This window comes from Mycobacterium sp. NGS54 (assembly GCF_059812465.1).
The window spans coordinates 1-57,671 of sequence record NZ_JCALCS010000011.1; the positions used below are offsets into that span (position 1 = coordinate 1).

The window sequence follows — 57,671 nt, forward strand, 5'->3', positions numbered from 1 at the left end:
ACACCGCCGACGAAGCCCCAATCGCGGTCCCCACCGCACCCCCCACGCTGGCGACTCGCACCGCCAGGCCGGTCAGCGGCGCGCTCAGCAGCCCCGTCAGGCCCGACAGGTCCATCGGCGGCAGGCTGAACGACGGCAACGCCGCGGCCACGCCCAACGCCCCGCCGTGGTAGCCCAGCATCGCGGCGACGTCCTGCGCCCACATCTCCAGGTACTCGAACTCGGTCATCGCGATCGCCGGGGTGTTCTGGCCCAGAATGTTCGTCGCGATCAGGGCCCTGAATTGCGCACGGTTCGCCGTCACCGCCGCGGGAGGCACCGTCGCCGCCAACGCCGACTCGAACGCCGTGGCCGCCACGCGGGCCTGGCCCGCCGCGTCCGCGGCCTGCCCCGCCGCCGAACTCAGCCACCCCACGTACGGCGCCGCGGCCGCCGCCATGGCGGCCGACGACGGACCCGTCCACGGCCCACCGGTCAACCCGGTGACCACCGAGTTGAACGACGACGCCGCGGCCGACAGGTCGGACGCCAGCGCGTCCCAGGCCGACGCCGCCAGGAACAGCGGCCCCGAACCGGCGCCGACGGATATCCGCGCCGAATTGATCTCAGGCGGCAGCCAGGAAAAGTCGAGAACCATCACGACCCCCGTTCAGCCCAGGCGCGACACGCGTCTTGGCGCTGCTCGAAAATCAACACACACCACTGCGGATCGTAAGCCTAAAATCGCCGAACTACCCCATCTTTTTTCTAAACTTGAACCGGTCGAGAACATAAACTTGACCGAGTCAACTACACAAACTTGATCCAATCCGAAAACGGCTTGTCGCCCGCAGCACCGACGGGGGCGCAACTGGCGAAACAGCCGTCGGGTACGCCAGCGGCGTGAATTTCCCGGTGCCGGTCGGAATGGTCTCACCTGCCGCGCAAATTATATTTATAAAACGTCCAAATCGGATGCAATTCCAGTCATCCGAATATCCCGTCAAGAATTGCGGCAATGAGTGACGAACGCCGCTCCCAACCGTCGGCGCCGGCCCTAGCAACCCTTGAGGCGCACCGCCAGGTAGTCGGAGACGGCGCCCATTGCCACCCGGTCCTGCGTCATCTTGTCGCGCTCGCGCACGGTGACGGCGTCGTCGGAGAGCGAGTCGAAATCCACCGTCACGCAGAACGGCGTGCCGACCTCGTCTTGGCGCCGGTAGCGGCGCCCGATTGCGCCGGCGTCGTCGAAATCGATGTTCCAGCTTTTGCGCAATTCGGCGGCCAGGTCGCGGGCCTTGGGGCTCAGGTCGGCGTGCCGCGACAGCGGCAGCACCGCGGCCTTGACCGGCGCCAGGCGCGGGTCGAGCCGAAGCACCGTGCGCTTGTCCATGCCGCCCTTGGCGTTGGGGGCTTCGTCCTCGGTGTAGGAGTCGATCAAAAACGCCATGAACGACCGCGTCAGGCCGGCTGCCGGTTCGATGACGTACGGCGTGTATCGGGTGTCGTTGACCTGGTCGTAGAACGACAGGTCGACGCCGGAATGCTTTGCGTGCGTTGACAAATCGAAATCGGTTCGGTTGGCGACACCTTCCAGCTCACCCCACGGGTTGCCGGCGAAACCGAACTTGTACTCGATGTCGACGGTGCGATCCGAGTAGTGCGACAACTTCTCCTTGGGGTGCTCGTAAAGTCGCAAATTCTCCGGGTCGATGCCGAGGTCCACATACCACTCCCGGCGCGTGTCGATCCAATACTGATGCCATTCCTTGGCGGTCGACGGCTCGACGAAGAATTCCATCTCCATCTGTTCGAACTCGCGGGTGCGGAAGATGAAGTTGCCGGGCGTGATCTCGTTGCGGAAGCTCTTGCCGATCTGCCCGATGCCGAACGGCGGCTTGCGACGGGCCGTCGTCACCACGTTGGCGAAGTTGACGAAGATGCCCTGCGCGGTTTCGGGCCGCAGATAGTGCAGACCCTCCTCGGTTTCGATGGGCCCGAGATAGGTCTTGAGCATCATGTTGAACTCGCGAGGCTCGGTCCATTGGCCCTTGGTGCCGCAGTCCGGGCAGACGATCTCGGTCATCGGCACCGAATCCGGATCAGCGATGCCCTTCTTCGCCGCGTAGGCCTCCTGCAGGTGGTCCTGGCGGTGCCGGTGGTGGCAGTTCAGGCACTCCACCAGCGGGTCGTGGAAGACCTCGACGTGGCCGGAGGCCACCCACACCTGGCGCGGCAGGATGATCGACGAATCGATCCCCACCACGTCGTCGCGGCCGGTGACGACCGCGCGCCACCACTGGCGCTTGATGTTCTCCTTGAGCTCCACGCCCAGCGGGCCGTAATCCCACGCCGATTTGGTCCCGCCGTAGATCTCGCCCGACGGAAAGACGAAGCCCCGCCGTTTGGCCAGGTTGACTACGGTGTCGATGACGGACGCCACGGGGCAGTGCACTCCCTTTCGAAGATCCGGGCAGACAGGTGGCCGGCGAAGGCCGCCCGCAAAACATCAGCCATGGTATCGACCGTCGCACCGGTCTTTGACATGCGTCATCATGCATGTGACAGTGGAAAGCGGCCGACCATGACTCCGTCGCGGCCCCTCCAAACGACCCGGCACTTCTCGAGGTGATGACTCTCGGATGGCGATGTCCTCCTCTGTGCCCGTTTCCAAGTCCTCCTCGGCGACGACCGCCGCGGCCGGCGATGCACAGTCCGACCTGGGCGGGGTGCCCCACCAGCACGGCGACGACGGGCCCGGTGAGCACGCGAGATTCTCCGAATACCCGGTGCCGCCGTCGCGGGAAATCCTCGACGCGGCGGGCGAGCTGCTGCGCGCGCTGGCCGCGCCCGTGCGGATCGCCATCGTGCTGCAGTTGCGCGAATCGCAGCGCTGCGTGCACGAACTGGTCGACGCCCTCGGCGTGCCGCAGCCGCTGGTCAGTCAGCATCTGAAGATCCTCAAGGCGGCCGGCGTGGTCGCCGGGGAGCGATCCGGCCGCGAGGTGCTCTACCGGCTGGCCGACCACCACCTGGCGCACATCGTCGTCGACGCGGTCGCTCACGCGAGTGAGGACACGGTGTGACCGGCACGAGTGTGCGTGCCACCCGGCAGCGGGCGGCGATCTCCACGTTGCTGGAAACGCTCGACGAATTCCGTTCCGCCCAGGAGCTGCACGACGAGCTGCGCCGGCGCGGCGAGAACATCGGTTTGACCACCGTGTATCGCACGCTGCAGTCGATGGCCACGGCGGGCATGGTCGACACGCTGCGCACCGACACCGGCGAGTCGGTCTACCGCAGGTGCTCGGACCATCATCACCACCACCTCGTATGCCGCGGCTGCGGTTCCACCATCGAGGTGGGCGACCACGAGGTCGAGGAGTGGGCGGCGCAAGTGGCCGCCAAGCACGGCTTTTCCGACGTCAGCCACACCATCGAAATCTTCGGAACGTGCTCGCAGTGCGGTTCTTAGGCTGAACCGCGCCGGCGCGGACGCCGTGTCTTTTCTGACCGGAAAAGTTCTGAAAAAAGTGTCCGATACGCGACCGTCGCGTGCTCCTACCCATGAGTGGCCCACGGGCCGAGGCAACCAGAACTCAAGGGAAGCGAGAACACGATGCGGAAGCAACCAGCCCCCCACCTGCGGGCGGTACGCGACGTCGAGGCCCCGTCACTGCAGTTTCGCACCATCCACGGCTACCGGCGTGCCTTCCGGATCGCCGGATCCGGGCCGGCTCTGCTGCTGATCCACGGCGTCGGCGACAAATCCGAATCGTGGGGGCCGGTGCACGCCAAGCTCGCGCAGCGGTTCACCGTCATCGCGCCGGACCTGCTGGGCCACGGCGAGTCCGACAAGCCGCGCGCCGACTACTCGCTGCCGGCCTTCGCCAACGGGATGCGTGACCTGCTAGCCGTGCTGGGCATCGAGCGGGTCACCATCGTCGGGCATTCTTTCGGCGGCGGCGTGGCGATGCAGTTCGCCTACCAGTACCCGCATCTGGTCGAACGCCTCGTGCTGGTCAGCGCCGGCGGCGTCGAGTCGGATGTGAGCTTCGCGCTGCGGTTTGCGGCGATGCCGCTGGGCAGCGAGGCGTTGGCGATGGTGCGCGTGCCGGGCGCGCTGCCCGCCATGCGAGTCTTCGGCCGCGCCATCCAGGCGCTGCTCGGTTCCACCAAGTTCGGTCGCGACGCCGTCGACACGGTGCGTCTGCTCGAGGGTTTTCGCGATCCCGCCGCCTTGTCGGCATTCGCGCGCACCTTGCGATCGGTGGTGGACGGGCGCGGCCAATACGTGACCATGCTGGATCGCAGCTACCTGGTGCAATCCATTCCCGTGCAGATCATTTGGGGCGAAGACGACCTGGTGATCCCGGTGAGCCACGCCCGGACGGCCCACGCGACGATGGCCGGATCGCGGCTGGAGATCTTCGAAAAGTCCGGGCACGTCCCGCATCACGACCACCCGGATCGCTTCGTCGAGGTCGTCGAACGATTCATGGACTCGACCCGGCCGGCCGAGCACGACCCGAGCCTCGTGCACTTGCTGCTGCGGACCGGCGCCGCCGAGGACATCGCCCCCGGTTCGCCGGCCGAGTCGGCGGTGTCCTAGCCCGTCACCGAACGCCGTATCTCGGCGCCCGTGTCCAGCACCAGCAGGATCAGGGTGCGTAGGGCGTCGTCGGTCAGCCCGCCGCCGGGAAAGTTGTAGCGCAGCATCACGTCGCCGGTCTTGGACGCGCCCTTTCCCGAGTTGCGCTGCACCGCTTGCTCGCTGGGCTTTTCGACCAGGGTCACGCTGCCGAAGTTGCTGTCGCGCGCCTGCTTGGCGATCTGGTCACCGATCTTCTTGGTCAGCGGCAGATCCCAGGCCAGGATCTGGGTAAGCGAGACCAGGTCCAGGTCCTCGGCGATGTTCACCACCCGTAACGACGCCAGTGTTCCGTTGTGGCGCAACGTGAGTGCGCCGTCGGGCTCCTCGTCGACGGGAAGGACATCGCGCAGTATCGACGCCAGACGCTCCTGCAGTGATGGCACTATGCGCTCCCGAATCTTCTGTTGCGCTCGGCGTATTCCTCGCACGCGGCCCATAGGTCGCGGCGGTCGTAGTCGGGCCACAGCTTGTCCTGAAAGATGTACTCGGCGTAGGCCGCCTGCCACAGCATGAAGTTGCTGGTGCGCTGCTCCCCCGAGCTCCGCAGGAAGAGGTCCACGTCGGGAATGTCAGGCCGCTGCAGGTGATGGGCCACCGTGGCCTCGGTGATGCGTTCCGGGTTGAGCCGGCCCGCAGCGGCCAGGCGCGCGATCTCCCTTGTGGCGTCGGCTATTTCGGCACGCCCCCCGTAGTTGACGCAGTAGTTGACGGTGATGACGTCGTTGTTCTTGGTCATCTCCTCCGCAATCGCCAGCTCGTTGATCACGCTGCGCCATAGCCGGGGCCGCGAACCGACCCAGCGGATGTTGACCCCGATCGTGTTGAGGTTGACGCGGCGCATGCGCACCACGTCGCGGTTGAACCCCATCAGGAAGCGAACCTCCTCGGGGGACCGCTTCCAATTCTCCGTGGAAAAGGCGTAGAGGCTGAGCCACTTGATGCCGATTTCGATTGCGCCGCAGACGATGTCGATCACGACGGCCTCGCCCGCCCGATGGCCGTCGGTGCGGCTCATCCCGCGTTGGGTGGCCCAGCGACCGTTGCCGTCCATCACGATCGCGACATGATTGGGCAGTCGGTCCGCGGGGATCCGCGGCGCGACCGCCTTCGAAATGTGCTGCGGCGGCCGGCGCGGGCCACCGTCGGCGGACGGCGGCAGCTCCGGGAAGACGACCGGCCAGGTCGAGGTGTCGGGAAAGACCGGGTAATCGTCGGGTGCGGGGGGCAGTTGCGGGAAGTCGGTCGACTTCGGCTTGCGCTCAGCCACAGGCCTTATCCTGCCCGATCGGCGCTGCGCGCCGTTCGGCGATTGTGCGGTCGGCCTGATACGTCCGCTCCACCAGCGGCAACGTTTTGAGCTGACGTTCCAGATGCCACTGCAGGTGCGCGGCCACCAACCCGCTGACGTGGCTACGGTGGGACTGCGGCGACGCTTCGGCGGCCTCCCAATCGCCGTCGTGCAACGCGGCCATCAGATCCAGCACACCCGGCGGCGGGGTGGTCGAGCCGGCCGGGCGGCAATGCGGGCAGACGCTGCCCCCGGCGGCGATGTGAAACGCGCGGTGCGGACCGGGTGTGGCGCAGCGGGCGCACTCGGTGAGCGCCGGCGCCCATCCGGCGATGCCCATGGCGCGCAGCAGATAGGCGTCCAGCAGCAGGTCGCGGGGCCGGCGTCCGTCGGCGACCGCGCGCAGCGCGCTCACCGTGAGCCGGTGCAGGGCCGGGGCCGGGGCCCGCTCCTCACCGGCGAGGCGTTCGGCCGTTTCCAGCATCGCGCACCCGCAGGTGTACCGGCCGTAGTCGCTGACGATGTCGGTGGCGAACGCGTCGATGGCGACGACCTGGGTGACGATGTCCAGGTTGCGCCCGGGGTGCAGTTGCGCGTCGATGTGAGCAAACGGCTCAAGTCGCGCGCCGAATTTGCTGCGGGTGCGGCGAACGCCCTTGGCCACCGCGCGAACCAGCCCGTGATCGCGGGTCAGCAGGGTGACGATCCGATCGGCCTCGCCGAGCTTGTGCTGGCGCAGCACAACAGCCCGGTCTCGATATAGCCGCATCACAATAGTTTTGCACCCCGCCGCGACAATGCGGGTATCCGCGCCGTCTAGTCTCGTACCCCGTGATTGGCGCTTCCGGGTCGGGCGCCGGGCCCCTCGCGGGATCCGGCTATCAGCGCCTGCCCACGCTGACTGACCTCCTCTATCAGCTGGCCAGCCGCGCTGTGACGTCCACCACGCTGGTGAGCCGGTCCCTGCACGCCATCCACAACAGCCAGCCGACGCTGAACGCCTTCCGGGTGGTGCTGACCGAGTCGGCGCTGGCCGACGCGGCGGAGGCCGATCGGCGACGCGCGGCCGGCGACACCGCCCCACTCCTGGGCATCCCGATCGCGGTCAAAGACGACGTCGACATCGCGGGTGTGCCGACCGCGTTCGGCACCGAGGGGTACGTCGCGCCCGCCACCCAGGACGCCGAGGTGGTGCGCCGCCTCAAGGCCGCCGGCGCGGTGATCGTGGGCAAGACGAACACCTGCGAACTGGGCCAATGGCCGTTCACCAGCGGCCCCGGGTTCGGACACACCCGCAATCCCTGGTCGCGCCGGCACACGCCGGGCGGATCGTCGGGGGGCAGCGCGGCCGCGGTGGCCGCGGGCCTGGTCACCGCCGCTATCGGCTCCGACGGGGCCGGCAGCGTGCGCATCCCGGCGGCGTGGACGCACCTGGTTGGCATCAAGCCGCAGCGCGGCCGCATCTCCACCTGGCCGTTGCCGGAGGCGTTCAACGGGATCACGGTCAACGGCGTGTTGGCGCGCACGGTGGCCGACGCCGCGTTGGTGCTGGACGCCGCGTCGGGCAACGTCGAGGGCGACCGGCACCAGCCGCCCCCGATCACGGCGTCCGACTATGTCGGGAAGGCGCCCGGTCCGCTCAACATCGCGCTGTCAACGCGGTTCCCGTACACCGGTTTCCGGGCCAAGCTGCACCCCGAGATCCTGGCCGCGACCCGGGCCGTCGGCAAGCAACTGCAGTTACTGGGCCACACCGTGGTGCCCGGCAACCCCGACTACGGCCTGCGGCTGTCGTGGAATTTCCTGGCCCGGTCCACCGCGGGGCTGCGGGCCTGGGAGGAACGGCTGGGCGACGGCGTTATCTGGGATCCCCGCACCTTGGCCAACCTGCGGGTGGGCCACGTGATGGGCGAGGCGATCCTGCGCAGCGCGCGCCGCCACGAGGCCGCCGACCAGCGCCGGGTCGGCTCCATCTTCGACATCGTCGACGTGGTGCTCGCCCCGACCACGGCGCAGCCACCGCCGCTGGCGCGCGCCTTCGACCGGTTGGGCGGCTTCGGCACCGACCGCACGATGATCGCGGCGTGCCCGTTGACCTGGCCGTGGAACCTGCTGGGCTGGCCGTCCATCAACGTGCCGGCCGGGTTCACCTCCGATGGTTTGCCTATCGGCGTGCAACTGATGGGCCCGGCAAACAGCGAGGGGCTGCTCATCTCGCTGGCCGCCGAGCTGGAGGCCGTCTGCGGCTGGGCGACCAAGCAGCCGACGGTGTGGTGGCATGCCGGCGGCGGCACCCCGCCGGCCGGCGCGCCGCCGCGCTGATAGGGCCGCCGCACATAGCTCGTGCCAACTCGGGTACCCGGTCAGGATGGATCAATCTGACGCCCCACTGCTGAACGCGCTGGCCGACTATCGCGACAAGAACCGCTACGGGTTCACGCCACCGGGCCACCGGCAGGGCCGCGGCACCGACGACCGGGTCCTGGCGGTGCTGGGCCGCGAACCGTTCCTCGACGACGTGCTGGCCAGCGGCGGCCTCGACGACCGCAAGACCAGCAACGGGTACTTGAAGCGCGCGGAGGACCTGATGGCCGACGCCGTCGGCGCCGAGTCCGCGTGGTTCTCCACCTGTGGCAGTTCGCTGTCGGTGAAGGCCGCGATGATGGCCGTGGCCGGTGGCGACGGCAGCCTGCTGGTGAGCCGGGACAGCCACAAGTCCATCGTGGCGGGCCTGATCTTCTCCGGCGTGCAGCCTCGCTGGATCACCCCCCGCTGGGACGCCGAGCGGCACTTCTCGCATCCGCCCTCCCCGGAGCAGGTGGCGGAGACCTGGAAAAAGCACCCCGACGCCGCCGGGGCGCTGATCGTCAGCCCCAGCCCGTACGGCACCTGCGCGGACATCGCCGGCATCGCCGAGGTCTGCCACGCGCGCGGCAAGCCGTTGATCGTCGACGAGGCGTGGGGTGCGCACCTGCCCTTCCACGAGGACCTGCCGACCTGGGCGATGAACGCGGATGCGGACGTCTGCGTCGTCAGCGTCCACAAGATGGGTGCCGGCTTCGAGCAGGGCTCGGTGTTCCACCTACAGGGCGATCTGATTGACCAGGACCGCCTTTCCGCCTGCGCGGATCTGCTGATGACCACCAGCCCCAACGTGCTGGTGTACTCGGCGATGGACGGGTGGCGGCGGCAAATGGTGGAACAAGGCCACGAATTGCTTAGCACCGCACTCGATTTGGCGATGCAGCTGCGCGACGACATCGAATGCGTCCCCGACGTGGAAGTGCTCGACGATGAGTTGCTGGGCGTGGAGGCATCCCACGACCTGGACCGAATGCAGGTGCTGATGGATGTTTCGGCGACGGGCACTTCGGGTTATCAGGCCGCCGACTGGCTGCGCGCGAACGCCCACGTCGACGTCGGGATGAGCGATCACCGCCGCATCCTGGCCACGCTGTCCTTCGCCGACGACAAGACCACCGCCGGCCGACTCACCACGGCGCTGACCGAATGGCGCAGGGCGGCGGACGACTTCGACCCGCCGCCGCAAATCGACCTGCCCTCACCCGAGGAGCTGCAGCTGGAGACGGTGTGCCTGCCGCGCGACGCGTTCTTCGGACGGGTCGAGGTGGTGGCCTCGGATGCGGCGGCGGGACGTGTTGCGGCCGAACAGCTCACGCCGTATCCGCCGGGAATTCCCGCCGTCGTGCCCGGCGAGTGCCTCAATGGTGCCGTGCTGGATTACTTGTGCTCCGGGGTGTGCGCCGGGATGAACGTTCCCGACGCGGCCGATCCGTCGCTGCAGACCGTCCGGGTGCTAAAAACCTAGCCGGCCAAGCTGTTTAGGGTCGCTCTGCCAGTTCTTGGCCACCTTGACGCGCAGGTCAAGGTAAATCTTGGTGCCCAGCAGCTTCTCGATCTGGGCGCGCGCGGCGGTACCCACTTCTCGCAGCCGCGCGCCGCCCTTGCCGATGACGATGCCCTTCTGGCTGTCCCGTTCGACGTAGAGGATGGCGTGCACGTCGATCAGGTCGTCGCGGTCTTCGCGCGGATTGATTTCGTCGATCACCACCGCCAGCGAATGCGGCAGCTCGTCGCGAACCCCTTCGAGGGCGGCCTCGCGGATGAGCTCGGCCATCAGGACCTCCTCGGGCTCGTCGGTCAGCTCGCCGTCGGGGTAGTACGCGGGACCGACGGGCAGCGAGGCGGCCAGCACGTCGATCAGCACATCGACCTGCGCGCCGGTTACCGCTGACACCGGGACGATTTCGGCCGAGCCACCGACCAATTCGCTGACGGCGACGAGCTGCGCGGCCACCCGGTCCTTGGGCACCTTGTCGATCTTGGTGACGACCGCGACGAGCGTGGTCTTGGGCGCGACCGCACGAATCTGTTCGACGATCCAGCGGTCGCCCGGGCCGATAGCCTCGTCGGCCGGGATGCACAGCCCGATAACGTCGACCTCGGCGTACGTATCGCGGACCAGGTCGTTGAGCCGCTTGCCCAGCAGGGTGCGCGGCCGGTGCAGGCCCGGGGTATCGACGAGGACGATCTGGAAGTCGTCGCGGTGGACGATCCCGCGAATGGTGTGCCGGGTGGTCTGCGGACGCGTCGACGTGATCGCCACCTTGGCGCCGACGAGCGCGTTGGTCAGCGTCGACTTGCCGGTATTCGGACGGCCGACCAAACACACGAAACCCGAACGGAATTCAGCCATGCCGTCGCCTCGGGGTCATAGCAGGTTACCGGCGCGGTCGGTGACGATGATCACGACGGTGGGCGACAGTTCGCGAACTGCGACGATGCCCGGGTCGTCGGCGGATCCCGCCACCAATACGGCCGCCTCCAGCCCGGTCGCCCCGCTGGATGCGGCGGCGGCGACCGCGGCCTGCAGCCCGGTCAGCTTCAGCGTCGGCAAGTCCACCGGCGCGGCCGCATACGTGCGGCCGTCGGCATCGCGCACCGCGGCGCCGCTGTCTGCGTCGGCGCGGGCCATCGCGGCGCGCGCCAGCACCACCAGCTCGGCGTCCTCGGCGTCCAATTCCTCAGCCATGGTGATCGGCCTCCCCGTCCGTCGATTCGTCGGCTTCCGCCGGGCTCAGCAGGACGGTGTTGATGCGCACCCGCCCGCGGTGATCCGGGCCGCCCTCGGCGCGCAACCGCAGGCCATGCGAGACCACCTCGGCCCCCGGCAGCGGCACCCGCCCCAGTTCGAGGGCGACCAGGCCGCCCACGGTGTCGACGTCGAGGTCGTCGTCGAACTCCACGTCGTAGAGTTCCCCGACGTCTTCGATCGGAAGGCGCGCGGAAACCCGGAACCGCTTGTCTCCCAGGTCTTCTATCGGGGCCGTCTCCGCCTGGTCGTATTCGTCGGCGATCTCGCCGACGATTTCTTCCAACACGTCCTCGATGCTGACCAGGCCGGCGATCGCGCCGTATTCGTCGACGAGCAGGGCCATGTGGTTGCGGTCGCGTTGCATCTCACGCAGCAGCGTGTCCAGCGGCTTGGAGTCCGGCACGAAGATCGCCGGGCGCATCACCTGCGACACCTTGGTGTCGCGGCCGCCGTCGGGCGACAGGAACGTCTGTTGGACAAGGTCTTTCAGGTACACCACGCCGACGACGTCGTCGACGTTCTCGCCGATCACCGGGATGCGGGAGTGCCCGCTGCGCACGGCCAGGGTGGTCGCCTGGCTGGCGGACTTGTCGCTTTCGATCCAGATCATCTCGGTGCGCGGCACCATCACCTCGCGGGCCGGGGTGTCCCCGAGTTCGAAAACCGACTCGATCATCCGGCGTTCGTCGGCCGCGACCACGCCGCGCTGCTGGGCCAGGTCGACGACTTCGCGCAGTTCGATCTCCGAGGCGAACGGCCCGTTTCGCAATCCGCGGCCCGGGGTGAGCGCGTTGCCCAGGACCACCAGCAACCGGCTGAGCGGCATCAGCAGCCACGAAATCGTTCGCAGCGGAAGGGCCGTCAGCAGGGAGATGGAATACGCGTGTTGGCGGCCCAGCGTGCGCGGGCCGACTCCGATGACCACGAAGCTGGTCACCACCATGATGGCGGCCGCGCCGACCAACCCCCACCTGATGCCCCAGTTGTCGTAGAGAAACACCACCAGCAAGACGGTCGCGGTGATCTCGCAGATGATGCGGAGCAGCACCATCAGGTTGATGTAGCGGGGGCGCTCGCTCATCACCCTGAGCAGCGACACCGCGCCGGGCCGCTCTTCGCGAACCAATTCCTGCACCCGGGCCAGCGAGACCGTGCTGACGGCGGCGTCGATCGCCGCAAAAAGCCCGCCCATAGCGATCAGGGCGATCGCGCCGAGCAGTTGCGAGACACCGGTCAATTGTCGAAATACCTTGACTTGTCCAGCAGTCGGCGGTCGCGTTCCTCTTGTCGGTCCTGCTGGTAGGCCTCGACCTGTTCGGCGACCCATCCTTCGAGCAACCGGTCCTGCAGGGCGAACATCTCTTTTTCCTCGTCCGGCTCGCCGTGGTCGTAGCCGAGCAGGTGCAGCACTCCGTGAATCGTCAACAGCGCCAACTCATGTCCCAGGGTGTGGCCCGCCGCGGCCGCCTGCTCGGCGGCGAATTCCGGGCACAACACGATGTCGCCCAGCATCGACGGCCCCGGCTCGGGCGCGTCGGGTCGCCCACCCGGCTCGAGCTCGTCCATCGGGAAGCTCATCACGTCGGTCGGGCCGGGCAGGTCCATCCAGCGCATGTGCAGGTCGGCCATCGCCGCGGTGTCCAGCAGCACCATGGACAGCTCGGCGCTGGGGTTGACGTCCATCCTGGCGATGACGAACTTCGCGACGCTGACCAATTCCGCCTCGGAGACGTCGATGCCCGACTCGTTGGAGACTTCGATGCTCATCGGCGGCTTCGGCCACCCGACGCGCGCCGGGCCGCCCGGTTCATCCCGGAGCCGGGCTCTTCGAAGCGGGCGTAGGCGTCGACGATCTCCGAGACCAGCCGGTGGCGCACCACGTCGACGCTGGTCAGCTCCGCGACATAAATGTCGTCGACGCTGTCGAGGATGTCGACCGCCGACCGCAGACCGGACCGGGCGCCGCCGGGCAGGTCGATCTGGGTCATGTCCCCGGTGACGACGATCTTCGAGCCGAAGCCCAGCCGGGTGAGGAACATCTTCATCTGCTCGGCGGTGGTGTTCTGCGCCTCGTCGAGCACGATGAACGCCGAATTAAGCGTTCTACCCCGCATGTACGCCAGCGGCGCGACCTCAATCACCCCGGCGGACATCAACTTTGGGATCAGCTCGGCGTCCATCATGTCGTAGAGCGCGTCGTACAGCGGCCGCAGATAGGGGTCGATCTTCTCGCTCAGCGTTCCGGGCAAAAAGCCAAGGCGCTCACCGGCTTCCACCGCCGGACGGGTGAGAATGATCCGGCTCACCTGTTTGGTCTGCAGCGCGTGCACGGCCTTGGCCATGGCCAGGTACGTCTTCCCGGTGCCTGCTGGCCCGACCCCGAAGACGATCGTGTTGGCGTCGATGGCGTCGACGTAGCGCTTCTGGTTGAGCGTCTTGGGCCGGATCGTGTTGCCCCGGCGGGACAAGATGTCGAGGGTGAGCACCTCGGCGGGCGATTCGTTGCCGGTGCCGACAAGCATCGCCACGCTGTGGCGCACCACCTCCGGCGTCATCGGCTGGCCGCTGGCCACGATGGCGATGAGCTCGGAGACCGCCCGCTCGGCGAGCGCCACGTCGGCCGGCTCACCGGAGATGGTGACGGCGTTGCCCCGCACGTGCAGATCGGCGTTGAGGGTGCGTTCCAGGGCGCGCAGGTTTTCGTCTGACGAACCGAGCAGGCCCACGACGAGATCGGGCGGAACGTTGATGCTGCTGCGAACCTGGGAGGTCGATGCTGCGTCAGCAGCGCTGGTCTCGCGGGGCGTCACGTGGTTTCCGATGCCTGCCTATCGTCTGACGTGGTGAAATCCTGGATTGCCAGTCTACCGCCGGTCAGGAGCGTCTCCCAATGCTTCGTCCGACGCCCATCGCGCGGTGAGCACGCCCAGCGCACCGAGCGCCACCGCGGCCGCGGTCGACGTCCGCAGCACCTGCGGGCCGAGCCGGACCGCCGTGGCGCCCCCCTCGATCAGCGCGGCGATCTCGTCCGGCGCGATGCCCCCTTCGGGCCCAACCACCAGTAACACCGAATCCGCCTGAGCCACATGGGAATCCGCGAGCCGGTCGGTCGCCGATTCGTGCAGCGCCAGCACGACGGACCCGGCCGCCACCTCGTCGCGAACCCGCTGCGTCAGCGCCGCGGTGGACACCACGCCGTCGACGGGCGGGATGTGCGCCCGGCGGGACTGCCGGGCCGCCGACCGGGCGACGGCACGCCAGCGGCGCAGGCCCTTGTCGACCCGGGCGCCCTCCCAGCTGGCCACGCAGCGGGCCGCCCGCCAGGCCAGGAACGCGTCGGCGCCGGCTTCGGTGGCCAATTCGATCGCCAACTCCGAGCGGTCGGACTTGGGCAGGGCCTGCACCACCGTCACCGCCGGACGCGGGGGCTGCACGTTCCAGCGCTCGAGCACCCGGGCCCGCAGGCCGTCGCGACCCGCTTGCTCGACCTCGCAGTGGGCGAGCGCACCGGCGCCGTCGCCGAGCACCAGCCGCTCGCCCGGCCGGATCCGGCGCACGGTGGCGGCGTGGAAGCCCTCGTCGCCCTCGACGACGGCCAGCTCGCCGGTGTCGGGCAGTGCGTCGACGTAGAACAGCGTCGCCACCATGGGTTTCTCCTACGTCAAGCCGCTAACCGCGCGGGGGCCCTAGGTACGAATACCGGCCCGAATTCGTCCATAGACCCCACGTTCGGCGGCGAGGGCGCGGCTAGCGCCCGGTGAAGGTCTCGCGGAGCCGGCTGAACAGGCCACCGCCGGCGTGCGTCGAGCGAACCTCGGCCACATCGCGGCTGCGGCGGTCCTTCAGCTCACGCAGCAGTTCGGTGTCGCGGTGGTCAAGCCGGCTCGGCACCACCACCTCGACGTGGACGTGCAGGTTGCCCCGGACGCCCGAGCGCAGGTGCGGCATCCCGTGGCCGCGCAACGTGATGATGGCGCCGGGCTGCGTGCCCGCCGGGATGTTGATCTCGCTCTTGCCGTCCAGGATGGCGTCGACGGTGACGGTGACGCCCAGCGCCGCGTCGACCATCGGCACCGAGACCGTGCAGTGCAGGTCGTCGCCCTCGCGGACGAAGATGTCGTGGGCCTGCTCGTGGACCTCGACGTACAGGTCACCGGCCGGTCCCCCGCCGGGCCCGACCTCACCCTGGGCGGCGAGCCGCACGCGCATGCCGTCGCCGACACCGGCGGGGATCTTGACGCTGATCTCGCGGCGGGCCCGCACCCGGCCGTCGCCCATGCACTGGTGGCAGGGGTCGGGGATGACCACCCCCACGCCGCGGCAGGTCGGACACGGCCGCGACGTCACCATCTGGCCCAGCAGCGAACGCTGCACGGTTTGCACCTCGCCCTGGCCGCCGCAGGTGTCGCAGGGGACGGGCGCGGAATCGCCGTTGGTGCCCTTGCCCTGGCAGCGGTCGCACAGGACCGCGGTGTCGACGGTGACCTGCTTGGTCACCCCGGTCGCGCACTCTTCGAGGTCCAGCCGCATCCGCAGCAGCGAGTCCGAGCCGGGCCGAACCCGCCCGATCGGCCCGCGCGACGCCGACCCCGCGCTGAAACCGCCGCCGAAGAAGGCCTCGAACACGTCGCCCAAGTTGCCGAAGCCGCCGAACCCGCCGCCGGCCGCGGCCGCGTTCTCCAGCGGGTCGCCGCCCAGGTCCACGATCCGGCGTTTCTCCGGGTCGCTCAGCACCTCGTAGGCGACGCTGATCTCCTTGAACTTGGCCTGCGCGGCCTCATCGGGGTTGACGTCCGGATGCAGCTCGCGCGCCAACTTGCGGTAGGCGCGTTTGATGTCCGCATCGCTGGCGTTTCTGCTCACGCCGAGCAGCCCGTAATAGTCGCGTGCCACGCCTGACTCTCCTGAAAGGTCCTAAGCCGCGCTACGCGGCCGTCCACAAACTCTGGTGCGGGTGCGCGGTCATCGGGCACCCAGCACTTCGCCGATGTACAGAGCAACCGCAGCCACGCTGGCGATAGTTCCCGGATAGTCCATCCGGGTGGGGCCCAGCACACCCATGCCGCCGTACACGGTATCCGAGTGGCCGTAGGCGGTGGACACCATCGAGGTCCCGACCATCTGCTCGACGGCCGTCTCGTGGCCGATGCGCACCGTCACCTTGCCGGCTTCCTGCTGTGCCGCCAGCAACCGCAGCACCACCACCTGCTCCTCGAGGGCCTCCAGGATGGACCGCAACGAACCGCCGAAATCCGCGGCGTTGCGGGTCAGGTTGGCGGTGCCGCCCATCAGCAGGCGTTCCTCGGTGTGCTCGACCAGAGACTCCAGCAACACGGTCGCCGAGCGGCCGACGGCGTCGCTCAGGTTGGTGGCCAGCCCGCTGCGCCCGTGCAGCTCCCCGGCCAGGTCGGCGACCGCGGTCGACGCGGCGGAAAGCCGCTTGCCGACCAGGGCCTGGCCCAGCATCTCGCGCAACTGGGACAGCTGATGGTCGTCGATGACGTCGCCGAGCTCGACGATGCGCTGGTCCACCCGTCCGGAGTCGGTGATGACCACCATCAGCAGCCGCGCCGGGGTCAGCCCGACCACCTCCAGATGGCGGACGGTCGACGTCGACAACGTCGGGTACTGGACCACCGCAACCTGGCGGGTCAGCTGCGCCAACAGGCGCACCGCGCGGCGCAGCACGTCGTCGAGGTCGACGCCGGACTCCAGGAAGCTTTGGATCGCGCTGCGCTCGGCCGACGACAGCGGCTTGACGTCGTCGAGCCGGTCGACGAACTCGCGGTAGCCCTTCTCGGTGGGCACCCGCCCGGAGCTGGTGTGCGGCTGGGTGATGTACCCCTCGGCCTCTAGCACCGCCATGTCGTTGCGGACCGTGGCGGACGACACCCCCAGGTTGTGGCGCTCCACCAACGACTTCGAACCGATCGGTTCCTTGGTCGCGACGAAGTCGGCGACGATGGCGCGCAGCACCTCAAAGCGACGGTCGTCCGCGCTTCCCATCGGCTCCCACCTCCTTGATTGCGTCCATTTTACGGGTCGCAAAAGGTGCCAACCGCCATTACCAGACGTCTGGCGGCGAACTCCGGCAACTTCCCGGCTAGCCTGTCCAGCATGTACCGGTCGGGCCGAAGCGACGCTTCGCGGACGTCGCGGAAGGCCCGCCAATGATTTTCAAGGGCGTGCGCGACGGCAAGCCGTATCCGGATCACGGGCTGTCCTACAAGGATTGGTCCCAAATACCGCCCCAGCAGATCCGGCTCGACGAGTTGGTCACGACGACGACCGTGCTGGCCCTGGACCGCCTGCTGTCGGAGGACTCCACCTTCTACGGCGACCTTTTCCCGCACGCGGTGCGCTGGAGGGGGATCATCTACCTCGAGGATGGCCTGCACCGCGCGGTGCGCGCCGCGCTGCGGAACCGCACCGTGCTGCACGCCCGGGTGTTCGACATGGACATGCCGCTGAGCCAGCAGACGTAGTCTTCGGCGGTCACGTTTGGGCGTCGCCGGGTGTCGACCTAGAAAGGGAGACATTCAAGGGAGGACGCCATGGCTCGGCTGCAAGGAGTCTCGGACCGCGAGGCCGGATTGGGCGCCAAGATCGCCTTCTTCTTCACCAAGCGCAAGCTTGCGCAGATGGCCGGCCTGGAAACGGCGGGAATGCTGGAACCGCTGCGCATGTACGCGCACATCCCGCGGTTGCTCAGCGCCTACGGCAAGCTGGAGCAGGCCGAGTCGAAGCTGGACATCCTCAGCCCCCGCCACCGCGCGCTGGCCGAACTGAAGGCGGCGACTACCGTGCGCTGCGAGTACTGCATCGACCTGGGTTCACAGATCGCGCGGCGGTGGGGAATCACCGACGAGGAGTTGCTCGCGATGGCCGATTACCGCAACGCGTCCTGCTTCTCCGAGCTCGACAAGCTGATCATGGAGTACGCCACCGCGATGAGCCGCACCCCGGTCGAGGTGACCGACGAGCTGTTCGAGGCGCTGCGCGCCCACTTCGACACGCCGCAGCTGGTCGGCCTCACCCATGTCATCAACCTGGGCAACATGCGCGCCCGGTTCAACATCGCGCTCGGCATCGGCTCGTCCGGCTTCTCCGGCAACCGGGTGTGCGCCCTGCCAGAGGCCGGTCGCGCGTGACGGCGGCGAACGCTTCGTTGTCCGCCCGCTTCGAGGCGGCGCGGCCGAGGCTGGGCGCCCTCGCCTACCGCATGTTGGGTTCGGTCGACGACGCCCAGGACGCCGTGCAGGAGGCGTGGCTGCGGCTCAGCGCCGGGCGGGCCGCTGACGATATCGCCAACCTCGACGCCTGGCTGACCACCGTGGTGGCCCGCATCTGCCTGAACGCGTTGCGCGGGCGCGGCCGCGAGGAGCCCCTCGGGCACCTGCCCGACCCGATCGTCGATGCCGAGGGCGAATTCGATCCCGAGCACCGGGCGATGCTGGCCGACGCGGTGGGGCTGGCGCTGTTCGTGGTGCTGGACACGCTGCCGCCGGCCCAGCGGCTGGCCTTCGTCCTGCACGACGTGTTCGCCGTCCCGTTCGACGAGATCGCGCCCATCGTCGAGCGGACGCCGGAGGCGACCCGAAAGCTGGCCAGCCGGGCCCGCCGGCGCATCGAGGAGGCCGATCCGGCCCCCGACGGCGGCGTCGCCGCGCAACGCGAGGCCGTGGACGCCTTCTTCGCCGCGGGCCGCGCCGGCGACTTCGACCGGCTGGTGTCGGTGCTGGACCCCGGCGTCGTGCTGCGCGGCGATTTCGGCAAGGGCGCCAACGTATTCCGCGCCGAGGGTGCGCAATCCGTGGCCAAGCTGGCCCGCGGCTACGCGGCGCCGGAGCGCGAGGTGCGCCGCGCCATCGTCAACGGCGCGGCCGGCGCGGTCGTGTTCGTCGACGGGCGGCCCACCGCCATCATGGGTTTCGTGGTGCGCGACGGGCTGGTGGCGGCCATCGATGTGCTGGCCGACCCGGACCGGATCGCCAAACTAGACCTGCGCGGCGTGCGCGCCGGTCACTGACCGGCGGCCTGCAGCAACTCCATCGCCGACGCGCGCGACAGCACCCAGCCGCCCTGGTTGACGAACGTGACGTTCTGGGTCACGGGCGACGTGAGCTTGGGACCCGAGACCGCCACGTCGGCCGTCGCAGAACCGGCCGCGGCCGGTTGAATGTTGGTGACGCCGAACGCCAGCGGCAGGTCGCCGTTCTTGGCCGCCTTCTGCAGCTTCTTGTCGGCGACGTGCGCTTCCAGCCCGCTGATTCCGCCTTCGACCAGGTTGCTCTTGCTCGAGAACGAAACGCTCGGGTCCGCAAGGCTGTTCAGCACGCCGGTCAACTGATCGGCCGTGGGCACATTCACCGCCTGCGGCGGATCCTGCGGCAGCGGCGCGCCGACCGCGATCAGCCGAACCGAGGCCGCCTCACCCGGTGCCACGACGGACGTGATGCCGGCGGCCGCTCCCCCGATGACGGCCAGCGCCGCGGCGCCGCCGGCGAAGAATTTGACGTTTCTCATGGTCCCCCCTCAGGTGGGCACGCGTCGACGGACCGTGCCAGTGTGCTTCTTTCGACTGTTGTTTCGTGTCTGCGCACCGAGACGTTACGGCCACGTCATGTGAGTAGCCTGTGCGCCCACTGTGTGGTGCACAGGCTGCCCGGCGTTGCTAGTTCGTCGCGGTCGCGGCCTGTATCAGGGCGATCGCGGCGTCGTGCTGCAGGATCCAGTTGCCGCCCTCGTTGACGAACGCGAGGTGCTTTTCCACCGGCCCGGCGAACTTCGGACCCGCGATGGCGACGTCGGCCTGGGCCATATTCGGACCGGCAGGCGCGATGTTCGTCACGGCGAACGTCTCCGGGAAGTTTCCGTTGCGGTATGCCTTGCGCAGGTCGTGGTCGGCCACGTGGCCCTCGTCCGGAGCGATGCCGTTTTGCACCAGGTTGGTCTTGGTCGTGTAGGACACGCCGGGATCGGTGGCCTGGGTGCACAGGTTTGACACCTGGTCCGGGCTCGGCAGTCCCGGCGCCGGCGGCGGATCCTGCGGCGGCGCGGCTGCGGCGGGAGTCGCGCCGGCGGCCGCCGCGCCCATGGCTATCGCGCCGATGGCCAAGGACTTCAAGGGTTTCGTTCTCATGGTCAGGTCCTCCCCCTGGTGAGTAAGAGTTGTGATTCTGCCCTCGGCGCCTTCTGTTCTTGGTCTCGGGCGGGTCACGGTACGGGCACGTTACCAGCGCTCAGTCGCCGGCCATGGCCTCGCGAAGGGTCTTGGGGCGCAGGTCGGCCCAGTTGTCGTCGACGTAATCCAGGCACGCCGAGCGACTCGCTTCGCCGAACACCGCGCGCCAGCCGGCCGGGATTTCGGCGAACGCGGGCCACAGGCTGTGCTGCTCCTCGCCGTTGATCAGCACATAGAACGCGCCGTCGTCGTCATCGAAGGGGTTGGTGCTCATCGCTTCTCCTTGTCGTTCGTTGTGTGCCGGCGCTCGCTGAAACCACGGTGGCGCCCAGCACCCGGTCGGACAGCAATCCGAGGCAGCTCAGGTTGGGAAAGCCGGGACCTTGGGTGAGCCCGGACAGGTTGGGCAGGAACAGCTTTGGCGTGACATCGGTGACGGCCAGGTCGTAGCCGATCGCTTCCTGCAGGCTGTCGGCGGTCAGCGGCCCACCCAGCCCGAGTTCGAGCAGGTCCAGCGCGTCCTGGGCGAACAGCGAAGTGAACCACAGCGGGTCGGCGCCGGAGCCGTCGATGACCAGATCGAATCCGTGTACCGTCTCGAGGTTCTCGCTGCCCCGGTTGGTGGACAGGGTCAACCGGATCTGCCCGTCGCGGCCCACGGCGTGCGCGACCCGGCCGCGCAGGTGGTGGATGCGGTCGTCGGCCAGCAGCGCCTCCTGCACGTTGGCCGAGAACACCCCACGGTCGGTGCGCGCCAGCGCGTCGCGGCGCTCGTCGAGCGTCAGGTCGGTCCAGTCGGTGGGATCGGAAAACAGCGAGTTCTCGAAGAACCCCTCGCCGCGGGTGAACAGCGTGGCCTGCGGGGAGATGACGGTGATGCTCGAAACCCGGTGCCGGAACAGCTCGTTGAGCATCGACGCGGCCGTCTCGCCGCCACCGATCACCGCTACGCGCTCGGCGCTGATGCGGTCGTCGGCCGCGGCGCGGTCCCAGAACTGGGCGATCGACAGCACGCGCGGATTCCCGGGCAGCAGCGACTTCTCGGCCTGGCCGGGGCCGGTGATCATCAGGGCGTCGGCGTGCACTGTGGTTTCGTGGGTCTGCAGGGCCCAGCGATCGCCGCTGAGGGCGAGCCGCTCGACCTCGCCGTGCACCACGTCGAGGCCGATCTGGGCCGCCACCCAGCCCAGGTACTGGCTCCACCGGCGATGGGTCGGCGCCGGTCTGCCCCGGTCGATCCATTCGGCGAACGACGCGGTGGCGATCAGATACGACTGCCAGCTGTAGCGGATCATCCGCTCGTCGAGTTCGGCGTTGCGCCGCGGCGCCATCGACGAGCGGTACGGGAACCCGACGTCTTTTTCCGGGCTGGTGCCCAGCCGGTGCGCGCCGTCGGTCCATCCGCCGCTGGCCTGCCAGTTGGCCGCCACCCCGATGCGTTCGACCGCGACGACGTCGGGAACATCGACTCCCATGTCGCGCAGCACCGATGCCTTGGCCGCGACGGCCACCGCCTTGGCTCCGGCGCCAAGGACCGCGAGTGTGCTCATTCCGCCATCTCCCGCAGTGTCTGGGTCCAAAGTTCTTGGAGCTCTGTGATTTCCGCCTCGTCCAGAATGCCCGGCAGCGCCCGCCACTGGGTGGCCAGCACGCGAGCGGCGCCGGTGCCGAGGATGCCCGCCACCACGGTCAGTTCGTGGCGCACCGCTTGTTCGGGCTCGGGCACCCGGCCGACCTCCGTCATCAGCTCGCGGTCGAGCTCGAGGTCCCCGACGCCGACGTGGAGGTTGCCCAAATAATTGAGCAGCAGTTGAGGTTCGGGGAGCTCGCGCAGTCGCGTGTCGGGCCGCAGGTAACGCAGCAGGCCGTAATCGACAGCGCTGCCGGGGATTCGGGCCAAGTCGGTGGCCCCGTCGGAGTGGATGCGCAACGGGTAGATCGCGCTGAGCAGCCCGACGGTGTCGCCGGTATCGGTGTCGGCCCCGAACTCCGTGCGGCCGTGGGTCTCCAGCGCCAACAGGGGTGCCGGGGTGTCCTGGCCGCGTCGCCGCCGCCACGCGGTCACGGTGCGCGCGGCCGCGGTGATCAGCAGTTCGCCCATCGGCTGTCCCGCCGCGAGCAGCCGCCCGGTGAGCTCGGTCCCGCAGGCCGAGACGCTGATCGACAGGTCGCCGGCGCGGTCGGTCCGCGGCCGCAGCCTGCGGGAGCCCAGCGGCGGATCGGCGCCCCGCAACTCGGCAGCCCAAAAGGCTTCGGTGTCCAGCGTTTTGGCCCGCTCCGCCAGCATCCGTGACCACTGCCGGTAGGTGGTGTGCTCGCGCGCCGGCGTGGGCTGACGCCCCGCGGCCAGGGCGTGCAGGCCGGCGTCGAGTTCGCCCAGCACGATGCGCCACGAGGCCGGGTCCATCGCCAGCACGTGCGCCGTCAGCACCAGCACCCCCGGCTGATGCGGCCGGCGCAGCCACACCGCGGACAGCAGCCGACCGGCCTGCGGGTCGAGGTTCTGCACCGCCTCGAGGACATGTTTGGCGACGTCGTTGGTCGGCTCGCCGCTGGCCCACGCCTCGCTGAGGATGTCGACCTCCGGTTGCGCGACAAGCGTCATCGCGTCGCGGTCGAGCCGGCAGCGCAACACCTCGTGCCCGCCGACGACCGCGCGCAGTAGCGCCTCCAGGTCGCCGCGGGTGATCGTGTCGGGCAGCCTGATGACTTCGGTCTGTGCGAGCCGTCGGGCGTCGCCGTGCTCGTAGAGCCAATGGGCGCCTGCCAACACCGGGATTGGTTCGCCGGACTCGGCCGCGCCGTCGGAGATCGGGTGGCGGGCCGCGTCGGAGTCGATCGCCGCGGCGAGTTCGCGGATGGTGTCGCACTCCACCATCGACCGGGCCCGCAGCGCGAGGCCGCGGCGGCGGGCGGCCTGCACCACCGACAGGGCCGAGATGCTGTCCAGGCCCAGTTCCAGAAAGCCCGCGGTGACGTCGACGTCGGTACCGCCCAAGACGTCGGCGAACGCCTGGGTCAGCGCCGCCTCGGTCGGCGTGTCGGGCGCGACGGCCGGACGGTCGGCGATATCGGTTGCCGCCAGTGCCTTTTCGTCGATTTTGCCGTGCGAGGTCAGCGGCAGCTCGTCCAGGACGACGATGTGATGGGGAACGAGGTGGCGCGGCAGCCGGTCGAGCAGCATCTTCCGCAGTTCGGCCGCTGCAGGCCGGTCGGGCCCGCCCGCCACATACGCGGTGAGCCGGGGCCCACTGGCGTGGTGATGAGCCATCACGTGGGCGCCCCGCACCGCGTCGTGGCCGCAGAGCACCGCCGCGATCTCGCCGGGCTCGACGCGGAATCCGCGGATCTTCAGCTGGGCGTCGCTGCGACCGAGGAACTCCAGGCCGCCGTCGGGCATGCGGCGCACCACGTCTCCGGTGCGGTACATCCGGGTGCCGCCGCCGTTCGGTTCGGCGACGAAACGCGTTGCGGTTTCGCCCGCCCGCCCCAGGTAGCCGCGGGTCAGCTGATCGCCCGCCAGGTACAACTCGCCGGCGGCGCCGTCGGGAACCGGCCGCAGCCAGGAGTCCAGTATGTAGGCGCGAGTGGTCCGGGTAGGACGGCCGATGGACGGCCGGGCGTGCTCGGCGATGGCCGCGACGACGGCCTCGACCGTGGTCTCGGTGGGTCCGTAGCAGTTGAAGGCGGCCATCGCCGTTCGGGCGCATTCGGTTTGGATCGCGCGCCACGCGGCGACACCGACGGCCTCGCCGCCGAGCGCGAGAACCGCCAGCGGCACCCGCCGCAGCAGTCCCGCGTCGTGCAGCTGGCCGAACATCGACGGCGTGGTGTCGATCATGTCCAGGCCGAAGCGGTCGATCACGTCGACCAGCGTCTCGGCGTCACGCTGATGGTCGTCGTCGACGACGTGCACCGAGTGGCCATCGAGCAAGGCCGCCAACGGCTGCCACGCCGCGTCGAAGGTGAACGACCAGGCGTGCGCGATGCGCAGCGGTCGCCCCAAACGCGCGGCCGCCGGCGCAAGAACGCGCTCGATGTGGTCGTCGGCGTACGCCGCGAGCGCTCGGTGCGTACCGATGACGCCCTTCGGTGCGCCGGTGGTGCCCGAGGTGAAGACCGCGTAGGCCGCGTGGTCGGGCGGCACCGCCGCGGCCCGGTAACCGGTGTCCCCGGCAACGGAATTCGCGACGAATTCCTCGTCGACGACGATCGGCGCCGACGTCTGACGCAGGATCTCGGCGACCCGCTCGTCCGGCATGCCCGGGTCCAGCGGCACGATCATGCCGCCAGCCTTCAGGATCGCCAGCATCGAGGCGACATAGCTCGGGCCCCGGGGCAGCAGGATCGCCACCGCGGTCTCGCTGCCCACGCCCGCCCGCTGCAGCGCGGTGGCCAGCCGGTCGGCAAACGCGTCGAGCTCGCGGTAGGTCAGCCGCCCGTCGGCCCAGCTGACCGCGGGCGAATCGGGTTGCGCCGCGGCGATTTCGGCGAACCGGTCGTGCACCGCGCCCGCCGGCACCTCCGGCAGGTCCGCGGCGGCCGAATCGCGCTCGTCATCGAGCAGGATGTCGACCTCGCGAAGTGGCCGGTCCCACTTGTCCACCAACCGTTGCACCACCGCGATCAGCCGCCGGCCGAGGTCTTCGGGCGCCATCGCGCCCAGCGCACCGTCGAGCGCCTCCACCAGTACCGTGAGCCCGCCGGAGCTCGGGTGGGCGGCGATGGTCACGGGGAAGTGCGACACGCTCTCCAGCGCCACCGGGCGGAACGTCGCCCCGTTTGCGACGAATTCGGTCGCCCCCACAACCTCGCCTGGTGGGAAGTTTTCGTACACCACCAGGGTGTCGAACATCTCGCCGACACCGGCGATCGCACGCAGTTCGGCGTGCCCCAGGTAGCCGTGGTCGCGCAGCGCGGCGGATTCACGTTGCAGCGCAAGGCATTGCGTCCCGGCCGCTTGGCGGGGATCCAGCCGCACCCGCAACGGCACGGTGTTGATGAACATGCCGACCATCGTCTCGACGCCCGGCAGTTCGCCCGGCCTGCCGGACACCGTCACCCCGAACGTCACATCGTCGCGGTCGGTTAAGACCGACAGTATTGTCGCCCAGGCCATTTGGACCAGCGTGTTGAGCGTGACGCCGCGGGTCCGGGCGGCCTCGGTCAGCGCGGCGGCGGAGTCGGGGTCGAGGCGCAGCGTGGTGCGGCGCGGTATGCCCGCCGGTGGCGGGGTGGCGGTCAGCGCCGGCGAGAGCAGGGTGGGCCCGTCCGTGCCCCGGAGATGCTCGGCCCACAGGGCGCGGCTGGCCGCCTGGTCCCGGGTGGCCAGCCAGCCGATGTAGTCACGATACGGCCGCGGCGGTGGCGGCAATGCGGCGGCGTCTCCCCCCGCGCGATACAGGGCGAGCAGTTCGGACACCAGAAGCGGCAGCGACCACCCGTCGATGACGATGTGGTGCGCGACGATGACCAGGTGCCAGCGTTGCTCCGGCAATTCGATGAGCAGGAACCGGATCAGCGGACCCCGGCCCACGTCGAAACGGCGTTGGCGCTCTCCGGCTTCCAGCGCCTCGACGTCGCCGGGCTCGGCGCGCACGCACCGCCAGGGCACTTCGGCGCTGCTGGGCACCACCTGGACCGGCCGGCTCAGGTCGCCGTGGATGAAGCTTGCCCGCAGGTTGGGGTGCCGGGTCAGCAGTGTCGCGGCGCACTCGCGCAACAACGCGACGTCGAGCGGGCCCACCACGTCGGCAGCCATCGCGATGACATACGGGTCCGCGCCCGACCCCTCCTCGGCGGTTAGCGTCGCCATCGAGAACAGCCCCTGCTGCAGGGGGCTGAGCGCCATCACATCCTCGACGGCCGGCCGCGGGTCGGCTCGGGTCACGGCCGATCACCCCATGACGAGGTCAGTGCGGCCAGCTCCTCGGCGGAAAGTCCCGAGGCGCTCATCGGTGCGTGGGAGCCGCCGTTCTCGGGTTCGATTTCGGCTGCCGACTTGGCGTCCAGGGCGGCGGCGAGCTCATGAAGCACCGGATGTTCGAAGATCATCCGCGGGGTCAGCGGCATTCCGCCGTCGCGGGCCCGCGCGGCGGCCCGCACGGCGAGGATGCTGTCCCCACCGAGACTGAAAAATTCGTCGTGGCGCCCGATTTCGCCGGCTTCGAGCAGGTCGGCGAAGATCGCCGCGAGCGCGCGCTCGGTGGCGGTGCCGGGCGGTTCGGCCGAATCGGCGACAGCCGCCGTCGGCGCGGGTCCCTCGATGTCGGCGACAAACTTCAGTTGACCGTCGTCGGTCCACACGCCGCGCTCGCCGCTGCGGTACAGCCTCGAACCGGGTTGGGCGGCAAACGGATCGGCGACGAAGCGGGTCGCGGTCACCGATGCCAGCGCCAGCCGGCCGATGACCGCCGGACCGCCACCGTAGTAGACGTCGCCCACCACCCCGACCGGGACGGGGCTCAGCCAGGCATCCAGCAGGTATACCCGCGCCGCGCCGTCGCCCGCGTCGGACCGGGCCAGAATGCGCTGTCGTTCTTGCGCACCGGCGATCTCGACGTCGCGCAATCGTTGATCGGGACGATCGGCGAACGCCTCGATGACCCGGACCAACCACCCGGCGAACCGTTCCGCGGTGCCGCGCCGGTACAGCTCGGGGCGATAGATGATGTGGCCTCGGTAGCCGTCGTCGGACGCGAAGAAGTTGACCGACATGTCGGCGTGCGCCACGTCGAATTCCGGCTCCAGCGCGGTGAAGGTGGTGTCGCCGTCCGGTCCGCTGTCGATCACTTGATCTTGTGGTAACTGTTCGCGAACGTGCACCACCACGTCGAAAAGCGGGTTGCGCGACAGCGACCGGGCGGGCCTGACGGCATCCACCACCTGATCGAACGGCAGGTCCTGGTGTGCGTACGCGGCCAGTGCCATGTCCCTGGTACGCGTCAGCAGCTCGCGCAGTGTGGGATTGCGGTGCAGGTCATTCCGCAGCACCACGATGTTGATGAAAAAGCCGATCAGGCGATCCAAATCGGATTCGTTGCGACCGGCGACCGGGGTGCCGAGCGGGACGTCCGGGCCGCCGCCGGCCTTGTGCAGCACCACCGCGATGGCGGCCTGCAAGAGCATGAACTCGGTGATGCCGAGCTCACGAGTCAGGGCGCTCAGCTTGGCGCGGGTCGCCGCCCCGAAACCGAATTCGACGGCAGCACCGGCGCCGGTGGGCGAGAGCGGCCGCGGGAAGTCCGGGCGCAGACCGTTTTCGCCCGAGAGTCCCTCGAGCTGCCGGGTCCAGTAGTCGCGCTGGGGTCCGGCGATGCCGGCGCTGTCCTCCAGCAGCGCCGCCTGCCACACGGCGTAGTCGGCGTATTGCAAGGGCAGCGGTTCCCAGTCGGGCGCATGGCCGCCGCGGCGGGCCCGGTAGGCGGTGAGCAGGTCGGTGAACAGCACCCCGCCGGACCAGTGATCGCCGGCGATGTGGTGCATGACAACCGACAGGACGTTGCGCTCCGGCGTGCTCAGCAACGCCGTCCGGATCGGCGGGTCGGTCTCCAGGTCGAACACGTGACGCCGCTCGGTATCCAGTTGCGCCCCAAGCCAGTCCTCGTCGGGCCCGTCGGCCCGCCGCACCGGTACCTCGGCGGGCGGGTGGACGTTCTGGTGGGGCACGCCGTCGATCTCGCGGTAGGTGGTGCGCAGGATCTCGTGTCGCGCCACGACGTCGGTGACGGCCGCCACCAGTGCGGCGGTGTCGCAGGGACCGCGCAACGCCGCGGCAAACGGAATGTTGTTGACGGCGTTGGGCCCGTCGAATCGATAGGTGAACCAGCTCCGCAGCTGCGACGACGACAGCCGCGCCGGCCCGTCATGGTTCAACGCGACCAGCCGTGGCCGCGCCGACGCCTGATCCGCGGCGTCGATATGCGCGGCGAGCCGCGCCACCGTTGCCAGTTCGAAAACCTCGCGCACGCCGATATCGACGCCGAACGAGTTGCGGACCGCCGCCACCAACTTCGTCGCGAGCAGCGAGTGCCCGCCCAGGTCGAAGAACGAATCGTCGGCGCCGACCCGGTCGCGGTCGAGCATCTCGGCGAACAGTCCGGCGACGCGCCGCTCGGTCTCCGATCCCGGCTCGCGGAACTCCGCGCCGGATCTCACGTCCGGGGTTGGCAGCGCGGCCCGGTCGATCTTGCCGTGCGCGGTGATCGGAATCTCGTCGAGCACAACGTATGCCGCCGGCACCATGTACTCGGGCAGCGCCGCGGCGACGCGGGCCCGGATGCGGTCGAGGTCGACCTCGGACGTTCCCGCGGCGGGCGTCACGTAGCCAACCAGGCTCTTGCCCAGTCCCGGCAGGTCGCTGACCACCACGACCGCCTGCCCGACCGTCGGGTCGACCGAGATGGCCGCGCCGACGTCACCCAGTTCGATCCGGAAGCCGCGGATCTTGACCTGTTCGTCGGCGCGGCCCACGAACTCGACGTCGCCGTCCGCGTTGCGGCGCGCGAGGTCCCCGGTGCGGTACATCCGGGCGCCGGGATTGAACGGGTCGGCGACGAATCGCTCCGCGGTCAGCCGGGCCCGACGATGGTACCCATGCGCCAGATGCGTTCCGCCGAGGTAGATCTCGCCGATCACGCCGACCGGCACGGGTCGCAGCGAATCGTCGAGCAGGTGCATCGAGGTGTTGATCTTGGGCCGGCCGATCGGCACGATGCGGGTGCCTTGTGGGCCCTCGACCTTGAACCGGCTGGCGTTGATCACGGTTTCGGTCGGGCCGTAGAAGTTGTGCAGCAGCGCGTCGAACGTGGCGTGGAACTTGTCCGCCACCTCGCCGGGCAGCGGTTCGCCGCCGATGGGCACCCGTTGCAGCGTGCGCCACTGGTTGACGCCGGGCAGCGACAGGAACAGGCCGAGCAGGGAGGGCACGAAATGCATTGCGGTGATTCCCTCGTCGCGCAACAGGGCGGTGAGGTAGCCGATGTCGTTGAGCCCCCCGGGGCGTGGGATCACCATGCGCGCCCCGCACGCCAGCATGCCGAAGATTTCGGCGATCGACACGTCGAAGCTCGGGGAGGCGACCTGCAGCAGCCGGTCGGTGTGGTCGACGCCGTACTCGCCCTTGAACCAGACGAAGTATTCGGCGACCGGGCGATGTGGCACCGCAACGCCTTTGGGCAGTCCGGTGGTGCCCGACGTGTAGATCAGATATGCGGTGTTTTCCGGGCGCAGCGGCCGCACCCGGTCCGCGTCGGTGGGGTCGTCGGCGCCGTACGCGGCCAGGTCGGCCACCGGCTCGCGCAGGACCAGCTTCGCGTCGCAGTCGTCGAGGATGAACCGCAGCCGGTCCGGCGGGTAGGTGGGGTCCACGGGCACATAAACCGCGCCGGCCTTGGCGATGCCGACCGCGGCGACGACCAGGTCCGGCGACTTGTCGAGCAGCACCGCGACGCGGTCCTCGCTGCCTATCCCCCGGCCGATCAGCCAGTGCGCCAACCGGTTTGCGGCCTCGTTGATGTCGTGGTAGGTGTACCGGCGGCCTTCGTAGACGACGGCGACGGCGTCCGGGGTCCGCGCGGCCTGCTCGGACACCAGGTCGGCGAGGGTTTTGGGGGTGGTCTCGAACACCTCGCCGTGCGACACCTCGCGCAGCCAGGCGGAGTCGGCCTCGTCCAGCAGCGCCAGCCCGGCCAACGGCCTGTCCGGTCGGGCCAGTGCGTCGTCGAGGAGCACGGCGAAGTGACGCAGCATCTGGCGAGCCAGCGCGGGTTCGAGGATCTCCAGCAGGTGTTCGGCCTCGACCAGCACACGGCCGCTCTCGAATTCGACCATGAAACCCAGTGGCAGCTGGGTGAGGTTGCTGCGCAGGCCGTAGCGCTCGCACTCGACGCCGGCCGGGCGGAATCCGCCGCCGTCGGGCTCGCGCAAGCCGAAGCTGACCCGGGTCATCCGTTCGGCGCCGTGTCGGCGATCGGGGTTCAGTTCGCGCACGGCGCGGTCGAGGCCGACGCGTTGGTGCGCGAATGCCCCGGTGGCGATGTCGCGCGTCGACTTCAGCAGCTCGCGAAAGGTCATCGCCGGCCGCGGTCGCAGGCGCATCGCCACCGTGTTGCCGAAATATCCGATGGTGTCGTCGGTTCCGGCCCCGCGATTGAGCACTGGGGCGGCCACGAGGAAGTCGTCGCTGTGGGTGTAGCGATGTATGAGGGCGCCGAATGCGGCGAGCAGCACCATGTACGGGGTACAGCCGGTGTCGCGCGCCATCGCGGTCACCCGTTGCGCGGTGTCGCCGGACAGCCGGAGTTCGCCGCGGGCGGCCCGCCAGTTGGTCGGCATGGTCGTCCCGGCCGGGCCGGGGAGCTCCAGGGGCTCCGGCGGGTCGGCCATGACGGCACGCCAGTAGTCGAGGTCGGCGTCGGTGGTGTCGGACGCCGGCGGTGCGGTGGTGTGGCGGTCGGGCGCCAACTCGGCGCCCTGGTACGCGTTGGTGAGGTCGGCGAAGAACGGCCGCCACGAGCCGTCGTCCCAAGCGATGTGGTGGGCCACCAACAGCAGGACGTGTTCGCCGGGCGCGGTGCGCACGGCGGTGATCCGTAGCGGCGCATCGGCGGAAAGGTCGAAGGGCGTGGAGAATTCGCGCTGGGCCAGCACCTCGAGCCGGAGGCGGCGCGCGTGGTCCGACAGGTCAGTCAGGTCGTGCTGGGCCCAGCCCGGGCGCAGATCGTCGTGCACCGTCGGCCGGGGGCTGCCATCGTCGCCGACGGTGTAGGTGGTGCGCAGGATCGGGTGCCGGCGGCTGACCGAGTCGACGGCGTCGCGCAGCCGGGCGAGATCGACGTCGCCGGTGATCCGATAGGAGACGCAGACGTTGAGCAGCGCGCCGCTGGGGTCGGCCAGCTGGACGAACCACATCCGGGCCTGGCCGTCGGAGAGTCGGTCGTCGGCGGGGGCCGGCTCGTCGGAACCGTCGGTGCCGGACGAGAGGCCGCGGTCGGCGAGCCGGCGACGCAGCAGTTCCAGGCGGGCCGCATCGTGCCGGGCGCCGCGGTCGGCGATGTCAGTCACGCGAAACGTCCACCTTCTGTGTTTGTGCGGAGCGCTCGTCGGCGCCCTCGAGTTGTTCGACAAGTTCGGCGCCGGTGATCTCGCCCATCAGCGTCGCCAGGGACACCGTCCGGCCGATCGTCCGGTTGAGGCGCCTCCGCAGGTCCAGCGCCAGCATCGAATCGATGCCGAGATCGAAAAGGGATGCCGCGAGGTTCAATTCGCTCGGCCGCTCGATCCCGAGCACGGCCGCCAATTGGTTGCGCACCGCATCGACGACCGGAACCGCGCCGGCGGCGGGGGGCGCGGCGACCTCCGTGGGGCGGTGGCGCGCTTCGGACCGCCCGCCGCCCAGGAAGATCCGCAGCCGGGCCGTGTCCGCCGAGAACACCAGCGGATCGTCTTGCCAGTCGCGCAGGCTCGCCTGGATCGCGTCGCGCGGCGTCATCGGGCGCAGCCCGGAACGTTCGATGTTTTCCATCTCGGCCGCATCGACGATGCCCCGGCCCGATTCGCCGCCGTTCGACGGTTGCCACAGGCCCCATCTGACCGCCACGCAGTGCCGGCCCGCGGCGCGCAGCTCGGCGGCCATCACGTCCAGCAGCCGGTTGGCCGCCGAGTAGGCGGCGTGTCCGCGCCCGCCCCACAGCCCGGATAGCGACGAGCACAACAGCATTCGCGCTTTCGCGCGGACAGGCCACAGCTCGGCGAGGTGGGCCAGGCCGCCGACCTTGGCGGCGACGGCGTCTGCGAACGCGGCCCCCGTCAGCCCGTCAGGGCCGCCGAATCCGGCGCTGCCCGCCGCGTGCACGATCAACGTCGCGCCTGCGGCGCCGTACTGCGCTGCGGTGAGCGTCAATTGGGCCGGATCGGTGATGTCGCACCGGGCGGACACCAGCTCGGTGCCGAATTCGGCCGCCAACGCCCTCAGCCGCTCGGGATCCGCCGAGCGGCGACTCAGCAGGACGATGCGCCGCGCCCCGCACTCGGCGAGATAGTGGGCGTAGTGCAGGCCGATGGCGCCGGCACCACCGGTGATGACGACGTCGTCGAGCACCCCGGAATCAAGTGGCCAGTGCGCGGCGGCGGGCGCCACGCGGAACGAGCGCTCGAACGCGGCGTCCCCGCGCAGCGCGACTTCGCCGGCGCCGGACAGCACCGCGTCGACGGCGGCGGAGCAGGCGGCGGGCGTCAAGTCCCACGACGGCAGGTCCAGGTGGGTGAAAGTCAGTTCGGGGTGGTCGAATCCGTCGCTGCGGTGCATCGCGGCCAGCGCAGCATGCGCGGCCGAGGGCGGCGCGTCGTGGGGGCCGAGGCGCTCGGCGGCGACGGTGAGCAGGCAGACCGTGTGGCAGTGGGGGCCCAGCGCGTTCGCGTAGTTCAGCAGGCCGGCGCCGGCCAGGCCGGTGAGAGCCTCGGCGGCCCGGTACGCGCCCGCGGCGTCGAAGACCGGCGCGATCACCGCGACGATGTCCGCGTCCCGCGGTTCGCTGAGGTCGGTCGCGGGGTGGGACTCGATCGCCGCGCGCAGCGGCCGGGCCAGCGGGCCTTCTGCCCCGATCTCGATCACCGCGAGCCGCGCCGGCGGTCCCGCGACCCGTGCGGGCGGCGCCGCCCGCTCCCAGTGCTCCAGCATGATGTCGGGCGCCGGGACCGGTCCGGCCCCGGCCGGCAGCGGCGCCGGGTGCGCCCACATCGGGATCGCGCGCATCGGCGCGTTCGGGAACCCCTGCAGGCCAACGTCGCCGACGGTCGGACCGTCCAGGTAGTCGGCCCAGGTGTAGCCCGGGTCGGCCACCGCCGCGGTGACGATGTTCGCCGACAGCGCCTCGAGCACCGGCTCGTCGCGGTGAGCCGAGCCGACCAGCACCGCAGGGCCGTCCCGCAGGTCGGCCTCGAAGATCTGACCAATCGTGAACAACAGCGCCGGATGGGCCGACAACTCGACGAAAGAACCCGCGCCGCACCGGATTGCCGACGCGAACGCGCGGTCCAGTCGCACCGTGTTGCGCAGGTTCGCATACCAGTAATCCCCGAACGGCTCGTCCGGCGCCACCACGTCGCCGGTGGTGCCGCCGATGAATTGCACCGGGGCGTCGGCGAATTCGGAGGCGGGCAGCCGCGCCGCGAATTCATCGCGGAGCGCCTCGAGCACACTGGTATGCCCGGGGAAGCCCGCGGTGATCTCGCGGGCGAACCGCCCGCTGGAGCGAACCGCGTCGGCGATCGCCCGCACCGCGTCTCGTTCGCCCGACACCGCCACGGTGGAACCGGAGTGCACCACCGACAGCTCGACCCAGCCGTCCGTCGCCGCGATCAGGGTGCCGGCCGCGTCGGCGCCAACGCCCAGCGTGGCCATCGCGTAGCGGTCCGGAAGGCGGTCCACCACGCCGGCCCGGGCCGCGACGACGGCGACGGCGTCGGGCAGGGTGATGGTGCCGGCGATGAGGGCAGCCGCCACCTCGCCGAGGCTCTGGCCGATGGTGAGGTCGGGAAGCACGCCGCACGACCGCCAGACCTCCGCCAGCGCCACCGCATGAACGAATTGCGCGCCCTGCACCTCGATTTCGGGGAAGGACCGCGCGTCGTCCACCGCCGTCAGGTAGCGCAGAGGCGATGCGTGCCCCGCGGCCTCGAACGCCGCGACGCAATCATCGGCCGCCGCCCGGTAGGCCGGGAGCTCCCGGTACGCGACGGCACCCAGGCCCGGCCAATGGACACCCTGACCGGGAACTACGAACGCCTGCCGCGGGGCCGATTCCAGCTCCGACCGGGCGACCAGCGGGTGCTCGCACCCCGCGGCCAGCGCACGCAGCCCGCCGATGAGCTCCGGCCGATCCGCGGCGCGCAGCACCGCACGGTGTCGGCGCACCCTTCGGGTCCCGCGCAGCTGGCGGCCCACCTGGGCGACGGTCGTTTCCGGACGGCGCTCCAGGTAGCCGGCGATCGCGCGGGCGTCCGCGGAAAGGAGTTCGTCGGCGTGCGCGCTGAGGAGCACCGGGACGCGCCCGTCGGGCAGTCGTTTGAGGGGCATCAGGCGGGCCCGTTATCCGGCATCGAGACGATCAGATGCGTGTTGGTGCCGCTCATCCCGAACGCGGACACCGCCGCGGTTCGCCACCCGTCGACGGCCCGCCACGGGGTCAGCTTGTCGGCCAATCGCAAACCCTGGCCCTCCCAGTCGATTTCGTGGCTGGGCTCGTCGATGTGCAGGGTCGGGGGCACGGCGGCGTGTTCGGCGGACAGGATCACCTTGGCGAGGCCCAGCGCGCCCGCGGCAGCTTGGGCGTGACCGATGTTCGACTTGACCGAGCCCAGGAGCGGTCCCCGGCCGGGCGGCGCGGTGCCGTAACTGGCCGCCAACGAACGCAGTTCCGTCCGGTCGCCGAGCCGGGTCCCCGTGGCGTGCCCTTCGACCATCCCGACGTCGACGGGCTCGACGCCGGCCTGCGCGATGGCGTGCCGAAACAGTCGCAGTTGCGCGTCGCCGCTGGGCGCCATCAGCCCGTTGCTGCGTCCGTCGGAGTTCAGGCAGCTGGCGCGCACCTCTGCGAGGATGCGACGCCCGTCGGCCACCGCGCGGGACCGGCGCTGAAGCACGAACATGGCCGCGCCCTCCGCCCAGACGGTTCCGCTGGCGAGCGCGCTGTAGGGACGGCAGTGCCCGTCGTCCGACAGCGCGTGTTTCGAGGAGAACTCGACGAAATAGCCCGGGGTGCCCATCACGCACACGGCGCCGGCGAGCGCGAGGTCGCAGTCGCCGGCCCGGATCGCCTGCACCGCGGTGTGAAACGCGGCGAGCGCCGACGAGCAGGCGGTGTCTATCGTGAGCGCCGGCCCGGCCAGGTCGAGCGTGTAGGCGATGCGCCCCGAGATCACGCCCAGCGACGTCCCGGTGATCAGATGCCCGCTGTGGTGGGAGAACTCGGAAAGGGCGGGGCCGTATTCCAGCGCGGAGGCGCCGACGTAACAGCCCACCTCGTGTCCGGCCAGGTCGTCGGGGTTGATGCCGCTGTTCTCAACGCTGCGCCACGCGACGCGCAGCCCGACCCGCTGCTGGGGGTCCATGGCCGTCGCTTCGCGTCGTGAGATGCCGAAGAACTCCGGGTCGAATGTCGTTGCGCTGGAGAGGAACCCGCCCAGGTCGTGGATCGGTTTGAAGCCGTCCCGCCGGGACCCGTCGAACAGCTCGCGAAGCGCCCAGCCCCGATCGGTGGGGAACGGGCCGAGCGCCTCCCGCTGTTCGGACAGCAGGGCCCAGAAATCGTCCGCGGTTTCGACCCCGCCGGGCGCCTCGAGCGCCATTCCGACTACAACAACCGGGTCAACCGGGTCGTTATCGGTCATCGGCGCTCACCATCCGGGCCACCGCGTCGAGGTGATCGTCGAGGTAGAAGTGGCCGCCCTCGAATTCCGTCACGGTGAATCGGCCGGCCGTGTGGGTTTCCCAGTGGGCCAGGGTTTCCCGGCTGATCCGGTGGTCACGATCGCCACCGACCGCGTGTATGTCGGCGGCGATGCGCACGTCCGGCCCGCACGAGTAGGTGTTCAGGGCTCGGTAGTCGGCCTGCACCGCCTGCACCAGGAGCTCGACGAATTCCTCGTCGTCCAGCAGTTCCGGATCGGTGCCGCCGAGATCGATCATGTCCGCCAGCACGCCGCCGGCCGTGGTCGGCAGCGGTCCGTACGCTTCGACCGTCGACGGGGCCTGCCCGGCGGAGGCCCACAGGACGCGCACCGGGACCCCGTTGCGTTCGGCGATCCGGGCGAATTCGAACGCGACCACGGCCCCCATGCAATGGCCGAACAGGGTCAGCGGAGCCGCCGAGCTCCAGTCGCCGGCCTCGAACAACTCGAGCGCCAGCGCATCGATACTCTCGGCCGCCGGGTGATTCCGCCGGTCGGCCCGCTGCGGGTACTGCACCACGAAGGCGTCGAGACCGTTGGCCGACAACGCTTTAGCCAGCGACCGGTAGGCCGCGGCGGCGCCGCCGGCGTGTGGGAAGACGACCACCGAGCCCCGCGCGGTGCCGACGGTGAACCGTTTCACCCACGGCTCGAACTCCCGTCGCGCGGGCTGCGTGTCGAGCGCGGACAACACGTCGACGCTCGACATGTCCGCGATCTCCAGGTACACGTCGGCCACCTGCTCGAGTCGTTCGGCGTCGGCTTCCCGGCCGGTCAGCAGCTGGGCCAGCGTGGCGACGGTGCGGGCGGCGAAGACGTCGGCGACCATCAGGCTCGGCGAGTCGAGCCACTGGCGAATGCCGACTACGGCCTGCGTGGCGAGCACGGAATCGCCACCGAGGGAGAAGAAGTCGTCGTGCACGCCCACCGCGTCGGGGTCACGGTCCAGGAGATCCGCGACGATGTGGCGCAGCGCCCGTTCGAGTTGCGTCCGCGGGCCCTGGTAGGGGGCGGACGCGGCGCCGGCGTCGACCGCGGCCGCCAGCTGGCGGCCGACCGCGCGCCGGTCGATCTTGCCGCCGTCGGTGAAGGGGATGCCGTCGGTCAGCGATATGTGTTGCGGAACCATGTGTGCGGGAACGAGATCGGCGAGCAGCTCGCGGATCCGCGCTGCGGTCAAGGCGGCCTCGTCGAGCCGGACGGCCGCGGCCAGCACGTCGGTGCCACCGGAACCGGGCACCAGGGCGGCCACGGCCGCGCGCACGCCGGGCACCCGGCGCAGCGCCGCCTCGATCTCGCCGAGCTCGACGCGATACCCGCTGACCTTGATCCGGTGATCGGCGCGGCCGACGAACTCGAGGGTGCCGTCCGGCCAGTAGCGCGCCAGATCGCCGGTGCGGTACCAGGTTCGGCCGTCGTGCACGACGAAGCGCTCGGCGGTGAGCTCGGGGCGTCCGCGATAGCCCCGGGCGATGCCGCGTCCGGACACCCACAGCTCACCGGCCACCCAGTCGGGGCAGTCGGCGCCGTCGTCGCCGACGACCCGGCAGGCGATGTTCGGGAACGGCTTGCCGTAGGGCACCGCGGTCCAGTCCTCGGGCATGCCGGCGTCGACCTCGAAAATGGTTGCGTGGACCGCGGTCTCGGTGGCGCCACCCAGCCCGGCGAAGCGCACGCGCGGCGCCCGTGCCTGCAGCCGTCGGGCCAGGCCGGGGCGCACCCAGTCGCCGCCGGTGGCCACCACCCGCAGCGACGACAGGCTGCCTGTCTCGACCTCGACCAGCATCTCCAGCCAGCCGGGCAGGAAGTTCAGCACCGTCACCCGGTGCGTGTCGATGAGCCGGGCCCACGCATCGGGATCGCGTCGCCGCGCCTCGTCGACCACGACGATCGCGCCGCCGGCCCGCAGCGTCGCGAAGATGTCGAGCACCGACAGATCGCATTCCAGCGTCGAGAGGGCCAGGCAGCGATCCGCCGCACCGATATCGAAGTGGCGGGTCAGGAATTCGACCGTATTCATGGCGGCGTCGTGGGTCAGCTCGACGCCTTTGGGCTCCCCGGTCGAGCCCGACGTGAACAACACGTAGGCGAGCTCGGCGGAATCGGTTCTGGCGGGAGTGAATTCGGCGGCCGACGGCGCCGCGCCCAGCACGCCCGCGATCACCAGCGCGGGCACCGGCACCGACAGCGGCCGCCCGCCGCACACCAGCGCCAGCCGCACGCCACCGGTTTGCAGGATGCGCTCCGCGCGGTCGCGTGGTTGGTCGACGCCGATCGGCAGGTACACAGCGCCGGCGGCCAGGATACCCAGCAGCGCCGGCAGCTGTTCCGCGGTCTTCGGACCCATCACCGCGACGGTGTCGCCGGCGCCCACTCCGGCCGCCCGCAACGCCGCCGCCAGCGCGAGCGCCTGCTCGCGCAGCTGCGCATATGTGAGGTCACCGGAGCTCGCGAACACCGCGGGCGCGTCGGGTTGTTCCTCGGCCCGCCGGAAAAACCCGTCGTGCAGGGCTTGCCCGCTCGGCGCGGCGCTGCGGCCGTTGACCGCCTCGCGTACCGCGCGTTGCGCGTCCGGCAGCGCGGCCGGCGCGGCCGCCTCCCAGGCGTCGTCGCTGGACGCGAGCCGCAGCAGTTCGTCGATGTGGTGGGCGAACATCGCGTCGATGACGCCCGGCGCGAACACGCCGTCGCGCACGTCCCAGTTCACCAGCACCCCGCCGTCGAACTCGGTGACCTGAGCGTCCAGCAGCACCTGCGGGCCCTGGGAAATGATCCATGCGGGTGCGCCGAATTGCGTTGTGACGTCGGCGCTGAACAGCTCGCCGAGGCCCAGCGCGCTGGTGAAGACCACCGGCGCCAGGACCTGGGTGCCGCGGTGGCGGCTGAGGTCGCGCAACACCGACAGCCCGGGATAGGAGGAATGGGCGGCGGCGGTCCGCATCGCCTCCTGCACCGCGCGGCCCCGCGCCGCCGGGGTGTCGGCGCCCGCCAGGTCGACGTCGAGCAGCAGCGACGACGTGAAGTCGCCGACCAACTTCTCGACATCGGGATGCAGGGCCTGGCGCCCGAACAGCGGCACGTTCAGCAGGAACCGCGGCGAGGACCAGCGGGCCAGCGCGTCGGCGAAGGCCGCGGCCAGCGCCATCGCCGGGGTAATGCCCCGGGCCCGGGCGCGGGCGAACAGCGTGTCGCGGGTTGCCGGGTCCAGCCAGTGCCAGCGGCGGGTGCTGGTGCGCGAGTCCCGCCCACCGGTCGACGGCGGCGCCGGCGGGTCCGGCAGCCGCGGGATCCGCTGGGCCCACCAATCCCGGTCGGCGTCGCGCCGCGGCTGGGGTTGCGCCTCGTCGCGCGCGACGGCCCGGCGGTATTCGCGGTAGGTGTAACCCAATTCGGGCAGGTCCCGGCCGAGATAGAGCGCGGCCAGATCGGCCATCAGGGTGCGGTAGCTCATCGCGTCGGCGGCCTGCATATCCAGGTCGACGTGCAGGCGGGAACGCCCGTCCGGCAGCAGCGTCAACGCGAGCTCGAACACCGCGCCGTCGAGTTGCTGGTGCGATTTGGCCTCGCGGAGGGCCGCCAGCCGCGGCTCGACCGGGTCCCGTTGGTCGCGCAGGTCCTGGACCCTGACGGGGAAATCCCCGTATTCGTCGGCCGCGGCGATGCGTTGCGTGCCGTCGGGCAGGAAGCGCACCCGCAGCATCGGATGACGAAGCGCCAGCCGGTTGGCCGCCGCCCGCAGGCGGTCGGGGTCGATCGGGCCGCCGTCGAACTCGACGTACAGGTGCCCGGCCACGCCGCCGAACTGCTGGTTGTCCTGGCGCCCGACCCACATCGCGTGCTGCATCGGGGCCAGCGGAAAGGGCTCGCCCTCCCCGGACGGCTCGGCGTCGACGGGCGGGGCCGATTCCTCGGCAACGGTCGGTCCGGCCGTTACCAGCTCGGACCATGCCTCGATCGTCGGCGCCGCGGCCAGGGCGGCGAAATCGACGGCGATGCCCTGGCGGCGCCAGCGACCGGCGAGCGTCATCATCCGGATGGAGTCCAGGCCCTGCCCGATCAGGTTGCCAGCTGGGTGGATCGCGTCGGCGCGGACGCCGAGCAGCTCGGCGACCTCCGCGCGGATGTCCTCCGAGCACGCCGGGGCACGCACCACGAAATCCTCCCTGGAATTAGCAAAGGCTGCCCTAAGTTGTTTGGTTACCCTATCCTCATCCCTGCGCGGCCCGCTACCACCCCCCGAGCCGAGGAGACAGATGGTCCCGAACACGACGCGGCCTGCGGCGGGCTTGGCGGGATTCGTGCCGTTCCCGGCCGGCCGGGCCGCGGCCTATCGCGCGGCCGGCTACTGGACCGGACGGACCCTGGACACGATCCTCACCGACGCGGCGCAGCGCTGGCCGAACCGGACCGCCGTCATCGACGCCGGGACGGACGCCGGATTCAGCTACGCCGAACTCGACGAGCGGGCCAACCGCGCGGCGATCGGTCTGCGCCGGCTCGGCGTCGCGCCAGGCGACCGGGTCCTGCTGCAGCTGCCGAACGGCCGCGAGTTCGCCGCGGCGCTGTTCGGGCTCGTGCGGGCCGGGGCGGTTCCGGTGATGTGCCTTCCCGGCCACCGGGCCGCCGAATTGGGCCACTTCGCCGCGGTCAGCGCGGCGACGGCTCTCGTGATACCCGGCGCCGCAAACGGTTTCGACTACCCGGCGATGGGGCACGAGCTCGTCCAGCAGCACCCGGCGATAAAGCATGTGATCGTCGACGGCGACCCCGGGGAGTTCACGGCGTGGGCGCGGCTATGCGAACAGGACGCCGTCGATCCGCCGGCCCCGGCGTCCGACCCGGGAATGCCTGCCCTGCTGCTGGTTTCGGGCGGCACCACCGGCACCCCCAAGCTGATCCCCCGCACCCACGACGACTACGTGTTCAACGCGACCGCCAGCGCCGAGGTCTGCCGGCTCACCGCGGACGACGTCTATCTCGCGGTGCTGCCCGCGGGCCACAACTTCCCGCTGGCCTGCCCCGGCCTGCTGGGCGCCATGTCCGTCGGCGCCACGACGGTGTTCGGCACCGATCCCAGCCCGGAGGCCGCCTTTGCCGCCATCGCGCGCCACCGCGTGACCGTGACGGCCCTGGTGCCGGCGCTGGCCAAGCTGTGGGCCCAGGCCTGTGAGTGGGAGCCGGTGACCCCGAAGTCGTTGCGGCTCCTGCAGATTGGTGGGGCGCGACTGGAGCCGGCCGAGGCTCGCCTGGTGCGCGCCACGTTGACCCCGGGCGTGCAGCAGGTGTTCGGCATGGCGGAGGGGCTGCTCTGCTACACCCGCCTGGACGATCCGCCGGAAATCGTCGAGAACACCCAGGGCCGGCCGCTGTGCGCGGCCGACGAACTGCGCATCGTCGACGGGGCCGGCGAACCGGTGACACCGGGCGAAGAGGGCGAGCTGCTGGTGCGCGGGCCGTACACCCTCAACGGCTACTTCCGGGCCGAACGCGACAACGAGCGCTGCTTCGATCCCGACGGCTTCTACCGCAGCGGCGATCTGGTCCGCCGCAGGGACGACGGCTACCTGGTGGTCACCGGCCGGATCAAGGACGTCATCTGCCGCGCCGGTGAGACGATCGCGGCGGCCGACCTCGAAGAGCACATGCTGGGCCATCCCGCGATCCGTTCGGCCGCGGCGGTTCCGCTGCCCGACCCTTATCTGGGTGAAAAGATCTGCGCCGCGGTCGTTTTCGCCCACCAACCGTTGACCCTCGCCGAGCTCAACGCCCACCTCGACGCGCGCGGCGTGGCCGCCCACGCGCGTCCCGACATGCTGGTCGGGATGGCGGCGCTGCCCACCACCCCGATCGGCAAGATCGACAAGAAGGCGATCGCGCGACAGCTCGGCGGACCGTAAGCGCCTCTCCGGCCGCGGTCAGCGGCCGCTGAGCGTCAGCGTCCCTTCGGTTTTGAGGACCTTGTTGGCGGTGATCCGCTCGGTCTTGCGGGCCTCGCGCTCGAGGTAGCGCTGCTTGGATTCGTCGAATTTGTCGCTGGCCACCTCGAGTTCCTTGATCAGCACCCCGAGATCGTCGCGCATGCGCGCCGCCTCGCCGGTGAAATCCTCGCGCTCGAAGATCCGCCATTTCTTCAACACCGGCATGACCACCTCGTCGAGATGGATGCGCGGGTCGTAGACGCCACCGACCGCGATGATCACGGCCTTGCGCCGAAACTCCGGCACGGTGAACCCGGGCATCTTGAAGTTGCGCAGGATCCGGTGCACCGAACGCATCGCCTGGTTGGGCGCGATGTCCAGACCGGCGGCGCTGACATCCCGGTAGAAGATCATGTGCAGGTTCTCGTCGTGCGACACCTGGGCCATCAACTGTTCCGCGATCGTGTCGTTGGCGGCTTTGCCGGTGTTGCGGTGCGAGACGCGGGTGGCCAACTCCTGAAACGACACGTACATGACCGAGTCGAAGAGGCTCTCAGCGAACATGTCGCCCTGGTGGTTCTGGCCGGGACTGAAGCCTCGGGTCATTTGCTCCAGGCGAAGCTTCTCCAGCTCGACCGGGTCGACCGCGCGCGTGACGACCAGGTAGTCGCGCAGCGCCGTGCTGTGCCTGTTCTCCTCGGCGGTCCAGCGGTTCACCCATTGGCCCCAGGGGCCGTCCATGGTGAAGTTCATCGCGATCTCGCGGTGATACGACGGCAAATTGTCCTCGGTCAACAGGTTTTGCACCATCGCGACCTGCGCCACATCGGACAGCTGGCTCTGTCCCGGCTCCCAGTCCTGGCCGTCCAGCGCGTAGAAGTTCTTGCCGTCCGACCACGGAATGTAGTCGTGCGGGTTCCATTCCTTGAACAGCGACAGGTGGCGGTCGAGCAGCTTCTCGACCACGGGTTCGAGCTCGCGAAGTAACTGCAAGTTGGTCAAGGCATCGGACACGGAGCCCTCCCAGTTATGTGTTTCGATCAGTAACACTGAATTTACGTGTGTCAGCCAGTTACACCAAGATGACACGCCGGGAGGAGCCGAAATAGGGCCGAAAGTCCCATGGGAGGGAGAGCTGCCGCACAACTGCGGCGCGGCAAGGGCGAACCGCCTTACCGCCGCAGGTCGGGCGCTATTGCCGGGCGATCAGGTAGGGCGCGAGCGTCGACAGCTTTTCGCAGGTCTCCTCGAACTCGCGCTCGGGCTCGGACTCCTCGATGATGCCCGCGCCGGCGCGCAACCACGTCCTGCCGTCGCATTCGTAGGCCGCGCGCAGCGTCAGCGCCGCGTCCAGGCCGCCGTCCGCCGAAACCATCATGACCGCACCGGAATAGAGGCCGCGCGGCCCTTCGTCGAGGCGCAGGATGGCCTCGACGCCGGCCGCCTTCGGGATGCCCGACGCCGTGACGGCCGGAAAAAGCGCCTCCAGCGCATCCATCCGGTCCCTCGACGCGTGCAGGCGGGCGCTGACCGTCGAGCCGAGGTGCTGCACGCTCCCCCGCTCCCGCACCGTCATGAAATCACTGACCACCGAGGTCCCCGGTTCGGCGATCTCGGTCACCTCCTGCAGCGAGCTGCGTACCGAGATGGCATGTTCGACAATCTCTTTGGAGTTCGACTCCAGTTCGTCCCGGGCCTGACGGTCATGCGCCGCGCCACGACCGAGCGCGCGCGTCCCGGCCAGCGGTTCGGTCACCACCGTCCCGTCGTGGTGCACGGCCGCAACCAGCTCGGGGCTGTAACCCACGGCGCGCATGCCGCCGAGCCGCAACAAGAAGGACCTCACCGGCGTGTTGTGCCGACGGCCCAGCCGGTAGGTGGCCGGGAAGTCAAGCGGGAAAGGCACTTCGACGCAGCGCGACAAGATCACCTTGTGGTACTCGCCCTCGGCGATCTCACGGACGGCGGCCGCGACTCGAGTGCGGTAGCCCGACGGGTCGTCGCTCAGGTCGATGGAGCGGGCGTTCGGCAGGCTCCCGGCGCCGTCGCTCAACAGTTCGCGCACCGCGTCGACGTGGGCGACGTCGGCCCCGTAAAGATGAACCGCCTCCCGGTTCACCACGATGCGGGTGCGGGGCCAAAAAACCCGGGCCAACGGAGTGTGCTGGGCCAGGCGCTGCTGCAGCCCGTAGCGGTACACGCCGAACTCGAAGGCGACCCAGCCGAAAAGCTGGTCGGTTTCCAGCAGCAGCCGGTCGATGGCTTCACCCAGCACGGGTCCCGGCCGCGCGGACCATTGTTGCCGCTGCGTGGTGCCGTCGCGGATCACCCGTAGCTCGTCGCTGTCCAGCTCGATCATCGCGCGCACACCGCTGGCCAGGACCCATTGCCCGTCGCGCTCATAGAGGAGGTACTCCTCGCCCGAGCGCTCGGGCAGCGTGGCGGCCAGCCGAGCCGCCAGGTCAGCCGGGTGGGTGTCGGGAGGCAACGGAATCGGTGACGTGGTGCCGGCGGAACTCGTCTCGACGCTGACATCGGTCACGGTTAGTAAATGTAGCCTAACCTATCTAATGCGGCGCAACCCCACCCCTACGGAGGCCGAAAGGCGCCGCTCGGCGCCGCCACGCCCATCCCCACAGTGAATCCCCAGAAAAGTCACAGAGGATTCACGCCGAGCGGCCCACACCTGCCCCTACCAGCACCGCTGTGACCACTGGCTTTTGGCAGAATCCGCGATTGCGTTTCGCTGACGTTAAACGCGGGATTTCCGGCGATTTCTGAGTGGCGGGGCCCTTAAGTGCGGGGCTAAATTTTTGCACGATCATCGGGATGTCCGTGGTGACCCCCTTGCGGACGGTGCTTTCCCTGATCACCTGATCACTGAAGAGAGGCACCAAATGCTGCAGGAGTTTTGGCAAAACTTCACCCACAACCTGTTCAAGCCGCTGCTGTTGTTCTTCTACTTCGGGTTCCTGATCCCGATCCTCAAGGTGCGGTTCGAGTTCCCGTACGTCATCTATCAGGGCCTGACGATGTATCTGCTGCTGGCCATCGGTTGGCATGGCGGTGAAGAGCTCGCCAAGATCAACGCCTCGAGCATCGGGGTCATCGTGGGATTCATGGTGCTGGGCTTCGTGCTGAACTTCCTGATCGGCGCGATCGCCTACGCGTTGATGGGCTGGCTGACCTCCCTGAGAAAGGTTGACCGTGCAACGGTCGCCGGTTACTACGGATCGGATTCGGCCGGAACGTTTGCCACCTGTGTGGCCGTCCTCGCCGCAGTCGGCATCGCGTTCAACCCCTACATGCCAGTCATGCTGGCCGTCATGGAGATTCCCGGCTGCCTGGTAGCGCTGTACTTCGTGGCGCTGCTGCGCCACCGCGGCATGGACGCGGCGGGAAACATGCCCGACGAGCCCGGGTACACCCCACCGGTCAAGGTCGGCATCGGGCCCGGAACGGCGGCAAAGCCGCCGCACGGCCAGAGCCTCGAGGCGGAGCATGAGCGCGCCGTCGAACAGGAGCTGGAGCTCGCAATGGAAAAGCTCGAGCATCCGACCTGGGAGCCCGACCAGAGTCCAGCGATCGGCAAGGCCAAGAGGATGCCCATGTTCTCCCGTGAACTCCTGCAGGAGGTGTTCCTGAACCCCGGACTCGTCCTCCTCTTCGGTGGCATCGCGATCGGGCTTATCAGTGGGTTGCAGGGACAGAAGGTCGTCGCGGACGACGACAGATTCTTCGTATTGGCATTCCAAGGCGTGCTGTGTCTGTTCCTGCTCGAGATGGGCATGACGGCCTCCCGCAAGTTGAAAGACCTTCGAACGGCGGGCCCCGGTTTCATCGCATTCGCCCTCTTGGCACCGAATATCTTTGCGCCGCTGGGGATTATCGTCGCCCACACCTACGCGTCGCTCACCCACGCCGATTTCAAGCCGGGAACCTACGTGTTGTTCGCCGTGCTCTGCGGCGCGGCGTCGTACATCGCCGTTCCGGCCGTGCAGCGGCTGGCCATCCCCGAGGCCAGTCCGACCCTGCCGCTAGCGGCATCGCTGGGTCTGACCTTTTCCTACAACGTGACCATCGGAATCCCGCTCTACATCGAGCTCAACCGCCTGATCGCGCACTGGTTCTAGATTTCGGTAGGGCCGACGGCTGAGCGCGGGACCGGGCCCGCATCACCGCGCCTGTGGTGCCCAGGCTGTGATGCGATCCTGCGTCGCCCAGGATCGTGCGAACCGACGAAAAACCCTAACCACGCCGGGCCGGCCGGATGGTTAGACACCCCGCGGTTGACGTGATGTTTCCACGATGTTTCCGAGACACCACACCGCGCGTCGACCGCTCGTAAAAGTGATGTCAATTGTTCGTAAAGACGCGTTAACTGAGGCCGCCACAGATGCCGCGGGTAGGAAACTGCATGAGTTCCATATGAATTGGACCCACGCATGTTCGAACCGTTGTCGAGAGGGCGCTGACCGTGGTACAAGCGATAACCGTCGCGGCCGAAAAGCCCCGCAATGGCCTGGCGGGCCTCAAACACTGGCGTTACGACCTTCGGTCGGGTTTCACCGTAGCCATGATCTCGCTGCCGTTCTCTATGGGAATCGCGATGACTTCGGGTGCGCCGCCGATCTGCGGGATCATGTCGGCGATCATCGCCGGCTTCATCCTGCCGTTCATCGGCGGCTCGTATGTGACCATCAGCGGTCCGGCCGCGGGACTGGCGCCGGCACTATTCGCCGGCATGATCTCACTGGGTCACGCCCGCCTGGGACACGGCGGCTCCACATCGCAATTGCTCGCCGTGGGATACCCCCTGGTCCTGGTGGCCATCGCCATCGCGGGCGTGCTGCAGGTGATCCTGGCCAAGTTGAAGGTGGCGCGCCTGAGCGCGATTTTCCCGGCCGCGGCCATCCACGGCATGCTGGCGGCGATCGGTCTGATGATCATCGTCAAGCAGATCCCCCTCTTCATGGGAGTCAAGTTCGAAGCCCACGAATTCTGGGCGGTCCTGGGCGAAGTGCCCGGCCATGTTCACTCGATGAACCCCAAGATCTGCGCCCTGGGGATCGGCTGCCTGGCGGCGCTGTTCGCGCTCTCGGTCGCGCCCTGGCGGCTCCTGAAGGTGATGCCGCCCCCGGTCTGGGTGTTCTTGGGCGGCACGCTGGTCAGCACGCTGATCTTGAAGTTGGACAAGCACTATCTGATCAACATTCCCGACTCGCTCGAACACGGGATCGTCTTCCCCCAGTTCGGTGAGGCATTCAGCGATGCCGCACTGTGGCTGCCCCTGGCCTACCTGGTGATCACCCTGCTCCTGATCGACGCGACCGAGTCCCTGGCGACGATAGCGGCCGCGGACAACATCGACCCCTATCGCCGCCGGTCCGACCCGGACAAGACGTTGCTGGCCATGGGCGTGTCCAACGGCGCCTCGAGCATGCTCGGCGGCCTGACCATCATCCCCGGCATGGTCAAGACCACGGCGAACGTCCTGGCCGGCGGCCGGACCCAGTGGGCCAACTTCTACAACGCCTGCTTCCTGCTGACCTTCCTGCTGTTCGGCCGCTACGTGATCGACATGGTCCCGATGGCCGTCCTGGGCGCCATCCTGGTGTTCATCGGCTACAAGCTGTGTAAGCCCGCGCTCTGGCTCAAGATCGCGCGGATCGGGACGGAGCAGCTCGTCGTCTTCGCCACCACATTGCTGGTGACTGTGACGACGGACCTGCTCATCGGCATCGGCGTCGGCGTCGCCCTGGAGTTGGTCTTGAACCTCTGGTACGTCGGCCTCTGGCACACCCTGAGCAACGGGTCGGCAGACGCCAAGCCGAATTTCGCCGTGCGTTTCCTCAGCCTCTTCCGCAATCCGGTGTCCGAACGGCAAGTCGACGAAGGCACGTACCACCTCTACTTGGATGGTCCCCTGGTGTGCTTCAACCTGTTCCACGTGATTCGGGAGCTGGGGCAACTTCCGGACGGTACCCGGGCGGTGTATCTCCACTTGAGCTCCCGGGTCCCTCTGGTCGATCACACGACAAGTGAGTCCCTCCGTTATTACCTCGAGGAGTTCAGCGGCGAAGACCAGAGTCCGAGGCTGGTGATCGAGGGATGGGACCACATGCGGTCCCTGTCCAGCCATGAGACGAGCACGCGGATCGCCATAGCGACCGTCGACAAGGTGGCCGTCACGAACGTCGACTTCACGGATATCGAAAAGGTGGCCATCATCGATATCGAGAAGATGGCCGCCGTGGATCGAGCCGAACAAGAGTTGAGGGTCGCTCAGGCCACGGATTGACGGCCGACTGAGTACTACCCCAGCAGGGTGCGCACCACCGCGTCGGCCAGCAGCCGGCCGCGCGGGGTGAGCACCAGCCTGTCGCCCTCGGATACCAACAGCCCGTCCGCGACCGAGGTTTCGGCGCGCTCGCGTTCGGCGGCGGTCAACCGATTCAGCGGAAGGCCTTGACGCAGCCGGGTTTTCAGCAGCACCTCCTCGGTGTGCAGCGCGTCGGTGTCCAACTGCTCGAAACCGGAGACCGGCAGTTCGCCGGCGGCCAACTTCTCGGCATAGGCGTTGGGGTGCTTGACATTCCACCAGCGCGTCGCGCCGACATAACCATGGGCGCCCGGCCCCGCACCCCACCACTGGCCGCCGTCCCAGTAACCGAGATTGTGCCGGCACTCACCGCCGGGTCGGCACCAGTTGGAGACCTCGTACCACGACAGCCCGGCCCCGGAGAGCCGGGCGTCGACCAATTCGTAGCGGTGCGCCAGCACGTCGTCGTCGGGAGCCGCCAGCTCCCCGCGCCGCACCCGCCGCGCCAGCGCGGTCCCCTCCTCGACCACCAGGGCGTACGCGGACACATGGTCGACGCCGGTGTCGATCGCGGTGTCGACGGAGCGCAGCAGGTCGTCGTCGGACTCCCCCGGCGTCCCGTAGATCAGGTCGAGGCTGACGTGCTCGAAACCCTCGGCCAGCGCCTCGCGGGCCGCGGCCGCCGATCGGTTCGGCGTGTGGATCCGATCGAGGACGCCGAGCACCCGCGGCGACACCGACTGCATGCCGAGCGACACCCGGGTGAACCCCGCCGCGCGGATCGCCGCGAAAAAGTCCGGCCAGGCCGACTCCGGGTTGGCCTCGGCGGTGACCTCGGCATTCGGCGCGAGAGCAAAGTTATCCCGCACCATGTCCAGCAGCTTGGCGACGCGCGCGCCACCCAGCAGCGAAGGCGTGCCGCCGCCGACGAACACGGTGCTCACGGTCGGTCCGCCCAGCCGCGCGGCCGCCAGCCGCAGCTCCGTTCCCAGCGCCTCCAGCCAGGCGTCGGGGTTGACGCCGCCCAGCTCGGCCGGGGTGTAGGTGTTGAAGTCGCAATATCCGCAGCGGGTTATGCAGAACGGGACGTGCAGGTACAACCCGAACGGCTGCCCGGGGTTGGGCCGCACTGCGGGCAGCTCCACTGTGGCCTCGCGAAGGGTCATGCCGAATTTTCCCATGGCGCCGGCCCGCGGCGGCCAGGGAGATGGATCGAGGCAGGTCACCCGCGGTAAAGGGGCGACCGATCACGGCGCGACCATTCCCAGACGATTAGCGGCTGCGTATGCCCGGGCGTCCAGGGACGCTCCGTACTTTGGGTCAGCGTGAGGCAAAATATGACCTGACGACAAAGCCCATCGCAGGCCATGGCACAATGGCGGGCGTGACCGTCGCCAACCGCAGCCTGCGTATCGCCCTCGTGGCTCGGCGGCACATTGATCTCAAGCGCGTTTGCAGCTGTTGTTGTCGCTGTCTGCCTTGATGCCGTAGACCCGCCCCACCAGTAACTCAGCTGGCTGCCGGATCTGCGCAGCCGAAATAAAAGCGGTGTGCTGCGCGTCCAAGCCTGCGATGTTCGCGAAGGAGATCCGATGACCACAGCCCGTCCCGCGAAGGCTCGCGACGAGGGCCAGTGGGCGCTCGGGAATCGCGAGCCGCTCAACGCCAACGAAGAGTTCAAGCAGGCCGGTCCGCCACTTGAGGTCCGGGAACGCATCGAGAACATCTACGCCAAAGAAGGCTTCGACAGCATCGAGAAGAACGACCTGCGCGGCCGAATGCGCTGGTGGGGCCTGTACACCCAGCGTGAGCAGGGTTACGACGGCAGCTGGACCGGCGACGAGAACCTGGACACGCTCGAGGCCAGGTACTTCATGATGCGCGTGCGCTGCGACGGTGGCGCGCTGTCGGCCGCTGCCCTGCGCACGCTCGGACAGATCTCGATCGAGTTCGCCCGCGACACCGCCGACATCTCCGATCGGGAGAACGTGCAATACCACTGGATCGAGGTGGAGAACGTCCCCGAGATCTGGCGGCGGCTCGACGCGGTCGGCCTGCAGACCGCCGAGGCGTGTGGCGACTGCCCGCGCGTGATTTTGGGCTCGCCGCTGGCCGGCGAATCGCTGGACGAGGTGCTCGACCCCACCTGGGCGATCGACGAGATCGTGCGCCGCTACATCGGCAAGCCCGACTTCGCCGACCTGCCGCGCAAGTACAAAACCGCCATCTCGGGCCTGCAGGACGTCGTCCACGAGGTCAACGACATCGCGTTCATCGGCGTCAACCACCCCGAACACGGCCCCGGCCTGGACCTGTGGGTCGGCGGCGGCCTGTCGACGAACCCGATGCTGGGTCAGCGGGTCGGCGCCTGGGTTCCGTTGGAAGACGTGCCCGAGGTCTGGGCGGCGGTCACTTCAGTGTTCCGCGATTACGGCTACCGGCGGCTGCGTGCCAAGGCGCGGCTCAAATTCCTGATCAAGGACTGGGGCATAGAAAAGTTCAGGGAGGTTCTCGAGACCGAGTACCTCAAGCGCCCCCTGATCGACGGCCCGGCGCCCGAGCCGGTCGCGCATCCGATCGACCATGTCGGGGTGCAGCGGCTCAAGAATGGCCTCAACGCCGTCGGGGTCGCCCCGATCGCGGGGCGGGTGTCCGGCACCATCCTGGCCGCGGTGGCCGACCTGGCCGAGCGGGCCGGATCCGACCGCATTAGGTTCACCCCGTATCAGAAGCTGGTCATCCTCGACATCGCCGACGAGAAGCTCGACGATTTCGTCGCCGGCCTCGAGGCGCTGGGGTTGCAGTCGCGGCCTTCACATTGGCGCCGAAACCTGATGGCGTGCACCGGGATTGAATTCTGCAAGCTGTCCTTCGCTGAAACCCGGGTGCGGGCACAGTCGTTGGTGCCGGAGTTGGAGCGTCGCCTCGAAGACATCAACTCCCGCCTGGACGTGCCGATCACGGTCAACATCAACGGCTGCCCCAACTCGTGCGCGCGGATTCAAGTCGCCGACATCGGGTTCAAGGGTCAGATGGTCGACGACGGTGACGGCAACTCGGTCGAGGGCTTCCAGGTGCATCTGGGCGGCAGCCTCGGCCTGGACAGCGGTTTCGGCCGAAAACTGCGTCAGCACAAGGTCACCAGCGACGAGCTGGGTGACTACATCGAGCGAGTGGTACGCAACTTCATCAAGCACCGAAGCGACGGTGAGCGATTCGCGCAGTGGGTCGTTCGCGCCGAGGAAGGCGATTTGCGTTGAACGGAGAGCTGACGATTCCGACGGAAGCCCAACTGCGCCAGTTGGCGGCGCGGGGCGCCGCCGAACTCGAGGGCGCCAGCGCCACCGAGCTGCTGCGCTGGACCGACGAGAACTTCGGCGGCGTCAACGGGCCGCGCGGCTGGGCGACGTGCAACTACGTCGTGGCGTCCAGCATGCAGGAGGCCGTGCTGATCGATCTGGCCGCCACGGTGCGCCCGGGCGTGCCGGTGATGTTCCTGGACACCGGCTACCACTTCGTGGAGACCATCGGCACCCGGGACGCCATCGAGTCGGTCTACGACATCCGGGTGGTCAACGTCACGCCCGAGCACACCGTGGCCGAGCAGGACAGGCTGATGGGCAAGGACCTGTTCGCGCGCGACCCGGGCGAGTGCTGCCGGCTGCGGAAAGTGGCGCCGCTCGGTAAGGCCCTGCGCGGCTACTCGGCGTGGGTGACCGGGCTACGCCGCAGCGACTCACCGACCCGGGCCAACGCGCCGATGATCAGCTTCGACGAGGGCTACAAGCTGGTGAAGATCAACCCGCTCGCGACGTGGACCGACGACGACATGCAGAACTACATCGACGAGCATGACGTGCTGGTCAATCCCCTTGTCTACGACGGCTATCCGTCGATCGGTTGCGCCCCCTGCACCGCCAAGCCGGCCGAAGGCGCCGACCCGCGCAGCGGGCGCTGGCAGGGGCACGCCAAAACGGAATGCGGGTTGCACGCGTCGTGACCGGCCTGCGCCGGCGACGATGCAGCGGGGGCGCCCCCAGCCGCGAAGCGGCGAGGGGGACGAAGCGATGAGGAGAAGCGGCGCCATGACCTTGGTCCTCACCGCGCACGGCAGCGAGGATCCACGCTCGGCCGCCAACGCGCGGGCCGTCGCACACCGGGTGGCGCGCCTACGGCCCGGCCTGGACGTGCGGCTGGCCTTTTGCGAGCTGAACGCCCCCAGCCTGGCCGACGTGCTCGGCGGCCTGCGGGGCGAGGCGGTGGTCACCCCGTTGCTGCTGGCCGACGCCTACCACGCCCGCATCGACATCCCGGCCCAGATCGCCGACTCGCGTGTCGACGTCGCCCAAACGGATGTGCTGGGCGAGGATCCACGCCTGATCTCGCTGCTGCGGCAGCGGGTTACGGACTTGGGCGTCTCCCCGCACGACGAGCGGGTCGGCGTGCTCGTGGCGGCGATCGGGTCGTCCGACCCGATGGCCAACGCGCGGACTCGGCAGGTGGCGCCCCGCCTGCTGGCGGGCACCGGCTGGGCGGGGGCGACGACGGCGTTCGTGACCCGTCCGCAACCGTCGCTGGCCGAGGCCGCCGGCCGGTTGCGGCGGCAGGGCGCCCGACGGGTGGTCATCGCCCCGTGGTTCCTGGCGCCGGGGGTGCTGCCGGACCGGGTGCGGAGGTTCGCCGACTACGCCGGCATCGAGTTGGCGGCACCGTTGGGCGCGCACCGGCTGGTGGCCGAGACGGTGCTGGATCGCTTCGACCGGGCCCGCAGGACTCGAGCCGACCGGATCGCCGCCTAAGATTTGAGTCGACCAGGCACGCTGCCTCGCCAACGTCACGAGAGCAGCGCTCGACGGCCGGCACGCTCCGCGAAGGCATCTAGCGCGCCGAGAACTTCGGGTGCGCGCCAGGCCCGATTACGGGCCTGGTCGGTGAACTCGACGATTATCTTGGCCTCAGCAAGCGGGTCCAAGTATCGGTAGACGTTGCTGATCGCGATGTTCAGTTGATCGCTGACCAGTTGGGCGTTAATCACTGGGCGTTTGATGAGCAGGTCCGCCACCCGGTGCACGGCCGAGTTCCGGCGGGCGGTGATCTTCGATTCCCACCGCCCTCTGATCGTTTGCAGATCATCCACCAGGTGTCGACCATTGACGACAGCCAGGATCGATGCCTCCGACATTTTCTCGACTATCGGGGCAGGATCGCCTCCGCGATAAGCGGTTAACGCCTGGAAGTACGCATTGGTGTCCACCAGCAGGCCCGCCGACACCGGCACCGTGACCTGACGAACTAACCGCTTGTTGCGCAACATCGACTGGACCAAGGCTCTGCCGGTCCGCCCGTTGCCGTCGGGGAACGGGTGGATGGTTTCGAATTGTGCGTGCGCAATTGCGATTTGCGGAAGGATCGCTATACCACTGCGCTTGGCAAATCGGATCAGATCATCAATGGCACCAGGGACACGGTCCTGGTGCGGCGCAATGAAATCGGCGCCGCGCGGGCCGAAGTTGCCTCCGCCGACCCATACCTGCTCGGTGCGCCATTTGCCGGCGATGCTCGGTTCACTCTCATGCATCAGCGCGTAATGCATGGCGAGAATGGCCTCGTCGCTGATCTGGTCGGCTAGGTCGATGGCCGCTTGCATCGCCTTGGTGTTGGCGACGATCATCGAAGCGTTGCGGCGCTTGGAATTTCCCAGCGTTTCGGCTTCGGCGATCGCGCGCGCGGATGCCGTCAAGTTCTCGATTTTAGAGCTGGCGGCTGATTCTGTCCGGAGCAGCACGGAGGCGAATGGGGCGATCTCGCCCCCTAGTTCTGTGTCGAACCGCGCGATCTCCTGACCGGCCTCCTCGGCGTCGGCGAGAACCTCAGGCGGCAGGCTAACGTTGAGGTTGGCAATCTCGGCAGGGATGGCGGCCTGGTACTCACCGGACTGGCGCTGGGCGGCGCGCAGGCCGGAACGCTGGTAGCGCGCCTCGGTGGGCGTACGCCAGATAAGGGTTTCGTATCCCACTGCTGTGCCCGAACTAACGGATGACATGGAGTAATTTTATCATCACTTAGATCGCTAAATGATAATAAGCCTTCCCGTTGTTATCAGTTTCGTCGCCTCGGCGCGCATCGTGGAGGCCCGAACTTTCCCGTAAACTTCGTGGCTTGAACACCCGCTCGATTGGAGCTTTGCTGGCCGCGCTGGTGGTGGGCCTGGCCGGGTGTGGCGGCGGCAGGAACGCGGCGACGCCGGCCTCGACGGGTCCCTGTGAGATCGTGCCCAACGGCACACCCGTTCCCCAAAAGCCTTCGGCGCCTTCGGTTTCGGCAGGCATCGCGACGAACCCCGAGAACGCGACCGGCTACCGCCGCGACATGACCGTCGTGCGAACGGCGCGCTACGCCGTGGCCACCGCCAACCCGCTGTCGACCCAGGCGGCGTGCCGGGTGTTGCGCGACGGCGGCACGGCAGCCGACGCCCTGGTGGCCGCCCAGGCGGTGCTGGGGTTGGTCGAACCGCAGTCGTCGGGCCTGGGCGGCGGCGGATTCGCGCTGTATTACGACGCCCGCGCCGGTTCCGTTCAGGCCTACGACGGCCGCGAGGTGGCCCCCGCGGCGGCAAGCGAGAACTACCTGCGCTGGGTCAGCGACGCCGACCACGGCGCGCCCATGCCCGACGCGCGAGCCTCCGGACGATCGATCGGGGTCCCGGGCATTCCGCGGCTGCTCGAACTCGTGCACAACGACCACGGGCACCTGCCGTGGCGCGATCTCTTCGCCCCCGCGACGGCGTTGGCGGACAACGGATTCGACATCAGCCCCCGCATGGCCGCCGCCATCGCCGACTCGGCGGCAGCACTGCGCGTTGACCCGCAGGCGCGCGGATACCTGCTCAACCCGGACGGCGTCCCCAAGGCCTCGGGGACGCGGCTGACCAACCCTGCGTACTCGAAGACCCTGTCCGCCATCGCCTCCGCGGGCGCCAACGCCTTCTACACCGGCGACATCGCCCACGACATCGTCGCGGCGGCACGGGACACCTCGGACGGCCGCACGCCGAGCCTGATAACCGAGGAGGACCTGGCGGGCTACGTCGCCAAGCGGCGCGACCCGTTGTGCATGACGTATCGCGGCCGGCAGATCTGCGGCATGCCCGCGCCGTCGTCGGGCGGCGTCACGGTGGCCGCCACGCTGGGAATCCTCGAGCACTTCCCGATGGGCCAGTATCCGCCCACCAACGTCGACCTCAACGGCGGTCGCCCGAGCGTGATGGGTGTTCACCTGGTCTCCGAAGCCGAGCGGATGGCCTACGCCGACCGCGACAAGTACGTCGCGGACCCCGATTTCGTCGGAATGCCCGGCGGTTCCCTCGCTGCGCTGATCGACCCGGGCTATCTGGCCGGACGCGCCGCGCTGATTTCACCGCAGCGCAGCATGGGAACCGCCAAACCGGGAGACTTCGGCACACCCACCGACGTCGCACCGCCCGGGACCGAGCACGGCACCAGCCACGTCAGCGTCATCGACTCCTACGGCAACGCGGCCGCGCTCACGACGACCGTCGAGGCGACGTTCGGTTCGTTCCACCTGGTCGACGGGTTCGTGCTGAACAACCAGCTCACCGATTTCGCGGCCGACCCCCGCGCGGCCGAGGGATCGCCCGCCGCCAACCGCGTGCAGCCCGGCAAACGGCCGCGAAGCTCGATGGCGCCGACGCTGGTGTTCGACTCCTCGCCGACGGGACGCGGCGCGCTGTACGCGGTGACGGGATCGCCCGGCGGTTCGACGATCATCCAGTTCGTCGTGAAAACGCTTGTGGGGATGCTGGATTGGGGCCTGGACCCGCAGCAGGCGGTGTCGCTGGTCGATTTCGGTGCGCAGAACTCACCACCGACCAACGTCGGCGGCGAAGACCCCGAGATCAACACGTCCGACAACGGCGATCATGACCCGCTGGTGGCTGGCCTGCGCGCCCTGGGACACCAGGTCAACCTGGCCGACCAGTCCAGCGGTCTGTCGGCGATCACCCGCAGCTCATCGACCTGGACCGGGGGCGCCGACCCGCGCCGCGAGGGTGCGGTCATGGGCGACAACGGATAACGCTGGCTCCGCGTGACTCAGGCCGACGTCAGCGTGCTCTGATCCTCGTCCGTGTCGCCGACTCCGCCACCGGGAACCACGTCGCTCGGGAGGGGTGGCACGCGGGTGGCGCGCACGTAGACGGTGTCACCGTCGCGTAGCGCCAGGGCTTCGGCGTCGCCGCGGGTGATCTGGGCGGTAAACGGGCCGCCGGTGGCCGCGCTGGTCAGTTCCACGCGGACCTCGAAGCCCAGTGTGACCACCCGATCCACGGTCGCGCGCACCACCCCGATGGACTCGGCCGTGGCATCGGCGGTGGCCACCGCCATGTCGGGCTTGCGGCCCACCCGTATGTCATGCGGGCGCACCAGCGCGCCGTTGAGCTCGGACACCGCACCAAGGAAGGACATCACGAAAGAACTCGCCGGGGAGTCATAGACGTCGGTGGGCGAGCCGACCTGCTCGATGCGGCCCTTGTTGAGCACCGCGATCCGATCGGCCACATCCAGCGCCTCCTGCTGATCGTGGGTCACCAACACCGTGGTCACATGCACCTCGTCATGCAACCGGCGCAACCACGCCCGCAAATCCTCACGCACCTTGGCATCCAGCGCCCCGAACGGCTCATCGAGCAACAACACCTGCGGATCGACCGCCAGCGCCCGCGCCAACGCCATGCGCTGACGCTGACCCCCGGAGAGCTGATTGGGATAGCGGGTCTGAAACCCACTGAGCCCCACCACCTCCAACAGGTTGTCCACCTTCTCCTTGACCTCGGCCTTGGGCCGCTTGCGGATCTTCAACCCATAAGCCACGTTGTCACGCACCGTCAGGTGCTTGAACGCCGCATAATGCTGAAACACAAACCCGATACCGCGCCGCTGCGGCGGCACCCCCGTCACATCACGCCCATTGATCGTCACCGTGCCGCTATCCGGGTGATCCAGCCCCGCAATCGCGCGCAACAACGTCGACTTGCCCGACCCACTGGGACCCAACAACGCCGTCAACGACCCCTTGGGCACCACAAAATCCACATGATCCAGCGCCACAAAATCGCCATAACGCTTATAGGCGTCCCGCACCGTGATCGCGTGCTCGCGGCGCTCGGTCGGGTTGTCTGTCATCTGCGAGTCTCCTTGTCAGGCTTGCTTGGTCGCTCGTGCCCGGCGGACGTCGAGAACCAGCTGGAAGATGAGGACCAGCACGGCCACCCCCATCAGCAGCGTCGAGAGCGCGTAGGCGCCGTATTCGGCCCCGCGGTTGTACCGGTCCGCGACCAGCAGCGTCAGCGTTTGCGACTTTCCCGGCAGGTTGGACGACACGATGATCACCGCGCCGAATTCGCCGAGCGTGCGCGCGACGGTCAGCACGATGCCGTAGGTCAGTCCCCACCGGATGGACGGCAGCGTGATCCGCCAAAACGTCTGCCACCAACTCGAACCCAGGGTGGCCGCCGCCTCCTCCTGGTCGGTTCCCAACTCGTGCAGCACCGGCTCCACCTCGCGCACCACGAACGGCAGCGTGACGAAGATGCTGGCCAGCACGATGCCCGGTAGCCCGAAGATGATCTTGAGGCCGAGGTTGTTTTCGACGAACCCGAAGGCGCCGCCCGCCCCCCACAGCAGGATCAACGCCACACCGACGATGACGGGCGAGACCGCGAACGGCAGGTCGATGACCGCCT

45 protein-coding genes (1 of these 45 running past the window's edge) are annotated in these 57,671 nt (G+C 69.0%); 16 read left to right on the top strand and 29 right to left on the bottom strand.

Translation table 11 applies throughout. The features are described from left to right. Nucleotides 1–637: PPE family protein (locus AC5Y5E_RS29005; protein WP_499907244.1), on the bottom strand; the 637-nt coding region annotated here is incomplete at its 3' end. Nucleotides 638–1,036: 399 nt separating this feature from the next. Continuing rightward, the gene (locus tag AC5Y5E_RS29010; protein WP_499907245.1) at nt 1,037–2,434 is read right to left on the bottom strand and encodes a glycine--tRNA ligase; all 1,398 of its coding nucleotides are present in this window, start codon (nt 2,432–2,434) and stop codon (nt 1,037–1,039) included. 205 nt (nt 2,435–2,639) lie between these two features. On the opposite strand from AC5Y5E_RS29010, the gene AC5Y5E_RS29015 reads away from it, so the two are divergent. The 3 genes from AC5Y5E_RS29015 to AC5Y5E_RS29025 all read left to right on the top strand — a co-directional run bounded on the left by AC5Y5E_RS29015 (nt 2,640) and on the right by AC5Y5E_RS29025 (nt 4,591). Then, nucleotides 2,640–3,065 (top strand): ArsR/SmtB family transcription factor, encoded by a 426-nt coding sequence (locus tag AC5Y5E_RS29015; protein WP_499907247.1) that lies wholly within the window; start codon nt 2,640–2,642, stop codon nt 3,063–3,065. Beyond that, on the top strand, nt 3,062–3,454 hold the full coding sequence (locus tag AC5Y5E_RS29020; RefSeq protein ID WP_499907249.1) for a Fur family transcriptional regulator: 393 nt from the start codon (nt 3,062–3,064) through the stop codon (nt 3,452–3,454). The genes AC5Y5E_RS29015 and AC5Y5E_RS29020 overlap by 4 nt, the downstream gene beginning before the upstream one ends. A 144-nt stretch (nt 3,455–3,598) precedes the next feature. Further along, nucleotides 3,599–4,591 carry an alpha/beta fold hydrolase gene (locus AC5Y5E_RS29025; protein ID WP_499907251.1) on the top strand — a complete coding sequence of 331 codons (993 nt, stop codon included), beginning with the start codon at nt 3,599–3,601 and terminating at the stop codon, nt 4,589–4,591. On the opposite strand, the gene AC5Y5E_RS29030 is transcribed toward AC5Y5E_RS29025, so the two are convergent. The 3 genes from AC5Y5E_RS29030 to recO are packed head-to-tail and all read right to left on the bottom strand — an operon-like array spanning nt 4,588 to nt 6,690. After that, on the bottom strand, nt 4,588–5,016 hold the full coding sequence (locus AC5Y5E_RS29030) for a hypothetical protein (protein ID WP_499907253.1): 429 nt from the start codon (nt 5,014–5,016) through the stop codon (nt 4,588–4,590). The two genes, AC5Y5E_RS29025 and AC5Y5E_RS29030, sit on opposite strands and share 4 nt — an antisense overlap. After that, nucleotides 5,016–5,900, bottom strand: a complete 885-nt coding sequence (locus AC5Y5E_RS29035) for a decaprenyl diphosphate synthase (RefSeq protein WP_499907255.1) — start codon at nt 5,898–5,900, stop codon at nt 5,016–5,018. Before AC5Y5E_RS29035 ends, AC5Y5E_RS29030 begins: the two co-directional genes overlap by 1 nt. Next, nucleotides 5,893–6,690, bottom strand: a complete 798-nt coding sequence (gene recO, locus AC5Y5E_RS29040) for a DNA repair protein RecO (protein ID WP_499907257.1) — start codon at nt 6,688–6,690, stop codon at nt 5,893–5,895. Before recO ends, AC5Y5E_RS29035 begins: the two co-directional genes overlap by 8 nt. A gap of 62 nt (nt 6,691–6,752) precedes the next feature. Here recO and AC5Y5E_RS29045 point away from each other — a divergent pair, with 62 nt between their 5' ends. Beyond that, a complete protein-coding gene (locus AC5Y5E_RS29045) occupies nt 6,753–8,243 on the top strand; it encodes an amidase (RefSeq protein WP_499907259.1) in 1,491 nt (496 codons plus the stop codon). Nucleotides 8,244–8,289: 46 nt separating this feature from the next. Next, nucleotides 8,290–9,750 (top strand): aminotransferase class I/II-fold pyridoxal phosphate-dependent enzyme, encoded by a 1,461-nt coding sequence (locus tag AC5Y5E_RS29050; protein WP_499907261.1) that lies wholly within the window; start codon nt 8,290–8,292, stop codon nt 9,748–9,750. Here the strand turns inward: AC5Y5E_RS29050 and era are convergent. The 8 genes from era to hrcA all read right to left on the bottom strand — a co-directional run bounded on the left by era (nt 9,739) and on the right by hrcA (nt 17,043). Continuing rightward, nucleotides 9,739–10,638 carry a GTPase Era gene (era, locus tag AC5Y5E_RS29055; protein WP_499907263.1) on the bottom strand — a complete coding sequence of 300 codons (900 nt, stop codon included), beginning with the start codon at nt 10,636–10,638 and terminating at the stop codon, nt 9,739–9,741. The two genes, AC5Y5E_RS29050 and era, sit on opposite strands and share 12 nt — an antisense overlap. Nucleotides 10,639–10,653: 15 nt before the next feature. Continuing rightward, nucleotides 10,654–10,974: a cytidine deaminase-like protein gene (locus AC5Y5E_RS29060; RefSeq protein ID WP_499907265.1), complete on the bottom strand. Its 321-nt coding sequence runs from the start codon at nt 10,972–10,974 to the stop codon at nt 10,654–10,656. Next, on the bottom strand, nt 10,967–12,274 hold the full coding sequence (locus AC5Y5E_RS29065; protein WP_499907267.1) for a hemolysin family protein: 1,308 nt from the start codon (nt 12,272–12,274) through the stop codon (nt 10,967–10,969). Before AC5Y5E_RS29065 ends, AC5Y5E_RS29060 begins: the two co-directional genes overlap by 8 nt. Then, nucleotides 12,271–12,804, bottom strand: a complete 534-nt coding sequence (gene ybeY, locus AC5Y5E_RS29070; RefSeq protein WP_499907268.1) for an rRNA maturation RNase YbeY — start codon at nt 12,802–12,804, stop codon at nt 12,271–12,273. Before ybeY ends, AC5Y5E_RS29065 begins: the two co-directional genes overlap by 4 nt. Then, nucleotides 12,801–13,847 (bottom strand): PhoH family protein, encoded by a 1,047-nt coding sequence (locus AC5Y5E_RS29075; RefSeq protein ID WP_499907270.1) that lies wholly within the window; start codon nt 13,845–13,847, stop codon nt 12,801–12,803. Before AC5Y5E_RS29075 ends, ybeY begins: the two co-directional genes overlap by 4 nt. Nucleotides 13,848–13,901: 54 nt before the next feature. Next, nucleotides 13,902–14,684, bottom strand: a complete 783-nt coding sequence (locus tag AC5Y5E_RS29080; protein WP_499907271.1) for a 16S rRNA (uracil(1498)-N(3))-methyltransferase — start codon at nt 14,682–14,684, stop codon at nt 13,902–13,904. 100 nt (nt 14,685–14,784) lie between these two features. Further along, nucleotides 14,785–15,930, bottom strand: coding sequence for a molecular chaperone DnaJ (gene dnaJ, locus AC5Y5E_RS29085; protein ID WP_499907273.1), 1,146 nt, complete (start codon nt 15,928–15,930; stop codon nt 14,785–14,787). 69 nt (nt 15,931–15,999) lie between these two features. Then, nucleotides 16,000–17,043, bottom strand: a complete 1,044-nt coding sequence (gene hrcA, locus AC5Y5E_RS29090; RefSeq protein ID WP_499907275.1) for a heat-inducible transcriptional repressor HrcA — start codon at nt 17,041–17,043, stop codon at nt 16,000–16,002. 164 nt (nt 17,044–17,207) lie between these two features. Between hrcA and AC5Y5E_RS29095 the strand changes: the two genes are divergently transcribed. The 3 genes from AC5Y5E_RS29095 to AC5Y5E_RS29105 all read left to right on the top strand — a co-directional run bounded on the left by AC5Y5E_RS29095 (nt 17,208) and on the right by AC5Y5E_RS29105 (nt 19,066). Next, a complete protein-coding gene (locus AC5Y5E_RS29095; protein WP_499907277.1) occupies nt 17,208–17,522 on the top strand; it encodes a type II toxin-antitoxin system VapB family antitoxin in 315 nt (104 codons plus the stop codon). Nucleotides 17,523–17,591: 69 nt separating this feature from the next. Continuing rightward, the gene (locus AC5Y5E_RS29100) at nt 17,592–18,188 is read left to right on the top strand and encodes a carboxymuconolactone decarboxylase family protein (protein ID WP_499907279.1); all 597 of its coding nucleotides are present in this window, start codon (nt 17,592–17,594) and stop codon (nt 18,186–18,188) included. After that, on the top strand, nt 18,185–19,066 hold the full coding sequence (locus AC5Y5E_RS29105; protein ID WP_499907280.1) for a sigma-70 family RNA polymerase sigma factor: 882 nt from the start codon (nt 18,185–18,187) through the stop codon (nt 19,064–19,066). Before AC5Y5E_RS29100 ends, AC5Y5E_RS29105 begins: the two co-directional genes overlap by 4 nt. On the opposite strand, the gene AC5Y5E_RS29110 is transcribed toward AC5Y5E_RS29105, so the two are convergent. The 9 genes from AC5Y5E_RS29110 to AC5Y5E_RS29150 all read right to left on the bottom strand — a co-directional run bounded on the left by AC5Y5E_RS29110 (nt 19,060) and on the right by AC5Y5E_RS29150 (nt 39,824). Continuing rightward, a complete protein-coding gene (locus AC5Y5E_RS29110) occupies nt 19,060–19,563 on the bottom strand; it encodes an MTB12 family secreted protein (protein WP_499907282.1) in 504 nt (167 codons plus the stop codon). The genes AC5Y5E_RS29105 and AC5Y5E_RS29110 overlap by 7 nt on opposite strands. 148 nt (nt 19,564–19,711) lie before the next feature. Next, on the bottom strand, nt 19,712–20,179 hold the full coding sequence (locus tag AC5Y5E_RS29115) for an MTB12 family secreted protein (protein WP_499907284.1): 468 nt from the start codon (nt 20,177–20,179) through the stop codon (nt 19,712–19,714). A gap of 100 nt (nt 20,180–20,279) precedes the next feature. Continuing rightward, complete coding sequence (locus AC5Y5E_RS29120) at nt 20,280–20,495, bottom strand: MbtH family protein (RefSeq protein ID WP_499907286.1); 216 nt, start codon at nt 20,493–20,495, stop codon at nt 20,280–20,282. Beyond that, nucleotides 20,473–21,771: an NADPH-dependent L-lysine N(6)-monooxygenase MbtG gene (mbtG, locus tag AC5Y5E_RS29125; protein WP_499907288.1), complete on the bottom strand. Its 1,299-nt coding sequence runs from the start codon at nt 21,769–21,771 to the stop codon at nt 20,473–20,475. Before mbtG ends, AC5Y5E_RS29120 begins: the two co-directional genes overlap by 23 nt. After that, nucleotides 21,768–26,111 carry an amino acid adenylation domain-containing protein gene (locus AC5Y5E_RS29130; RefSeq protein ID WP_499907290.1) on the bottom strand — a complete coding sequence of 1,448 codons (4,344 nt, stop codon included), beginning with the start codon at nt 26,109–26,111 and terminating at the stop codon, nt 21,768–21,770. Before AC5Y5E_RS29130 ends, mbtG begins: the two co-directional genes overlap by 4 nt. Next, entirely contained in the window at nt 26,108–31,285 is a 5,178-nt protein-coding gene (locus tag AC5Y5E_RS29135) for an amino acid adenylation domain-containing protein (protein ID WP_499907292.1), read from the bottom strand. Before AC5Y5E_RS29135 ends, AC5Y5E_RS29130 begins: the two co-directional genes overlap by 4 nt. Next, nucleotides 31,278–34,298 carry a mycobactin polyketide synthase MbtD gene (mbtD, locus tag AC5Y5E_RS29140; protein ID WP_499907294.1) on the bottom strand — a complete coding sequence of 1,007 codons (3,021 nt, stop codon included), beginning with the start codon at nt 34,296–34,298 and terminating at the stop codon, nt 31,278–31,280. Before mbtD ends, AC5Y5E_RS29135 begins: the two co-directional genes overlap by 8 nt. Then, entirely contained in the window at nt 34,298–35,611 is a 1,314-nt protein-coding gene (locus AC5Y5E_RS29145) for a beta-ketoacyl [acyl carrier protein] synthase domain-containing protein (protein ID WP_499907296.1), read from the bottom strand. Before AC5Y5E_RS29145 ends, mbtD begins: the two co-directional genes overlap by 1 nt. Next, nucleotides 35,601–39,824, bottom strand: coding sequence for a non-ribosomal peptide synthetase (locus tag AC5Y5E_RS29150; protein ID WP_499907298.1), 4,224 nt, complete (start codon nt 39,822–39,824; stop codon nt 35,601–35,603). Before AC5Y5E_RS29150 ends, AC5Y5E_RS29145 begins: the two co-directional genes overlap by 11 nt. A 100-nt stretch (nt 39,825–39,924) precedes the next feature. Between AC5Y5E_RS29150 and AC5Y5E_RS29155 the strand changes: the two genes are divergently transcribed. Further along, nucleotides 39,925–41,568 carry a (2,3-dihydroxybenzoyl)adenylate synthase gene (locus tag AC5Y5E_RS29155; protein WP_499907300.1) on the top strand — a complete coding sequence of 548 codons (1,644 nt, stop codon included), beginning with the start codon at nt 39,925–39,927 and terminating at the stop codon, nt 41,566–41,568. A gap of 18 nt (nt 41,569–41,586) precedes the next feature. Here the strand turns inward: AC5Y5E_RS29155 and AC5Y5E_RS29160 are convergent, their stop codons facing one another. Then, nucleotides 41,587–42,603, bottom strand: coding sequence for an acyl-ACP desaturase (locus tag AC5Y5E_RS29160; RefSeq protein WP_499907302.1), 1,017 nt, complete (start codon nt 42,601–42,603; stop codon nt 41,587–41,589). A gap of 178 nt (nt 42,604–42,781) precedes the next feature. Then, nucleotides 42,782–44,131 (bottom strand): salicylate synthase, encoded by a 1,350-nt coding sequence (locus tag AC5Y5E_RS29165; RefSeq protein WP_499907304.1) that lies wholly within the window; start codon nt 44,129–44,131, stop codon nt 42,782–42,784. A 355-nt stretch (nt 44,132–44,486) separates the two neighbouring features. On the opposite strand from AC5Y5E_RS29165, the gene AC5Y5E_RS29170 reads away from it, so the two are divergent. Together AC5Y5E_RS29170 and AC5Y5E_RS29175 are read left to right on the top strand one after the other, a co-directional pair. Then, nucleotides 44,487–45,722 (top strand): sodium-dependent bicarbonate transport family permease, encoded by a 1,236-nt coding sequence (locus AC5Y5E_RS29170; protein WP_499907306.1) that lies wholly within the window; start codon nt 44,487–44,489, stop codon nt 45,720–45,722. 344 nt (nt 45,723–46,066) lie between these two features. Continuing rightward, nucleotides 46,067–47,890, top strand: a complete 1,824-nt coding sequence (locus AC5Y5E_RS29175; RefSeq protein ID WP_499907308.1) for a SulP family inorganic anion transporter — start codon at nt 46,067–46,069, stop codon at nt 47,888–47,890. Nucleotides 47,891–47,904: 14 nt separating this feature from the next. Here AC5Y5E_RS29175 and hemW read toward each other — a convergent pair whose 3' ends face one another. Beyond that, a complete protein-coding gene (gene hemW / locus AC5Y5E_RS29180; RefSeq protein WP_499907310.1) occupies nt 47,905–49,077 on the bottom strand; it encodes a radical SAM family heme chaperone HemW in 1,173 nt (390 codons plus the stop codon). Between the two features lie 209 nt (nt 49,078–49,286). Between hemW and AC5Y5E_RS29185 the strand changes: the two genes are divergently transcribed. Next, on the top strand, nt 49,287–49,394 hold the full coding sequence (locus tag AC5Y5E_RS29185; protein WP_499907519.1) for an Ms4527A family Cys-rich leader peptide: 108 nt from the start codon (nt 49,287–49,289) through the stop codon (nt 49,392–49,394). Here AC5Y5E_RS29185 and AC5Y5E_RS29190 read toward each other — a convergent pair. Then, nucleotides 49,354–49,476, bottom strand: a complete 123-nt coding sequence (locus AC5Y5E_RS29190) for a hypothetical protein (RefSeq protein ID WP_499907529.1) — start codon at nt 49,474–49,476, stop codon at nt 49,354–49,356. The genes AC5Y5E_RS29185 and AC5Y5E_RS29190 overlap by 41 nt on opposite strands. 27 nt (nt 49,477–49,503) lie before the next feature. Here AC5Y5E_RS29190 and AC5Y5E_RS29195 point away from each other — a divergent pair, with 27 nt between their 5' ends. The 3 genes from AC5Y5E_RS29195 (at nt 49,504) to AC5Y5E_RS29205 (ending at nt 52,710) form a co-directional block, all read left to right on the top strand. After that, nucleotides 49,504–51,171: a nitrite/sulfite reductase gene (locus AC5Y5E_RS29195; protein ID WP_499907312.1), complete on the top strand. Its 1,668-nt coding sequence runs from the start codon at nt 49,504–49,506 to the stop codon at nt 51,169–51,171. Next, nucleotides 51,168–51,911, top strand: coding sequence for a phosphoadenylyl-sulfate reductase (locus AC5Y5E_RS29200; RefSeq protein ID WP_499907314.1), 744 nt, complete (start codon nt 51,168–51,170; stop codon nt 51,909–51,911). The genes AC5Y5E_RS29195 and AC5Y5E_RS29200 overlap by 4 nt, the downstream gene beginning before the upstream one ends. Before the next feature lie 67 nt (nt 51,912–51,978). Continuing rightward, nucleotides 51,979–52,710: a sirohydrochlorin chelatase gene (locus AC5Y5E_RS29205; RefSeq protein ID WP_499907316.1), complete on the top strand. Its 732-nt coding sequence runs from the start codon at nt 51,979–51,981 to the stop codon at nt 52,708–52,710. A 35-nt stretch (nt 52,711–52,745) separates the two neighbouring features. On the opposite strand, the gene AC5Y5E_RS29210 is transcribed toward AC5Y5E_RS29205, so the two are convergent. After that, the gene (locus tag AC5Y5E_RS29210; protein WP_499907318.1) at nt 52,746–53,954 is read right to left on the bottom strand and encodes a Fic family protein; all 1,209 of its coding nucleotides are present in this window, start codon (nt 53,952–53,954) and stop codon (nt 52,746–52,748) included. A 116-nt stretch (nt 53,955–54,070) separates the two neighbouring features. Between AC5Y5E_RS29210 and AC5Y5E_RS29215 the strand changes: the two genes are divergently transcribed. Then, a complete protein-coding gene (locus tag AC5Y5E_RS29215) occupies nt 54,071–56,005 on the top strand; it encodes a gamma-glutamyltransferase family protein (protein ID WP_499907320.1) in 1,935 nt (644 codons plus the stop codon). 17 nt (nt 56,006–56,022) lie between these two features. On the opposite strand, the gene AC5Y5E_RS29220 is transcribed toward AC5Y5E_RS29215, so the two are convergent. Next, a complete protein-coding gene (locus tag AC5Y5E_RS29220) occupies nt 56,023–57,111 on the bottom strand; it encodes a sulfate/molybdate ABC transporter ATP-binding protein (RefSeq protein ID WP_499907322.1) in 1,089 nt (362 codons plus the stop codon). Nucleotides 57,112–57,126: 15 nt separating this feature from the next. Further along, a protein-coding gene (gene cysW / locus AC5Y5E_RS29225) for a sulfate ABC transporter permease subunit CysW (RefSeq protein WP_499907324.1) crosses the window boundary here: on the bottom strand, nt 57,127–57,671 show its 3' portion. 277 nt of this gene lie beyond the right edge of the window; the window shows 545 of its 822 coding nt (coding positions 278–822); its start codon lies off the right edge, out of view — the gene reads right to left on this strand; it ends in the stop codon at nt 57,127–57,129.

Excerpts from the sequence above, each read along its gene's own strand:
- era (WP_499907263.1), bottom strand. The coding sequence starts at position 10,638 with ATGGCTGAATTCCGTTCGGGTTTCGTGTGTTTGGTCGGCCGTCCGAAT.
- AC5Y5E_RS29120 (WP_499907286.1), bottom strand. The coding sequence starts at position 20,495 with ATGAGCACCAACCCCTTCGATGACGACGACGGCGCGTTCTATGTGCTG.
- AC5Y5E_RS29025 (WP_499907251.1), top strand. The coding sequence starts at position 3,599 with ATGCGGAAGCAACCAGCCCCCCACCTGCGGGCGGTACGCGACGTCGAG.
- AC5Y5E_RS29110 (WP_499907282.1), bottom strand. The coding sequence starts at position 19,563 with ATGAGAAACGTCAAATTCTTCGCCGGCGGCGCCGCGGCGCTGGCCGTC.
- AC5Y5E_RS29195 (WP_499907312.1), top strand. The coding sequence starts at position 49,504 with ATGACCACAGCCCGTCCCGCGAAGGCTCGCGACGAGGGCCAGTGGGCG.
- AC5Y5E_RS29100 (WP_499907279.1), top strand. The coding sequence starts at position 17,592 with ATGGCTCGGCTGCAAGGAGTCTCGGACCGCGAGGCCGGATTGGGCGCC.
- recO (WP_499907257.1), bottom strand. The coding sequence starts at position 6,690 with ATGCGGCTATATCGAGACCGGGCTGTTGTGCTGCGCCAGCACAAGCTC.
- AC5Y5E_RS29145 (WP_499907296.1), bottom strand. The coding sequence starts at position 35,611 with ATGACCGATAACGACCCGGTTGACCCGGTTGTTGTAGTCGGAATGGCG.
- AC5Y5E_RS29220 (WP_499907322.1), bottom strand. The coding sequence starts at position 57,111 with ATGACAGACAACCCGACCGAGCGCCGCGAGCACGCGATCACGGTGCGG.
- AC5Y5E_RS29050 (WP_499907261.1), top strand. The coding sequence starts at position 8,290 with ATGGATCAATCTGACGCCCCACTGCTGAACGCGCTGGCCGACTATCGC.
- AC5Y5E_RS29185 (WP_499907519.1), top strand. The coding sequence starts at position 49,287 with ATGGCGGGCGTGACCGTCGCCAACCGCAGCCTGCGTATCGCCCTCGTG.
- mbtD (WP_499907294.1), bottom strand. The coding sequence starts at position 34,298 with ATGCCCCTCAAACGACTGCCCGACGGGCGCGTCCCGGTGCTCCTCAGC.
- AC5Y5E_RS29115 (WP_499907284.1), bottom strand. The coding sequence starts at position 20,179 with ATGAGAACGAAACCCTTGAAGTCCTTGGCCATCGGCGCGATAGCCATG.
- AC5Y5E_RS29155 (WP_499907300.1), top strand. The coding sequence starts at position 39,925 with ATGGTCCCGAACACGACGCGGCCTGCGGCGGGCTTGGCGGGATTCGTG.
- AC5Y5E_RS29205 (WP_499907316.1), top strand. The coding sequence starts at position 51,979 with ATGAGGAGAAGCGGCGCCATGACCTTGGTCCTCACCGCGCACGGCAGC.
- ybeY (WP_499907268.1), bottom strand. The coding sequence starts at position 12,804 with ATGAGCATCGAAGTCTCCAACGAGTCGGGCATCGACGTCTCCGAGGCG.
- AC5Y5E_RS29210 (WP_499907318.1), bottom strand. The coding sequence starts at position 53,954 with ATGTCATCCGTTAGTTCGGGCACAGCAGTGGGATACGAAACCCTTATC.
- AC5Y5E_RS29095 (WP_499907277.1), top strand. The coding sequence starts at position 17,208 with ATGATTTTCAAGGGCGTGCGCGACGGCAAGCCGTATCCGGATCACGGG.
- AC5Y5E_RS29170 (WP_499907306.1), top strand. The coding sequence starts at position 44,487 with ATGCTGCAGGAGTTTTGGCAAAACTTCACCCACAACCTGTTCAAGCCG.
- mbtG (WP_499907288.1), bottom strand. The coding sequence starts at position 21,771 with ATGAGCACACTCGCGGTCCTTGGCGCCGGAGCCAAGGCGGTGGCCGTC.
- hemW (WP_499907310.1), bottom strand. The coding sequence starts at position 49,077 with ATGACCCTTCGCGAGGCCACAGTGGAGCTGCCCGCAGTGCGGCCCAAC.
- AC5Y5E_RS29060 (WP_499907265.1), bottom strand. The coding sequence starts at position 10,974 with ATGGCTGAGGAATTGGACGCCGAGGACGCCGAGCTGGTGGTGCTGGCG.
- AC5Y5E_RS29080 (WP_499907271.1), bottom strand. The coding sequence starts at position 14,684 with ATGGTGGCGACGCTGTTCTACGTCGACGCACTGCCCGACACCGGCGAG.
- hrcA (WP_499907275.1), bottom strand. The coding sequence starts at position 17,043 with ATGGGAAGCGCGGACGACCGTCGCTTTGAGGTGCTGCGCGCCATCGTC.